Genomic DNA, 55988 nt, shown 5'->3' with positions numbered 1-55988 from the left:
CGGATCGACACCTCGAAGCGGGCGTAGATCTCACCCGAGGCGAAGGTGCGGTGCTCGACGGGAGCCGCCTCCTGGCCGAGGGCCGCGGCGACGGCGGCGGTCAGCTCGGGATGCGAGCGTCCGCCGGCGACGACGAGACGCTTCTTCGTCTTCGAGATCAGACCGGGAGCGACCCCGTTCTCACGATCGAGTGCGACCTTCTTCTTCTTGTTGCCCATGCGACTTATTCCGCCGATCGTTCGCGGGCCGCCGCATCTGCTGCGCCCGTGCCTGCTCTGTTCTTCTCGACCCACCCGTCGATGTTGCGCTGGGGGGCCACGCTCATGGCCAGGGCACCGGCGGGCACATCCTTGCGGACGACAGCGCCGGCACCGGTCTTCGCACCTGCTCCCAGCCTAACGGGCGCGACGAGTACGGTGTGCGAGCCGGTGTGCACCTCGTCGCCGACCACCGTGCGGTGCTTGTTGACATCGTCGTAGTTCGCGGTGATCGTGCTGGCGCCGAGGTTCACGCCGCGGCCGATGGTGGCATCGCCGACGTACGACAGGTGCGGCACCTTGCTGTTCTCGCCGATCTCGGCGTTCTTCGTCTCGACGTACGCGCCGATCTTGCCGCCCGCGCCGAGCACGGTGCCGGCACGGAGGAACGAGAACGGGCCGACGGTGGCGTTCGCACCGATCACCGAGAGGTTCGCGTCAGTGCGCTTGACCACCGCATCCTCCCCGACCTCGCAGTCCACCAGCGTGGTGTCGGGCCCGACGGTGGCGCCTTCCGCGATGACCGTGGCGCCCAGGATCTGGGTGTTCGGCAGGATCGTCACATCGGGCGACAGCTTGGCGTCGTCGTCGATCCACGTGGTGTCGGGGTCGACGATGGTGACGCCCTCGCGCTGCCAGCGACGCACGATGCGCTGGTTGAGCAGGCGCCCGACGAGCGCGAGCTGCGCGCGGTCGTTGACGCCGTACGTCACGGTGACATCCGAGACGACCGATGCCGCCACGCGGTCGCCGTCGCGGCGCAGCAGCCCGGGCACGTCGGTCAGGTACATCTCGCCCTGCGCGTTGTCGAGCCCGATCTCGGGCAGGTAGCGGCGCAGCGTCTCGGAGCGGAACGCGTACATTCCGGCGTTGATCTCGCGGACGGATGCCTCGTCGTCGCTGGCATCCTTCTGCTCGACGATGCGGTCGACTCCACCGTCGGCATCGCGGATAACCCGTCCGTAGCCGGTCGGATCGTCGACAACAGCGGTCATCAGCGTCGCCGGAGCGCCCGACGTGCGGTGCTCGTCGAGGAAGGACGCGAGGGTGTCGACGTCGGCGAGCGGGCAGTCGCCGGAGAGCACGAGCACGTCGCCGTCGAAATCGGCGGGCAGGGCGTCGACCGCGACCTGCACGGCACGGCCGGTGCCCGGTACGTCGTCCTGGTCGACGAACACGGCATCGGGGTAGTCCCCGGCAAGAGCGGTGACCACCTGCTCGCGCTCGTGCCGCACCACGACCTCGATGTGCGACGCGCCCAGCGAACGAGCAGTCGTCAGCACGTGACCGACCAGCGGTCGCCCGGCGATCTCGTGCAGCACCTTGGGTCGGCGGGACTTCATGCGGGTGCCCTGGCCCGCGGCGAGCACGATGATGGCGAGATTGTTCTGCGTCATGCTCCGCCGCCAGGATTCGAACCTGAACCTCACAGCTCCAAAGGCTGTCGTGCTGCCGTTACACCACGGCGGACCGCGGCCCTCCGCCTCGCGAGCGGCGACCGCGGGTCAATTCTGCCACGCCCGACCCGGCCCTCCCGTCCGGAGGGTGGCCGCAGGCAGGCGATAATGAGCTCATGCACGAGGCGGATGAGGTCGACAGGATCGTCGGCGCCTGGCACACCCAGCGCCCCGACCTGGACTTCTCGCCTCTCGAGGTGCTCTCGCGCATGGACCGCCTTTCGCGTCATCTCGACCGGGCACGGCGCGAGGTGTTCCGCCGCAGCGACATCGAACCGTGGGAGTGGGATGTGCTCTCGGCGCTGCGCCGCGCCGGCGCGCCGTTCCAGCTCTCGCCCAAGCAGCTGCTGCAGCAGACCCTGGTCTCGAGCGGCACGATGACCAACCGCATCGACCGTCTGGTGGGACGTCGATTCGTGCGTCGCGAGTCGGACCCGCAGGACGGACGCAGCGTGCTGGTCACCCTGACCGACGAGGGACGGGTGCGGGTCGATGCCGCGATCACCCGCCTCGTCGACGCCGAGGCCGTGCTGCTGCGCGCGCTGCCCCGCACCGACCGAGAGCGGCTCGCGGGGCTGCTGCGCAAGCTCAGCCTGAGTTTCGACTCGTGAGCATCCCGGTTCCGGGGCGAGGCCGCTGATGGCCATGCTCTCTCCCCTTCCCGTGCGCGACGGCGTCGGCGCCACGCGGCTGCATCTGCCGCTGACCGGGCCGTGGCCGACGATCGGCGCGTACATGGCCGAGCGCTTCTTCCACCTCGAGCCCGAGCGACTGCTGTCGCGCTTCGATCGCGGTGAGATCGTCGCCCGCGACGGCTCGTCGCTCACCCGCCAGACCCCGCTGGGCGCGCACGAGTTCGTCTGGTACTACCGCGAGCCGCCGGTCGAGCGCGAGATCCCGTTCGAGATCGACGTGCTGCATCAGGACCGCGATCTGGTCGTGGCCGACAAGCCGCACTTCCTGCCGACGACCCCGGGCGGCAAGTATCTGCAGAACTCCGCCCTGGTGCGGCTGCGCAACCTGCTCGGCATCCCGCAGCTCACCCCGATCCACCGCCTCGATCGGGCGACCGCCGGTCTGCTGATGTTCTCCGTCCGCCCCGAGACCCGCGGCGCCTACCAGCTGCTGTTCGAGCGGCGGCAGGTCGAGAAGGTGTACGAGGCGGTGTCCGCACGCCCGGCGGGATGGGATGCGGCATCCCCCGCTCTGGCCGGACGGCCCTTCCCGATCGTGTACCGCAACCACATCGAGAAGCTGCGTGCGAACGTGTGCGTGCGGGTCGACGACGCGCGCGAGCCGAACTCCGAGACGCTCGTCGAACTGCTCGGCTTCGACGAGCGGGTCGTGCACACCCTGCTGCGCCCGCACTCCGGACGCATGCACCAGCTGCGCGTGCATCTGGCGTCGCTCGGCGCGGGCATCCTGAACGACGGCTTCTACCCGGTGCTGCTGCCCGAGGCGCCCGACGACTTCACCCGGCCGCTGCAGCTGCTCGCCCGCGAGCTGCGCTTCGACGATCCGCTCAGCGGGGCGCCCCGCGAGTTCGTCACCCGGCGAACCCTTCAGGATGCTCCGGCCGGCGTCAGGCCGGAGCCGCGCCCCTCGCCGCCCACGCGACCGCAGTGAGGGTGAACGGACGATCCGGGTCGTCCAGGTCCTCACGGACGGCCGCACGCACGGCATCCAGCTGGTCGGGGGTCAGCGCCTGCACGTACTGTCCGATCGGCCCGATCTTCGCGGTGTACCCGGCCCACAGATCGTCGGCGTCGGCGTAGCGGGCTGTCGCGACGATCTCGGTCGCGCGGATGTCGACGAGTCGTGCGCCGTCGAGCAGCGCCGCCAGCTCGCCTTCCCGCCGTCCGACCAGCCGTTCGTCCACCGGAGCCACCCCGAGCACCCGGTGCGCCGCCTTCCAGAACTGTGCGATGCCCTGCATGCGGAGGTGATCCCAGAAGCACAGCGCCACCACGCCGTCGGCGCGGGTGACCCGGGCCATCTCACGCACCCCCTGCTGCGGGTCGGACATGAATCCGACCGCGAGCGACGACAGTGCGGCATCGAAGCCGCTGTCGGGGTAGGGCAGCTCCTCCGCCACCCCCTCGACGACCTCGGCTCCCGCCACCCGCCCGCGGCAGGCCGCGACGAACGGAGGCGAAGGATCGATCGCGGACACGTTCGCGGCTCCGACCCGGCGAGCCAGCTCGATCGTCAGCCCGCCCGGTCCGCATCCGACGTCGAGCACGCTGCCCGCTCTCACTCCGGCGAATTCCGCGAAAGCCGGCGCGAGCGAGGGCAGGTAGCGACCGATGAGAAGGTCGTAGCCGTCTGCAGCGTGGAACATCTCGGTACCCATGACATGCCTTTCCACCTGCTGCGAGGATGGCACGCGCTTCGTCGTCGCGAAAGGGCTATCGGCGCATGATCCGGCGCGCGAGCCAGGTGCCCAGCGTCTGCGCGAAGTGCACGAACACGACGATCAGCAGCACGGCGGCCCACATCACGACCGGCTCGAACTGGCGACGCCCGTAGGTGAGGGCGAAGTTGCCGAGACCGCCGGCGCCGATGTACCCGGCCATCGCCGTCATGTCGATGAGCGCCACGATGACGAAGGTGTAGCCCAGCACGAGCGGGCCCAGCGCCTCCGGGATGACCACGGTGAACAGGGTGCGCCAGGGCCCGGCTCCCATCGCGCGCGCCGCCTCGATGACACCGGGTGAGACGCCGACCAGGTGCTGCTCGACGATGCGCCCGATGGCGAACATCGACGCGACCACGAGAGCGACGATCGCCGCGTTGGTGCCGATGCCGCTGCCCACGACGAAGCGGGAGAACGGGATCAGCACCGTGATGAGGATCACGAACGGGATCGGCCGGAAGAAGTTGATGAACAGATTCAGCACGAACGACGCCGCGCGGTTCTGCAGCATGCCGCCCGGCCTGGTGAGGTACAGGCCCATGCCGATCAGGCCACCGAGGATGCCGCCGAAGAGCAGGGTCAGCGACACCATGTACAGAGTCTCGACAGCTGCCTGCCAGAACTCCGGGGCGAGTTCGACGAGACGATCCATCAGAGCTCCTCCTCCCGCTCGATGTCGGTCACCTCGACCTGGCGGCCGATGCGGGCGAGTGCCTCGTCGATGCGCGTCTCATCGCCGCGGATGGCGAGGGTCAGGTGGCCGAACGCCCGACCGCGGATGTCGTTGATGCCGCCGAACACGAGTTCGAACTCCAGCCCCGCCTCTGCCAGGTCGACGAAGAGCTGCGCCTGGGACGGCCCGCCGTCGCGGAACGAGAAAGTCACGAGACGCCCGCCGTGCCGCTCGCGCAGCACGGCCCGCTCGGCCGGAGAGGGGACGCCCTTGACCACCGTCCCCACGAAGCGCTGCGAGGCCGGATGCCGGGGAGCCGAGAAGACCTCGAACACGTCGCCCTGCTCGATCACGCGACCGCGATCCATCACGGCGACCTTCGTCGCGATCGTCTGGATCACGTCCATCTCGTGCGTGATCACCACGATGGTCACCCCCTGCTCCTCGTTGACCCGCTTGAGCAGGGCGAGCACCTCGTGCGTGGTCTCGGGGTCGAGCGCACTGGTGGCCTCGTCGGCGAGCAGGATCGCGGGGCGGGTCGCGAGCGCACGCGCGATCCCGACGCGCTGCTTCTGACCGCCGGAGAGCTGCTCGGGGTACGAGCGTGCCTTGTCGCTGAGGCCGACGAACGACAGCAGCTCGGTGACGCGCGCGTCGATGTCGGGCTTCGCCCAGCCGGCGAGCTTCAGCGGGTACGCGATGTTGGCCCGCACGGTCTTCGCCGAGAACAGGTTGAACTGCTGGAAGATCATGCCGATGCCGGTGCGCACCGCTCGCAGCTCGCGCTCCGAGAGCGCGGTGACCTCGATGTCGTCGACGGTGATCCGCCCCTCGGTGGCGGGCTCCAGCGCGTTGATGAGACGAACGAGGGTGGACTTGCCGGCTCCCGAATAGCCGATGATGCCGTAGACGTCCCCCTTCTCGATGTGCAGGGTGACGTCGTCGACCGCGGTGACCTGCTCCCCTGCGCGCTGCGGGGACGGGTATCGCTTCGACACGTTCTCGAGCGAGACGATGGGCATGGGTTCACTCCGGTTTCGGGTGGGTGGGGGGTGTCGGGTCGGCCACCCGAACACGGAGAATCGGGCGACGCACATCGCGCCGCCCGATTCTCTCAGATCCGCGCGGATCAGCTGTTGCCGGCGACGTCCTTCTGCACGGTCTTCAGCGTCTTCGCCAGGTCCTCCTGGGAGAGCTGCACCGTCACGCCGGTTCCGCCGGACGACTCGGCGAGGCCCTTCTGCACAGCCTCGTCGGTCTGGAAGATCTCGATGAGCTTCAGGTAGGTCTCGTTGTCGGCGTCGTCTGCGCGCGAGGCGAAGATGTTCACGTAGGGGGCGGCGGCCGGGTCGGACGCGTCGTCCGTGAACAGCGCGTCGTCGAACTTCAGGCCCGCCTGTTCGACGAAGTCGTTGTTGATGATGGCGGCTGCGACGTCGGGCAGCGCCTCGGGGGTCAGCGCAGCCTCGAGAGCGGTCACCTTGACCTTGGACTTCGCCTCGTCGATGTCCGACAGGTCGGAGAACGGCGAGCCGCCGTCCTTGAGCTCGATGAGGCCGGCCGACTGCAGCACGAGCAGTCCACGCGCCTGGTTCGATGCGTCGTCGGGGACGGCGACCGTCTCGCCCTCGGCGATGTCCTCCACGTCGTCGTACTTCGACGAGTACAGCCCGAGCGGGTAGGTCTGCGTCGAGCCGATGGCGACCAGATCCTCGCCGGCCGCCTCGTTGTACTGGGCGAGGTAGATCACGTGCTGGAACTGATTGAGGTCGATCTCGCCCTCGGTCAGTGCCGGGTTGGGAAGCTCGTACGACCCGAAGTCGACCAGGTCGATTTCGATGCCCGCGGCTTTCGCCGCCTTCTCGAAGGCGGCCCACTGCGGGTCGCTCTTGCCGACCACGCCGATCGTGATGACGTCGGCGGCGGCGCCGTCGGATCCGGCGTCGGCGGATGCGCAGCCGGTGAGACCGGTGACGAGGGCGACTGCTGCGGCTGCAGCGCTGAGGGTGGTGAAACGGCGGGACATTCTCGGGTTCTTCCTCTCGTGGGGGACTCCGAAAACGTATGCGGGATCGTGCGCCACCTCAGAATCGGCTCGTCACACAGCGTCACGCTGGGCGGTGGCCGCCATCGCGTCGAAGAAGTCGGCGACGGTGCGGCGCTGCTCGCGGCTGAGCTCGGCGATGACGTCGAAGCGGCGGGCGTGCTCGCGACCGACCGTCGCGCGGGCGGAATGGCGAGTCTCCTCGGTCACCTCGATGACGAGGCTGCGGCGATCGTCCGGGTGGGCGCGGCGCACGACGTGACCGCCGCGCTCGAGGCGGTCGAGCAGCTTGGTCGTGGAAGCGGTGGAGATCCCGAGCTGGCCGGCCATGGCGCTGGGGGTCATCGGGAGCCTCTGGTTTCCCGCGGCGATGAGCATGCGCAGCGCCCTCATGTCGCTCTCACTCAGGCGCATGTACCGCTGCGACGCCTCGCTGTGCTCACGCTCGGCCTCACGCCAGCGACGCATGGCCTCGAGCACCTCGAGCACGCTCTCCAACTCGCCCGGTGCGAGGTCGCCGGTGCGCACGATCTCCTGTTCCGGGTCGTTCAGGCGCGGGTCGTGCATGACCGGGCCCGGCGCACCGGACGGGGTGACCTTGGGCATGCGGTCGATTCTACGCCAGATGTGGATATATCCCGAGTTGAAAGCTAGCCTGTCTAGCGAATACACAGGAGGCCGAAGTGACCTACTCCCCCGAGCGCGTGATCCTTCTCGACGACGACGGAAACCCGAGCGGTGCCGCCCCGAAGGACGAGGTGCACCACCACGCGACCCCCCTGCACCTCGCCTTCTCGTGCCACGTGCGCGACGACGAGGGCCGGCTGCTGCTGACCCGGCGGGCGCTGACGAAGCGCGCCTGGCCCGGCACCTGGACGAATGCGTTCTGCGGTCACCCCGCGCCGTTCGAGGCCATTCCGGACGCCGTGCATCGCCGCGCGCAGGATGAGCTCGGGCTCGAGATAGCGGATCTGCAGCTCGAGCTGCCGGACTTCCGATACCGGGCCGTGGATGCCTCGGGTGTGGTCGAGAACGAGATCTGCCCTGTCTACACCGCCCGCGCGGTCGGAGAGCCTACGCTCAACCCGGACGAGGCGATGGATGCCCGCTGGGTCAGCCCGGAGGATCTCGCCGCCGCGCTCACCGCGGCACCGTGGGCGTTCAGCCCCTGGCTCGTGCTGCAGGCGCAACAGCTCTCGGCGACCGCCGGATCCATACACGCCACCGCGTGGCGGAGGGTCGCATGAGGCTGGAGACAGCGGTCGACCCACACCTGGACGAGATCATCGAGCGGTTCTTCGCGGACCGGATCGAACGAGCGGATGCGATGGGCGGCCGCTACGGCGATCTGTGGCGCAGGGCGGCGGACGCCACCCAGGGCGGGAAGCGTCTGCGACCCCGGCTGCTGCTGCTCGCGCACGAGAGCCTGGGCGGTGTCGAGGAGCACTCGGCGCTGTGCGCGGCGGCGGCCTTCGAGGTGCTGCACACCGCCCTGCTCATGCACGACGACGTGCTCGACCGCGATCTGGTGCGCCGCGGCAAGCCGAACCTCGCCGGCCGATTCGCCGCCGCGGCGCTCGACGACGGGCACGCGCCGCACACCGCCACGGCGTGGGGTGAGGCGTCGGCTCTGCTCGCCGGCGACCTGCTGATCAGCGGCACGCACGTGCTCGTCGCAGAGGTCGGGCATCCGGTCGCTGCAACCCTGCACCGCGTGATCGATGACGCGCTGATCCTCACCGCCGCGGGAGAGCACGCCGACGTCGGCTACGCGAAGGGTGTCATGCACGCCGAGCAGGAGGACATCCTGCGGATGATCGAGCAGAAGACCGCCGCGTACTCGTTCGCCGCACCGCTGCGGGTGGGGGCGCTGCTCGCCGGCGCCACCGACCAGGTCGTCGAGGCGCTGGAGTGGATCGGATCGCGGCTGGGGCTGCTGTATCAGCTGCGCGACGACGCCCTGGGGGTGTTCGGTGCCGAGAGCAGCACCGGGAAGAGCGTCATCGGCGACCTGCGTGAGGGCAAGCGCACCCTGCTTGTCGCCTTCGCCGAGGGCACCCCGGAGTGGGAGGCCGTGCGCCCCCTGTTCGGGCGCGCCCCGCTCGAGACGTCCGACGCCGACCGGCTGCGCGCCGCGCTGGTGGCCTGCGGCGCGGTCGAGCGCATGCAGCGGGTCATCGACGGTGTGCTGCACGACGTGCTGCACGCGATCGCCATCGCTCCTCTGCCCACCGGGCTGCGCACCGAACTCGCGCAGATCGCCGAACGCTGCGCGGAGCGGCAGTCGTGAGGGCCGAACGGGCGATCGACCTGTACACCCGCACGGCGCATGCGGCTTCGGCGCACGTGATCAGCGGATACTCGACGTCGTTCGGATATGCGAGCCGGCTGCTGCCACGCGACGTGCGCGGGGGGATCGCCGATGTCTACGCCCTCGTGCGCGTCGCCGACGAGATCGTGGACGGCCCGGCGTCGGAGGCGGGTCTGGAGCAGACCGAGGTGCTGGCCATCCTCGACGCGCTCGAGCAGGACACCCTGCACGCGATCGCCCGCGGGTTCAGCGCGAACCTCGTGGTGCACGCGTTCGCCGCCACGGCGCGGCGCACCGGCATCGGCGCCGAGCTCGTGCAGCCCTTCTTCGAATCGATGCGGATGGATGTCACCGCGCACCCGCGCTTCGATCTCGAGCAGTACCGCCGCTACATCCACGGCTCCGCCGAGGTGGTGGGCTCGATGTGCCTGCGGGTGTTCGCGCTCGAGCATCCGGGATTCACGCTCGACGACCAGCTCGAAGAGGGGGCGCGTCGCCTGGGCGCGGCGTTCCAGAAGGTGAACTTCCTGCGTGACCTGGCGGATGACGCCGGGCGGCTGGGCCGCTCGTACATCCCTGGCCTCGACCCGCAGACCTTCACCGACCGCGAGAAGGAAGCCGTCGTCGACGAGATCGCTGAGGACCTCGCCGTCGCACGCGAGGCGATCGCCCGGCTGCCGCGGGGCTCCCGGCGGGCGACGACGGCGGCCGCGGCGCTCTTCGGCCGGCTCAACGAGCAGCTGCGCGCGACCCCGGCCGTCGCGCTGCGCTCCACCCGCGTCTCGGTTCCGCTCGGACGCAAGCTGCGCATCCTGGCGAACGCCGCAGCAGGAAGGAAGACCGCATGAGGCGCGTCGTCGTCATCGGCGGAGGCATCTCGGGCCTCGCCACCGCCGCTCTGCTCGCCCGGGACGGCGCGTCCGTCACCCTCGTCGAAGCGCGAGACGAGCTGGGCGGCCGGGCCGGCAGCTGGGAGTCGGGCGGCTTCCGCTTCGACACCGGCCCGTCGTGGTACCTGATGCCCGAGGTGTTCGATCACTTCTTCCGCCTGCTCGGCACCTCATCGGCGGAGCAGCTCGACCTCGTGCGACTCGACCCGGCCTACCGGGTGTACTTCGAAGACGACGCGGAGCCGTTCGATCTGCCCGCCGACGGCGCCAGGGACGCCCTCGTCGCCCTCGATCCGGATGCCGAGCAGCAGCTCGACCGCTACCTCGCCTCCGCCGCGGACACCTACGATCTGGCCACATCGACGTTCCTGTACAGCACCTACGAGTCGCTGCGCCCGCTGCTCACGCCGCGCACCCTGCGCGGGCTGCCGACGCTCACGCGCCTGCTCGCAGAGCCGCTCGACCGGCGCATCGGCCGTCACAGCCGCGAGCCGCGCGTGCAGCAGATCCTCGGGTACCCGGCGGTGTTCCTCGGCACCTCGCCCGCGAAGGCCCCGGGCATGTACCACCTGATGAGTCATCTCGACATCGGGCAGGGCGTGCTGTACCCGCGCGGCGGGTTCACCGCCGTGATCGCGGCCATCGCCCGCGTGGCGAGGGCGGAGGGGGTCGACATCCGCACCGGATGCCGTGCCACGCGCATCACGGTCGACGGCGGCGCCGCGACGGGTGTCGAGGTCGCACTCGCGGACGGCACGGGCGAGCAGCTGCCCGCGGATGTGGTGGTGTCGACCGCTGACCTGCACGTCACCGAGCAGCAGCTGCTGGATCCTGAGCACCGTACGAGGTCGGATGCCTGGTGGGACGGACGCGACCCGGGCCCTGGCGCTGTGCTCGCCCTGCTCGGCGTGCGCGGCGAGCTGCCGCAGCTCGCGCACCACACGCTGCTGTTCACGAAGCAGTGGGAGGAAGGGTTCGACGCGATCTACGGCAGGGGGCGTCGCGGCGAAGGCAGGCGGATCCCCGATCCGGCATCGCTGTACGTCTGCCGCCCCAGTGCGACCGATGACGTCGCCCCCGAGGGGCACGAGAATCTGTTCGTGCTCATCCCGGTGCCCGCCGATACGTCGATCGGCGCCGGAGGCGTCGACGGCGCCGGAGATGAGCGGGTCGAGCGCGCGGCTGACGCCGCGATCGACCAGATCGCGGCCTGGTGCGGTGTGCCCGACCTGCGAGAGCGCATCGTCGTGCGACGCACGATCGGCCCCGCCGACTTCGAACGCGACTTCGGCGCCTGGCGCGGGGGTGCCCTCGGCCCCGCGCACACCCTGCGGCAGAGCGCGTTCCTGCGCGGGGCGAACACGTCGTCGAAGGTCGACGGGCTGCTGTACGCGGGCGCCACGACCATCCCGGGCATCGGCCTGCCGATGTGTCTGATCAGCGCCGAGCTGGTCGTGAAGAGTCTGCGCGGCGACGTCTCGGCAGGGCCCCTGGCCGAGCCGCTGGCGGCGACGCTGTGAGCGCCGCCTACCTGATCGCCCTGCTCGTGTCGCTCGCGGGCATGGTGCTGCTCGATGTGCGCCACCGGCTGTTCCTCGGCCGAGACCCGGCACGAGCGGGGATCGTGCTGCTGCTGGGCACGGCGTTCTTCCTGCTCTGGGATCTCGCGGGGATCGGCCTCGGCATCTTCTTCCGCGATGACGGCGCGTTCGCCACCGGCATCCTGCTCGCCCCCGAGCTGCCGATCGAGGAGCCGATCTTCCTGCTGTTCCTGTGCGAGCTGACCATGGTGCTCGTCTGCGGCGCCGAGAAGGTGCTCGCTGCCCGACGGAAGGCGAGGGCATGAGCTACGTGCTGCTGTGCGCGGGATTCCTCGTCGCGGCCGTCGTGGTCGCGCTCGTCGTGCGACGCCGCGATCGGATGCCGTCCGCGGCGTCGCTGCTGGTGGTCGCGGCGACGCTCGTGCTGCTCACCGCCGTGTTCGACAACGTGATGATCGTCGTGGGTCTCTTCGACTATTCGAGTGCGCACATCTCGGGCATCCGGATCGGCGAAGCCCCGCTCGAGGACTTCGCCTATCCGCTCGCGGCGGTCATCCTGCTGCCGGCGCTGTGGTCGCGGCTGCGGAGGGAGCGGGCCGATGATCGGTGATCTGCTGGCCGCATCGCGGCCGCTCAGCTGGATCAACACCGCGTACCCGTTCGCGGCCGCGTATCTGCTCGTCGCGGGCGGCGTCGACGCCCGCTGGGTGGTGGGCACCCTGTTCTTCCTCGTGCCGTACAACCTGGCGATGTACGGCATCAACGACGTGTTCGACTACGCCTCCGACCTCGCGAACCCGCGCAAGGGCGGAGTCGAGGGGGCGCTGCTGTCGCCGCAGCGGCACCGCACCGTGCTCGTGACGTCGATCGCGCTGAGTGCGCCGTTCGTCGTCGCGCTGATCGTGCTCGGCTCGCCCCTGTCGTGGCTGATCCTGGCGATCAGCCTGTTCGCGGTCGTCGCGTACTCGGCGCCGCCGTTCCGCTTCAAAGAGGTGCCGGTGCTCGACTCGGTCACCTCGAGCATCCACTTCGTGAGTCCCGCGGTGTACGGCTTCGCCCTCGCCGGCGGCACGGTGACCCCCGGACTCGTCGCGTTGCTGAGCGCGTTCTTCCTGTGGGGGGTCGCAAGCCACGCGTTCGGCGCGGTGCAGGATGTGGTGCCCGACCGCGAGGGTGGCATCTCGTCGATCGCCACCGCGCTGGGCGCCGCGCGCACCGTGCGCCTCGCGCTCGCCTGCTGGGCCGCTGCTGGAGTGCTCATGCTCGTCACCGGGTTCCCCGGCGCGCTGGCCGCGGTGCTCGCCCTGCCGTATCTGTGGGCGGCGGCGCCCTACCGCTCGGTGTCGGATGCCGAGTCGGGTGCGGCGAACCGCGGCTGGCGGCACTTCCTGTGGATCAACTACGCGTGCGGCTTCGTCGTCACGATGCTGCTCATCGTGTACGCGCTCGGTCGGTGACCCGAGGCGAGGTGCCGCTCAGCCGAGCTCTTCGGTGAGCTCGAACCAGCGCAGCTCGAGCTCGTCGACCTCGTCCTGCTGCGCCTGGATCTGCTGCATCCGCTCGCCGAGGCCGGTGTAGTCCGACTGATCGTGATCGGCCAGCGCGTGCTTGGCCCGTTCGATCTGATCGTTCAGCTTCTGCATGCGCCGCTCGAGCGCCGCGAGCTCCTTCTCGGCCGTGCGCCGCGCGGCCCCCTCCAGACCGGATGCCCTCCCAGACAGCGCATGGGCGGCGGCTCCACCCGAGGACGACGCCGTCTGCTCGCGCTTCTCGAGGTCGCGCAGCCGCAGGTACTCGTCGATGCCGCCGGGAAGATGCCGCAGCCGTCCACGCAGCACGGCGTACTGCTGGTCGGTGACCCGCTCGAGGAAGTATCGGTCGTGGCTGACCACCAGCAGCGTGCCGGGCCACGAGTCGAGGAGGTCCTCGATGGCGGCGAGCATGTCGGTGTCCATGTCGTTGGTCGGCTCATCGAGGATGAGCACGTTCGGCTGATCGAGCAGCACGAGAAGCAGCTGCAGCCGGCGCTGCTGACCGCCCGAGAGGTCCTTCACCGGGGTCGACAGCTGCGCTGAGGTGAAGCCGAGCCGTTCCAGCAGCTGCCCTGGGGTGAGCTCTGCAGCCTTGGAACCCGTGCCGAACGTGTACGAGGTGCGCAGGCCGTCGATGACGGTGCGCACCGGGGTGTTCCAGTGCTGCTCGAGCTCATCGACCTGCTGGGTGAGCGTGCGCACCTGCACGGTCTTGCCGCGCTTCACCCGCCCGCTGGTGGGGTCGACGGTGCCCGAGACCAGACCGAGCAGGGTGGACTTGCCCGCACCGTTGACGCCGAGGATGCCGGTGCGCTCCCCCGGAGCGACGCGCCACTCGACGTCCTGCAGCACGGTCCTGTCGCCGTAGGTCACCCCGGCGTCCAGCAGGTCGACCACGTCCTTGCCCAGACGCGACACGGCCAGCGACTGCAGCGAGATGGAGTCGCGGATCGGCGGCACATCGGCGATGAGGGCGTTCGCCGCGTCGATGCGGAACTTCGGCTTGCTGGTGCGCGCGGGCGCTCCGCGGCGCAGCCAGGCCAGCTCCTTGCGGGCGAGGTTCTGCCGCTTCGCCTCGGACGCGGCAGCCATCCGGTCGCGCTCGACGCGCTGCAGGATGTAGGCGGCGTACCCGCCCTCGAACGGCTCGACGATGCGGTCGTGCACCTCCCACGTCGCCGTGCAGATCTCATCCAGGAACCAGCGATCGTGGGTGACGACCAGCAGCGCCCCGGCGTTCTTCGGCCAGCGGCCCTTCAGATGTGCGGCGAGCCAGGTGATCGCCTCGACGTCGAGGTGGTTGGTGGGCTCATCGAGCGCGATGATGTCCCAGTCGCCGACGAGCAGCCGGGCCAGCGACACCCGGCGGCGCTGCCCGCCGCTGAGCGAGGTGACCGGTGCGTCCCAACCGAGATCGGCGACGAGACCGGCGATGACGTCGCGCACCTTCGCATCCCCCGCCCACTCGTGCTCGGGCGTGTCCCCCACCACGGCACGGCCGACGGTGAGGTCGTCATCGAGGGTGTCGGCCTGGTCGAGCACGCCGATGCTCGTGCCGCCTCGCACGGTCACGCGCCCGGCATCCGGCTCTCGCCGCCCCGCGAGCATCGCGAGCAGACTCGACTTGCCGTCGCCGTTGCGGCCGACGATGCCGATGCGGTCGCCCTCGTCGACGCCGATCGTGACGGAGTCGAAGACGACCTTGGTCGGATACTCCAGGTGCAGGGCCTCAGCCCCCAGTAGATGTGCCATCACCTCAAGGCTAGGCGGTGCCTGCTCCGCGTTCGCCCATCGTCGGCGCGAGACGGCGGCCTGGGCGCCACACGCGCCCGGGGAGTCTGGTCGGTGGTGCGCCGCAGCCGTCGGGGACGCTCCACCCATCGCTGCGCCTCGTCCTCCCGCGCGCCCAGGGCGGTGACGATGTCGTGCAGCAGCACGGGATCCATGCGGGTTCGACCGGCGCGGAATGCGTCGTAGACAGTGCTGCGCGGCGGGAAGGCGGCTGCGTCGGCGACCCCGCGGTCCATCCGCTGCTCGCCGATCCGCCGTCCGATCTCGGCGTATGAGATCGTTGTGGCCTCCTTGAGCGCGACGAGGTCGGCGGCGATGCGGTCGAAGGAGTCAGGGGCGTCGCCGGACGCGGTCACCTCGCTCACTGATCCCTCCTCGGTGCCGCAGAGTCTGCGGCACTCAGCATATCCGCGACGCGACGGCGACCGCGGCTCAGCGGATGCGGCCGCGACGACGCACGACGCTCTGCAGCGTGTCACGCACCGGTGCGCCGAGAACGAGGCCGAGGGATGCGCCGGATGCCAGTGCCAGGCCGACCGCTCCTGCCTGCAGCAGATCGGCGAATCCGACGATGAGCGCGATCGGGTCGTCCTCCGCCTCCACGATCCCCAGCAGGCCGCGGTACACGACTGACCCCGGCACCATCGGGACGATGGCGGCGGTCGTGACGGCGATCGAGGGCACGTGCAGCCGGTGCGCGATGAGCGTGCCGACGAAGCTCGCGACGAGCGCGCCCGCCGCGCTGGCGATGGGCACGCCGAATCCGCCGACCGTACCGGCGCTGAACCCGCCCCATGCGATCGCACCGAGCAGCGCGGAGACGAGGATGGTGCGCGAGGTCGCGCCGTTCCACACGGCGACGGTGACGGCGATCAGCACGACGCCGGCCACCTGCATCGAACCGGGACCGAGGGCCGGCGGTTCGGTCGAGAGCGTGAAGCCGATCCCCAGCCGCTGCGCGAGAGCGACGCCGCCCACGATCCCGACGACGACGCCGAGCGTCAGCAGCGCCAGATCCAGGATGCGTCCGCCCGCCGTGAGCGCAAAGCCGTCGATCGCGTCCTGCGCGGCTCCCACCACCGACATTCCGGCGAGCATGAGCACGATCCCGGCCGCGACGATCACGGCGATGCCGGCCCGGTCGAAAGGCGCGATGCCCTGACTGCGCAGGACGTTCGCGGCGGCGGCGAACGCCGTGACCACGAGCGCGCCTGCGGCCTGCGAGAAGAAGAAGGGCACGTGCATGCGCGCCATCCATCGCTGGGTCAGCGCGGCACCGCACGCGGCGAGGAAGGCGATGAGCGTGGTGATCGCCGAGGCGCCGTAGAGCAGGCAGACGCCGACGGCCAGCAGTGCCTGTGCGAGCACGATCACCGTCGGGCGGTACCGGAAGGGCATGCGTCGGATGGCATGGAAGCGCACCCGCGCCTCCGGCAGCGCGAGCCCTGCCTCGATCGCCACCACGAGAGCCTGCAGCTGCTGCAGCTTGGCGTGGTCCGGCACAGGCGCTCGCACCACGCGGATCGCCGTGAACGGCGGGTCGGACTCGCCGCCCTGGTACGACACGGCGATGGAGTTGAAGGTGATGTCGACGTGCACAGGACGGATGCCGAACGCGGCGGCCACCCGCGTCGCGGAGAGCACCACCTCGTTGGCCGCTGCGCCGACCGCGATGAGCGCTTCCGCGATGCGCATCGCGAGTTCGATGACTCGCCGCGCATACATCTCATCGACCGAGAGGATCGCCTGGGTCTCGGGTCGCGATGCGGCGTCGACGCGGATCGCATCGGCCAGACGCACACGCCAGTTCTTCGGTGCAGCCATCACCCCATCCTCACACGCGGCGAAGCCGACGGAGCTCGAGCATCACAGCTGCGATGCAGCGACGGACGGATCGTTCAGCACCGCCTCGAAGGCCAGCTCAGCGGGCGCGATCTGCATGAGGTGCGATCGCATGCGGGCGCGCTCGAGCCGCACGGTGCGGCCCTCCGACCCCACGGGATGCAGGCGCACCGCTTCGGAGAGCCGCTCGCGGCTGGTGGACAGCAGCACGCCCAAGTAGCCCGAGAGCACGACCATCTCGGGCGCGAACGCGTTGACGAAGTTCGTCAACGCCATCGAGAGCACGTCGACCTGCCTGGCCACCTCGGCGAGCACGACCGGGTCGCGGACGACGCTCAACTCGATGTCGAGCTCGTCTTCGTCCAAGCCCCGGCGACCGAGAAGCGCGAGGACGGTCGCGGGGTTCACCTCCACCTGCAGGCATCCGCGTCGTCCGCAGCTGCACAAGGCGCTGGAGGGGTTGACCACGGTGTGGCCGAACTCGCCCGCGAAGCCCGAGGTGCCCCGCAGCAGCGATCCGTCGATGACGAGACCACCGCCGATGCCGGTCATCGAGCCGCTCAGGTAGAGCACGTTCCGCACACCGCGGGCCACACCGAAGCGCGTTTCGGCCATCGCCCCGACGCTGGCTTCGTTGCCCACTGCAACGGGCATCCGCAGGACGTCACTCAGGCGATGCGCGAGCTGCTCGCGCCGCCAGCTCAGAGACGGCGACAGGAGCACCGTGCCCCGCGAGTCGACCAGCCCGGGCACCGCGATCCCCGCGCCGACGAGTCGGTAGTGGCGATCGATGTCGGCTCGCATCCCGTCGACCAGGGAGGAGACCACGTGCGCGAACCGTCGCGGGCTCGGCGGGGACGCCAGGTCGTGCCGCACCCGTGAGTGCACGGCCGACCCGAGGCCGACCAGCGCCACCGAGACCGCGCGTGGATCGGCGACGATGCTCAGCGCCACGACGTCGTCGTCGGCTGCCACGCCGAGGGAGGGGCGCCCCACGCGTCCGGTGGGCTTGACCGACTGCTCCCGCACCAGGCGGAGGTCCAGCAGCTCCTGCACGAGAGCGGTGACCGTCGAGCGGTTCAGCCCGGTGACGGCGCCGATCTCCGACCGCGACTGAGCACCGGCCGCATGCACGAGCTGCAGGACCGCCGAGAGATTCTGCGCCCGCACGTCCTCGTTCGTCGTGCGGGTGACCGCAACGGGCGGAGGCGATGCTCCGCGGCCGGCCGTGAAAGGATCGGCGTTCATGCGCGCTCGACCGTCATGTGCGACATGAGCAGCTCCTGAGTGGCATCCGGCCGCGCGATCTCAGCGGTGATCCGCCCGTGCGCGAGGGTGTAGATGCGGTCGGACAGTCCGATCACCTCGGGGAGCTCGGACGAGATGACGATGATCGCCTTGCCCTGTGCCGCCAGCTCGTTGATGAACCCGTAGATCTCGTACTTCGCCCCCACGTCGATCCCGCGGGTCGGCTCGTCGAGGATGAGGACGTCCGGATTGGTGAAGATCCACTTCGACAGGACGATCTTCTGCTGGTTCCCGCCTGACAGCAGCCCCGTCCGGGATGCGACGCTCGGTGTCTTGATGTTGAGCTTGTACCGGTACGCCTCGGCGATCTTGTGTTCGCGCACCTCGTCGACGAGCCCGTGGTCGGAGAGGCGCCCCAGCGCTGCCGCTGACACGTTCGACTGCACGCTGGCGAGCAGATTGAGCCCGTCGCGCCGACGGTCTTCGGGCGCGTAGACGATGCCGTTCCGGATCGCCTCGCGCACCGAGCGCAGCTCGATGCGCTCCCCGCGTTTGTATGCCGCGCCGGTTATGACCGAGCCGTACGACCCGCCGAACACGCTCATCGCCAGCTCCGTGCGCCCAGCGCCCATGAGCCCCGCGATGCCGATGATCTCGCCCGAACGCACGGACAGCGTCACGTCGTCGATGACCACACGGGTCGGGTCGGCCGGATGATGAACGGTCCAGTTCTCGAGACGGAAGAGCTCTTCGCCGATGTCGGGCTCGCGCGGAGGGAACAGATCGTCCAGCGGCCGACCCACCATCGCACGGATGACCCGCCGCTCGTCTGTCTCGGGATCGTCCGTGCGCATGGTCTCGATCGTCGCCCCGTCGCGGATCACGGTGATGCGATCGGCGACGCTCAGCACCTCGCGCAGCCGGTGCGAGATGAGCACGCAGGTGATGCCCTGGGTTCGCAGCTGCTTCACGAGCGCCAGCAGCCGGTCGGAATCGTCACGTCCGAGCGCCGCGGTTGGCTCGTCGAGGATGAGCAGGCGCACGTTCTTGGCGAGCGCCTTCGCGATCTCCACGAGCTGCTGCTTGCCGATGCCGAGGTCACCGGTGCGCGCGGTCGGGCTCTCGTCCAGGCCGACGCGTGCCATCACCGCGGCGGCGCGCCGGTTCGCTGTCTCCCGATCGAGCAGCCCGTGGCGGGTGATCTCATTGCCGAGGAAGATGTTCTCGGCGACCGTCAGCTGCGGCACGACAGCCAGCTCCTGGTGCACGATGACGATCCCCTCGGCTTCGCTGTCGGAGAGGGAACGGAAGGCGACCTGGCGGCCGTCGAGCGCGATCGTCCCCTCGAAGCTGCCCTGCGGGTGGACACCGCTGAGGATCTCCATCAGCGTGGACTTGCCGGCGCCGTTCTCGCCGCAGATCGCGTGCACCTCCCCGCCGTGGACGTCGATGGAGACACCGGAGAGCGCGACGACTCCCCGGAACCGCTTCGTCACGTCCGTCATCCGCAGAAGCGGTTCAGCCATCGAGATCACCTCTGCGTTGCTCGGCTTCCGGAATGATATCGAATCGGTTAATTTGTTCGCAGGTACAGCAGATTTATTTGTCCGCAGGCTCGTCAATATGCAATGCTCCCAGAGCGGACGCGCGAAAGCGCCTCCTTGAGTCGACAGTGCAGTCCGCCGCATCAAGCCACCTTTCGAGGAAGAGAGATCGCAATGAGAAACACCGTCCTGCGCACATTCGCGGCCACCGGCGCCTTCGCCCTGGCTCTGGGCCTCGCCGCGTGCTCCAGCAGCAACGAGTCGGGCTCGGGTTCCGGCGGTGATGCCGCCGCAGAGGACATCCTCGTCGGCGTCGCCATGCCGACTGAGACCTCCGAGCGCTGGATCGCTGACGGCGACGCCGTCAAGTCCCAGCTCGAGGAGCTCGGCTACGAGGTCGACCTGCAGTTCGCCAACGACGACATTCCTCGTCAGCAGCAGCAGCTCGACCAGATGATCACCAACGGCGCCGACATCCTCATCGTCGCGTCGATCGACGGCACCGCGCTGGCCACCCAGCTCGACAACGCCGCGAGCAAGGGCATCCCGGTCATCGCCTACGACCGGCTGATCAACGGCACCAAGAACGTCGACTTCTACGTCACGTTCGACAACTACAACGTCGGCGTGCAGCAGGCGCAGAGCCTTCTGCAGGGACTCGGCTACCTCGACGCGGACGGCAAGGAGACCGACCTCGCCGACAAGAAGATCATCGAGGTGTTCGCCGGTTCGCCCGACGACAACAACGCGGGATTCTTCTTCGACGGGGCGATGGACACCCTGAAGCCCTACCTCGAGGACGGTCGCCTGACCATCGGCTCGGGCCAGAAGGACTTCGACACCGTGTCGACGCTGCGCTGGGACCCGGCCGTGGCGCAGAAGCGCATGGAGGACCTGCTGACCAGCACGTATGACGGCGGCTCGAAGCAGCTCGACGGTGTGCTCTCCCCGTACGACGGACTGTCGCGCGGCATCATCACCGCCCTCGAGAACGCGGGCTACGGCTCGACCATCGAGGAAGGCCTGCCGGTCGTCTCCGGTCAGGACGCCGAGATCGCCTCGGTGAAGATGATCGCCGACGGCGTGCAGTACGCCACGATCTTCAAGGACACCCGCAAGCTGGCCTCCCAGGCCGTGACCGCGGCGGAGTCCTTCGCCGATGGCGACAAGCCCGAGGCGAACGACACCGAGACCTACGACAACGGCGAGAAGGTCGTCCCGTCGTTCCTGCTCGAGTCGGACATCGTCGTCACCGACAACATCAAGCCCCTGCTGATCGACTCGGGGTACTGGACCGAGGCCGAGGTCGCAGCCGGCGTCGCCGAGTAACCACTCGCACGAACACCGCGGGATTCGCCGCGCCGCGACAGGCGGCTCGGCGAATCCCGCGGGTCCGCGGTCCCAGAGACAGGAGCATCGATGTCCGACGTCATCCTCCAGATGCGCAACATCACCAAGAACTTCCCCGGCGTCAAGGTTCTCAAGAAGGTGAACCTGAGCGTCGAGCGCGGCCGGATCCACGCCATCTGCGGCGAGAACGGCGCCGGCAAGTCCACCCTCATGAAGGTGCTGTCCGGTGTGTACCCGCACGGCACGTACGAGGGCGACATCATCTTCGACGGCACCACGCAGGAATTCGGAGCCATCAAGGACTCCGAGCGCGCCGGCATCGTCATCATCCACCAGGAGCTGGCCCTCGTGCCCTACCTCTCGGTGGCGGAGAACATCTTCCTCGGCAATGAGATCCTCGGTCGCGGCGGCCTCATCGACTGGCACGAGGTCAATGCCCGAGCCGCTGAGCTGCTGGCCCGAGTAGGGCTGCACGAGAACCCGACGACGATCGTCGGTCAGCTCGGGGTCGGCAAGCAGCAGCTCATCGAGATCGCCAAAGCGCTCACGAAGGACGTCGGCCTGCTCATCCTCGACGAGCCGACCGCCGCGCTGAACGACACCGACTCCGAGCACCTGCTGGGCCTGCTGCGCGACCTGCGCGACCAGGGCATCACCAGCATCATCATCAGCCACAAGCTGGGCGAGATCGTCGACATCGCCGACTCGACGACCATCATCCGCGACGGCGAGACGATCGAGACGATCGACATGCACGGACCGGACGCCACCCAGGACCGCATCATCCGCGGCATGGTCGGGCGGTCGCTCGACAGCCGCTTCCCGGAGCGCACCCCCGACATCCACGAGGAGATCTTCCGCGTCGAGAACTGGTCTGTCATGCATCCGACGCAGGCCGGTCGCGTCATCGTCGACCGTGCATCGCTCTCGGTGCGCGCCGGCGAGATCGTCGGCATAGCCGGGCTGATGGGCGCCGGCCGCACCGAGTTCATGATGAGCGTCTTCGGCCGCAGCTACGGCCGGGACGCCTCGGGCAAGGTGTTCCTCCGCGGCAAGCAGATCTCCACCCGGACCGTGCGGGAGGCGATCGACAACGGACTCGCCTACGTGTCGGAGGACCGCAAGCAGTACGGCCTCAATCTGATCACGGACATCAAGACGAACATCTCATCCTCGGCTCTGGGCAAGCTCGTCACCGGCGGCGTCTTCGTCGACGGCAACGAGGAGATCAAGGTCGCGGAGCAGTACCGTCGCGACCTGAACATCAAGTCGCCGACGGTCGCGCAGATCGTCGGCAATCTGTCCGGCGGGAACCAGCAGAAGGTCGTGCTCGCCAAGTGGCTGTACACCGACCCGGACGTCCTGATCCTCGACGAGCCCACCCGCGGCATCGACGTGGGCGCGAAGTACGAGATCTACGAGATCATCAACGCGCTCGCCGCCGCGGGCAAGGCCGTGATCGTGGTCTCGAGCGAGCTCCCCGAACTGCTCGGGCTCTCAGACCGCGTCTACACCCTCGCCTACGGGCGCATCACCGGTGAGCTCCCCGTCGCCGAGGCGACCCAGGAGAAGCTCATGTCGCTCATGACCATCGAACCGAACTCCACGAAGGAGGCAGCAGCGTGAACAACGTCTTCACCGAGGTGAAGGATCTGCTGACGCAGAATCTGCGCACGTCAGGCATCTACATCGCGTTCATCGCGATCGTCGCGATCTTCACGATCACCACCGGCGGCAAGCTGCTCTCGCCCGAGAACGTGACGAACATCGTCCTGCAGAACGCCCACATCCTGATCATGGCGCTCGGCATGATCCTCGTCATCGTCGGCGGGCACATCGATCTGTCGGTGGGCTCGGTGCTCGCCTTCGCATCAGCGGTCTCGGCCGTGCTCGTGATCAAGAACGGCATGCCCTGGTGGGTCGGCATCATCGCCGCCATCGTCGTCGGCATCCTGGTCGGTGTCTGGCAGGGCTTCTGGGTGGCGTTCGTCGGCATCCCGGCGTTCATCGTCACCCTGGCCGGCATGCTGCTGTTCCGCGGTCTCACCTGGCTGGTGCTGAACAACGTGTCGCTGTCGCCGTTCCCGCAGGACTACCGCAACGTCGCCAGCGGATTCCTCGACAGCCTCTTCGGCTCGATCACCATCGGACAGGGCCAGGGGCTCAAGGCCCTGCCGCAGACCGTCGACATCTTCACGCTGGTCATCGGCCTCATCGCCGTGGTCGGGCTCATCGTCAGCTCCCTGCGCACCCGCCGTGCACGCCAGGGGTACAACCAGCGGGTCGAGTCCGCGTTCCTGTTCATCCTCAAGCTCGTCGTCGTCTCGGCGGTACTGCTCGCCTTCGCGTGGGCACTCGCCTACAACCGCGGATTCCCGATCGTGCTCATCATCGTGGCCGTGCTGATCCTGGTGTATCAGGTCGTCACCAACCGCACGGTGTTCGGTCGTCACGTCTACGCGGTCGGCGGCAACCTCTCGGCCGCTCGCCTGTCGGGTGTGAACGTCAAGAGCGTGAACTTCTGGATCTTCGTGAACATGGGCTTCCTCACCGGCATCGCCGCGGCGGTGTTCTCGTCGCGCTCCAACGGCGCGCAGCCCGGCATGGGGAACATGTTCGAGCTCGACGTGATCGCGGCCTGCTTCATCGGCGGCGCGTCGACCATGGGCGGTGTGGGCCGGGTGGGCGGCGCGCTCGTCGGGGGTCTGGTGATGGCCGTGATGTCCAACGGCATGCAGCTGATGGGTGTGCCGCAGGCGGCTCAGCAGATCGTCAAGGGTCTCGTGCTGCTGCTCGCGGTCGCGTTCGACATCTACAACAAGCGCCGCGCCGGCACGGTCCGCTGACCTGCCGCCGCGCTGGTGGTCGATGACAGCCGTCGCGCATGAGAGAGGGATCCGCCCGACCGGGCGGATCCCTCTCTGCGTTCATCCCACCAGTCGGGCGCCGGGCACCGGCCCGTGCACGTGCAGCGCCCGACGGCCGGAGCTGCGCAGCTGATCCTGCACCGAGCGGGCGTGCTCGGGACTCTCGCACAGCAGCGCGATCGTCGGCCCGGAGCCGGAGACGAGGCCGCCGAGGGCGCCGAAGCGGATGCCGTCGATGAGCGTCGCGCCGAGATCGGGACGGTCGATGACCGCGGCCGCCTCGAGTTCGTTCATCATCGCCGCGGCCAGGTCGTGAGCATCCCCTGCGCGCAGTGCGTGCAACACGGGAAACGGCACGTCGAGCGACATCGGCGGCTCATCGGCCACGGCCCCCTCCTGGGCGCGCAGCAGGTCGAGCCGACCGTACACCTCCGGGGTCGACAGGCCCTGCGCGCTCAGCACGAGCACCCAGTCGAAGCGTCCGCGGGCGAGCGCGGGGGTCAGCTCATCGCCACGCCCCGCGCCGACGGCCGTGCCCCCGTGCAGCGCGAACGGCACGTCGGCGCCGAGACGCGCCGCCAGGTCGTGCAGCCGGTGCGCGCCCAGCTCGGTGCCCCACAGCACGTCGCACGCGACGAGCGCGGCGGCCGCGTCCGCAGAGCCGCCACCCATCCCGCCGGCCACGGGAACGCCCTTGCGGATGCGCAGGTGCACCCCGGCATCCACTCCGGCCGTCTGCGCGAGAAGCTTGGCGGCCCGCATCGCCAGATTGCGGTCGTCGAGGGGCACGCCTGAGACGTCGACCTCCCCCTCCACCTCCAGGCTGAACCCGTCGGAGAAGGACGCGTAGACGTCCTCGTACAGTGACACTGCCTGGAAGACGGTGGCCAGGGAGTGGTAGCCGTCGTCGTGGCGCGGACCGACACCCAGATAGACGTTGATCTTGCCGGGAGCCCTGACGTGCACGGCATCCGGTCTGGGCGCCATCACAGCTCCGACGACGCGGACCACGGCCGGTGGATCTCGGGGGTGAAGCGCTTCTCGGTCACGGTGTCAGGCTATCGGCACCGGTGTCGCTTCGGGCTGCACCAGCGCGATGCGGTGGTAGTCGTCGACGGTGAGGTCTTCGCCGCGTGCGGTGGGCGCGACCCCGGCCGCTTCCAGGACGGCGGATGCCGCGGCCGAGCCGCCATAGAGCCCCGACAGGGCCTGACGCAGCATCTTCCGGCGCTGGTTGAAGGCGGCGTCGACGATCTGGAAGGTGCGCCGACGCTCGTCGTCCGCACCGCGCGGGGTCTCGTCCCGCTCGAAGCCGACGAGCAGGCTGTCGACGTTCGGCACCGGCCAGAACACCTGCCGCGACACGGTGCCGCACAGCCGCCACGGGCCGTACCAGGCGGCCTTCACGCTCGGCGCGCCGTAGATCTTCGACCCCGGCTTCGCGGCCAGACGCTCGGCGACCTCCGCCTGCACCATCACGACACCGCGCTCGAGGTACGCGAACGTCTCGAGGAAGTGCAGCAGCACCGGCACCGAGACGTTGTACGGCAGGTTGGCGACGAGCACGGTGGGCTCGCCGGGCAGCTCGGTGACGCGCATGGCATCGGCATCCAGCACCGTCAGCGCGCCGTCGGCCACGCCGCGCTCGCGCGCGGTCTGCGGCAGCCGCTCGGCGAGGCGGTGGTCGATCTCGACCGCGGTGACCGCGGCGCCCGCCTCGAGGATCGCGAGGGTCAGCGATCCCAGCCCCGGCCCGATCTCGACGACCCGCTCCCCCGGCTGCACGCCCGCCGCGTGCACGATCTTGCGGACGGTGTTGGCGTCGACGACGAAGTTCTGCCCGAGCCTCTTCGTGGGGGTGACGTCGAGCTCGGCGGCAAGGCGGCGGATCTCGGTGGCGCCGAGCAGGGAGACGGTCATGGATCCATTCTCGCGCATCCGGCCCGACGTCTAAGATCAAGCGGGTGACCGCACTCGGAGAGCTGATCGCCCCGCGCAGGCTCGGCCGCGACTTCCGGTGGCTTATGTCGGCGGCGTGGACGAGCAACATCGGCGACGGCATCGCCCTCGCCGCCTCTCCGCTGCTGATCGCCTCGATGACCTCATCACCCCTGCTCGTCGCCTCGGGTGCCATGCTGCAGTTCCTGCCGTGGCTGCTGTTCGGGTTGCACGCGGGAGCGATCGCGGACCGCGTCGAGCGGCGGATGCTCGTGATGCTCGCGCACGGCATCCGGGCGGTCATCGTCGCCGCTCTTGTGGTGCTGCTCGTGACCGGCACCGCGAACATCGCGATCGTGCTGGTCGTGTCGTTCCTGTACGGCACCGCCGAGGTGTTCGCCGACACGAGCACGAGCACCCTGCTGCCGATGATGGTCGAGCCCGCCGACCTCGGCGTCGGCAACGCGCGACTGCAGGCCGGCTTCCTCGTCGCGAACCAGCTCGCCGGCCCGCCGCTGGGCGCGTTCCTGTTCGCTGTCGGGTCGTTCTGGCCGTTCCTCGCCCAGGTGCTCGCCGTCACTCTCGGGCTGATCCTCGTGTCGCGGATCGCCCGCCAGCCCGTGCCGTCGCGTGCGGAACCCACGAGGGTGCGCCACGACATCGGTCAGGGGCTGCGCTGGGCGTGGCGCAACAAGCCGGTGCGCACGCTGATCGTGATCATCCTCGCGTTCAACGTCACCTGGGCTGCACCCTGGGGCATCCTCGTGCTGTACGCGACCGAGCACCTCGGGATGGGCCCGGTCGGCTTCGGCGCGCTGACCACGGCGTCGGCCGTCGGCGGCCTGCTGGGCACGCTGAGCTTCGGATGGCTCGAGCGGCATGTGTCGTTCGCCACGATCATGAAGGTGTGCCTGACGCTCGAGGTGGTCATGCACCTCTGCTTCGCACTCACGACGAACGGCGTCGTCGCGCTGGTGATCATGTTCGGCTTCGGCGCCTACGCGTTCGTGTGGGGCACGATCTCGACCACCGTGCGCCAGCGTCTCGTGCCGCACGAGCTGCAGGGCAGGGTCGCGTCGGTCAACATGGTGGGCGTCTTCGGCGGCATGGTTCTCGGTCAGGCGCTCGGTGGGCTCATCGCGCAGGCGTGGGGACTGACCGCGCCATGGTGGTTCGCGTTCGCCGGATCCGCGCTGACGCTCGCGCTGATGTGGCGGCAGATCTCGGACATCGCCGCCGCGAAGCCCGCGCTCGATGAGGTGGAGTCGGCGTAGGCCGAAGGGGTCAGGCGAACTCGCCGTACACCGCGAGCGTGTTCGCCGCGATCTGCGCGCACAGCTCGTCGATGTCGACGTCGAGCTCCGCGGCCATGAACCGCACGGTGAGCGGCACGAGATACGGCGCATTGGGCCGTCCGCGCAGCGGCACCGGCGTGAGGAACGGCGCGTCCGTCTCGACGAGGATGCGATCCAACGGCGTGACCGCGAGGGCATCCCTCAGGTTCTGCGCGTTCTTGAACGTGATGTTGCCGGCGAACGAGAGCCAGTACCCGGCATCCGCCGCGATCCGCGCCATCGCGTCGTCACCCGAGAAGCAGTGGAAGACGGTCTTCTCGGGGGCACCGACGCGCGTCAGCGTCTCGAGCACATCGTCGTGCGCATCGCGATCGTGGATCTGCATGGCGATGCCGTGCTTCTTGGCCAGCGCGATGTGCGCCTCGAACGACTCGTGCTGCGCGGGCCGGCCCGCCTCGTCGGTGCGGAAGTAGTCCAAACCGGTCTCGCCGATCGCACGCGTGCGCGGGTGCGCCGCGAGCTCGTCGATCACCGCGATCGCCTCGTCGAGGCGCCCCTCGGCAGCGTAACTCGGCGCGTCGTTCGGGTGGATGGCGACGGCGGCGAGCACGCGATGGTCGGATGCCGCGGCTTCCACCGCCCAGCGCGACGACTCGATGTCACCGGAGGCCTGGACGACACCGGCGATGCCGACCTCGGCGGCCCGGTCGAGCTGCTCCTCCAGGCTCAGCGGCTCGACGCCGTCGGTGATCTCGAGATGCGCATGGTTGTCGTACACCGGCACCGACAGCGGCTCGGGAGCCGCCGGGTACCGGAGGTCTCCGCGCCCCTCGGCGTCGCGCGCCCGGACGTAGGTGTTCGCCATGCGTTTCGCCTCGCTTCGCTCGATCGACGACCGGAGGGCCTCAGGCGGTCTGCTCCACGCGCGGGAACAGCGGCGCGAGCGGCGACACGGTGGTACCGGGCTGCAACGCGCCCCACGCGCCGGTCTCGCGGATCGGCTGTGCGGTGAGCGCGCCGAGCGAGCCCTCGACGCCAAGCGAGTCCCACAGCTTGGCGGTCGACTGCGGCATCACCGGCGACAGCAGCACGGCGAGCGCGCGCAGGCCCTCCGCGCAGGTGTACAGCACGGCGGCGAGGCGTTCGCGCTGTGCGTCGTCGCCGGCGTCGGCCTGCTTGGCCAGAGCCCACGGCTCGTTCTCGGTGATGTAGAGGTTCAGGTCGTCGACGATCGTCCAGATCGCGTCGATCGCCTCGTCGATGCGGAAGTGCTCGATGGCCGCGTCGGCGGCGGCCGCGGCATCCGCCACCTTCTTCTGCACCACCCGGTCGCGCTCGGTGTACTCGGCGGGCGCCGGCACGACGCCGTCGAAGTACTTCTGGATCATCGCGACCGTGCGCGACGCCAGGTTGCCGAAGCCGTTGGCGAGCTCGGCCTGGTAGCGGGCCGACAGGTCCTCCCACGAGAAGGAGCCGTCCTGGCCGAACGCGATCGCCGAGAGGAAGTAGTACCGGTACGCGTCCGAGCCGAACACGTCAGTGATCTCGGTCGGCGCGATGCCGGTGAGCTTCGACTTCGACATCTTCTCGCCGCCGACCAGCAGCCAGCCGTGCGCGAAGACGCCCTTGGGCACGTCGAGGCCGGCCGCCATCAGCAGCGCCGGCCAGATCACGGCGTGGAAGCGCAGGATGTCCTTGCCGACCACGTGGTACCCCGGCCAGCGGCGGTCGAAGGTCGCGTCGTCCTCACCGTAGCCGACCGCGGTGACATAGTTCAGCAGCGCGTCGACCCACACGTAGATGACGTGCGACTCGTCCCACGGCAGCGGGATGCCCCAGTCGAACGTCGAACGCGAGATCGACAGGTCCTTCAGGCCCTGGCTGACGAACGATATGACCTCGTTGCGTGCCGAGTCGGGGCGCACGAAGTCGGGCTCGGTCTTGTACAGCTCGAGCAGGCGGTCCTGGAACTCGCTGAGCTTGAAGAAGTAGTTCTTCTCCTGCAGCAGCTCGAGCGGCTTCGAGTGGATCGCACACACCTTCAGCCCCTCGAAGGGGCCGGCGCCGTCGACGATCTCGGACTCGGGTTTGAACTCCTCACAGCCCACGCAGTACAGCGCCTCGTACTCGCCGGCGTAGATGTAGCCCGCGTCGTACAGTTTCTGGAAGAACACCTGCACGTTCTTCTCGTGCCGCTGCTGCGTGGTGCGGATGAAGTCGTCGTTCGCGACGTCGAGGGTCTCCAGCAGCGGGAACCAGCTCTCGCCGACCAGCTTGTCGACCCACTCCTGCGGAGTGACGTTGTTCGCCGCCGCTGCGCGCAGCATCTTCTGACCGTGCTCGTCGGTGCCCGTCAGCATCCAGGTGTCGTCACCCGCCTGGCGGTGCCAGCGCGACAGCGTGTCGACGGCCACCGTCGTGTACCCGTGACCGATGTGCGGCACATCGGAAGGGTAGTAGATGGGCGTGGTGATGTAGAAGGACTCGCCTGCGGGCATGGGATCGATTCTAGGCGGGAACTGTGCAGCGTTCTGATTCGTGACCTGGTTCTCGTTCTTGTGCTGGGCGGCGGGCGGGAGGACGTTCCCTTCGCTCGCAGAACGGGTGCCCCTCCCGCTTCGCGGGTCCCTCCCCGATGCTCACTCCGGGAACGTCCTCCCGCCCACTCAGGTGAAACGCGATGTCAGCGGTGATGTCCTCGGCGGTGGGGTCGTGTACGGGACCTGCGGGCTGGTCTCAGACGCGGACGGCGGTGAGCGAGGCGTGTGGACGCGAGCTGACCTCGCCGGGGGTGCGCTGGATGCCGCCGAGCGAGGCGTCCGGCAGCGGAAGTGCAGCGAACGAGCCCTGCCTGAACTCGAGGCGCGGATGCGCGCGGCAGGCGTGCGCGATGAATTGCTCGGAGCGGTCGATGCCGAGCACGTCGCGATCGCCATCATGCAGAAAGCGCGTCCACGGGCCCGGCCCGCATCCGGCATCCAGCAGCAGCCCCGGCGTCTCGTCGCGCCACGTGGCGATGTGCGCCCGGTCTCGGGCATCCGTCTGCGCGATGTCGCCGATCAGCGCGACGTATTCCGCCGCCCGCGCGTCATATGCCGCACCGATCGCCTCGGTCATGCGACCGCCCTCCGTCGAGAGCACGGGACGTCGGGGGACGGACGGGTCGTTCGCGTGAACGAGCCGTTCACTCGCCGAGATGCCGTGCTCTCGACGAGGGGCAGCACCGAGAGGGCGGCGGGCATCAGGCCCGCTTCGCGGCGAGCGCGGCCTGGTACAGGTCGCGGGAGGTGAGACCGGTCGCCGCGGCGACCTCGGCGCAGGCGTCTTTCAGGCGAGTGCCGGATGCCACGAGCGCCTGCACCTGTGCGAGCGCGTCGTCAGCGGAGACGGAGACCGCGGCTGCTCCTTCGACGACCACGACGATCTCGCCCTTCACACCCTGCTCGGCCCATGCAGTGAGGTCTGCGGCGGTGCCGCGGCGCACCTCCTCGTAGAGCTTGGTGAGCTCGCGGCACACCGCGATCCGCCGCTCGGCGCCGAAGGCCGCACCCATGTCGGCGAGCGACGACGCGAGCCGGGACGGCGACTCGAAGAACACCATCGTCCGCGGCTCAGCGGCAAGCCCCGTCAGCGCCGAACGCCGCTCCCCCGGCTTGCGCGGCAGGAAGCCCTCGAAGGTGAACCGGTCGGTGGGCAGGCCCGAGATCGCGAGAGCCATGAGCACGGCGCTCGGACCGGGGATGGCCGTGACGGTCACGCCGCGGTCGACGGCGGCGGCGACCAGACCGTAGCCGGGGTCGCTCACGGCGGGCATGCCGGCGTCGCTGACGACCACGATGTCGTGCTGTTCGGCCAGCTCGGCGAGCTCGGCCGCCTTGTGCTTCTCGTTGTGGTCGTGCAGAGCGATCAGACGCGGACGGTTCTCGATCTTCAGCGCCTGCAGCAGCCGCTGGGTGGTGCGGGTGTCTTCGGCGGCGACGATCTCGGCGTTCTCGAGCACCTCGATCAGGCGGCGCGATGCGTCACCGAGATTGCCGATCGGAGTCGCGGCGAGGATGATCACCCGTCCAGCTTAGGCGGGCGGCGTCAGCCGTTCCGATGCCGATTGCCTAGGCTGAGCAGGTGACCCTGCCCGCGCCCCCGACGCCGCGTTCCGCGACGCGATGGGAGCGATTCGCTGCGTGGGCACTCGCAGATCCCACGCGCGCGCGAGCGCTGGGCTGGCTCGCTCCGCTCGTCGTCATGCTGCTCGCCGCTGCGCTCAGGCTGATCAACCTCGGGCATCCCCACGAGATCATGTTCGACGAGACGTACTACGTCAAGGACGCCTGGTCGCTGTGGAACCTCGGCTACGAGGCCACGTGGGGCGACGGCGCGGATGAGCAGCTGGCGCGCGGCGATGACTCGGCGATGCAGACGACGGGGTCGTACGTCGTGCATCCGCCGCTCGGGAAGTGGATCATCGCGCTCGGCATGGCGCTGATGGGGCCGGGCTCCAGCGCGGGCTGGCGGCTGACGACCGCGATCCTCGGGTCTCTGACGGTGCTCGTGCTCTATCTCATCGCGCTGCACCTGACCCGCTCGCGGGTGTTCGCGACGATCGCCGGCGGCCTGCTCGCGGTCGACGGCCTGGGCATCGTGATGAGCCGGATCGCCCTGCTCGACGGCGCCCTCACCTTCTTCATCCTGCTCGGATTCCTGTTCGTGCTGCTCGACCGGGATCGCTCGCTGCCGCTGCTCGACGCCCGGATCGTCGCGGCGCGCCGATCCGCCGGCGACGACGCTCCGGTGCGGCTGGTCGGGCCCGTCCTGTGGTCACGGCCCTGGCTGATCGCCGCCGGGGCGACGCTCGGTGCGGCGTCGGCGGTGAAGTGGTCGGGACTGTACGCCCTGGCCGTCTTCGGCCTGTACACGGTGGTCACCGACGCGCTCGCACGCCGCCGCGCGGGGATCCCGCTGTGGCCGAGCGATGCCGCGCTGCGGCAGGGGCCGGTCTCGTTCGTGCTGATGGTGGGCCCGGCGATGATCGCGTATCTCGTGTCGTGGACGGGCTGGCTGGTCACGTCCGGCGGCTACGACCGCGGGGCGGATGCCAATCCCCTGGTCGCGCTGTGGAAGTACCACGAATCGATGTACGGGTTCCACATCGGGCTGTCCAGCCCGCACGCCTACGCGAGTCCCGCGTGGCAGTGGCCGCTGCTGCTGCGGCCCACCGCGATCTGGGTGGGCTCGGATCCCACCGACTGCGGCACGGATCACTGCATCGCCGTGATCTCGTCGGTGCCGAATCCGCTGATCTGGTACGGCGGCGTGGCGGCCGCACTGTACCTCCTGTATCGCTTCGTGCGAGGGCTCATCGAGCGCCGGCCGGTCGGCCCGATGCATACGATCGCGCTGGTCGGGCTCCTGGCGACCTACGTGCCGTGGCTTCTCGTGCCGAGCCGCACGATCTTCCAGTTCTACACGATCGTCATGATGCCGGTCCTGGTCCTCGCGCTCACGGTCGCGCTGCGTGAGCTCGCCGGCCGCCGCTCCGCTCCCCTGCACCGGCGGAAGGCCGGTCAGCGCACCGTCGCCGTGTACCTCGTCGCGGTGGTTCTCGTCTCGGCGTTCTTCTACCCGGTATGGACCGGCATGAGCGTGCCCTACCCGTTCTGGCTCAGCCACAACTGGCTCCCGGGCTGGATCTGACCCGAACGCGCCGTCGCCCGGCCGGTGTTCTTCACCGCGCAGGCGACGAAGAACACCGGCGAGGCCGGTGCCCTACTCGTTACAGTTCCGGCGCTCGCCGATGCTGCGACGCGCGCTCGTATCCCGCGGCCCAGCGGAACAGATCCGCCTCACAATGGGGACGACCGACCAGTTCGATGCCGACGGGGACCTCATCCGCAGTGAAGCCCGCAGGAACGGTGACCGAGGGCAGCAGAGCCTGTGAGGCGATGAGGGTGTTGGTGGGGAAGGTCAGCACAGTCCACTCCTGACGCTCATCATTCGACGGAGCGGGGACGCGAGTGGTCGGGTAGGTCAGCGCGTCGAGATCGTGGCGATCCATGACGTTCAGGATGGTGCGGGTGAACTTGTCGCGTGCGACGTACCTTCCCGTGTAGTCGGGGTCGGATTCGGGGTCTTCCGGACCTGCGCTCACGGCCTCCAGCAAATCGAGTTCGGGGTGATACCTGCCGCTCTCCACGATGTCGGCGACACGGAGGTGGCTCAGCGTCGGCCGCTGGGTGAGGTAGAGGTCGATGTCGTGTCGTGAGCACGCGACGTACTGGCTGGTGTCCGCCAGATGCGTGTCGAGGTCGGGGATCTCGACCTCGACGACTTCGGCACCTGCCGCGCGCATGTCCGCTGCGGACTGTCGGCCCAGCGCGTTGACCTCTCGGCATCGTGCGTCGCTGTCGTCGCCGAGCGCGTTGATCACCAGCCCGATTCGCGTGCCGACGATGCTGCGGTCACCGAGCGAGTTCTGGTAGCCGTGAGCAGGTCGAGCCATCGTGGCCGACACCGAGAAGGCATCGCCTTCGTCGTAACCGGCGATGACGTCGAAGACCGCCACGGCGTCTTCCACAGTGCGCGCCAGCGGGCCGACGGTGTCCTGGAACTCGACGAGGAAGCCCGTGCCGGTACGGGGCACCACACCGGGGGTCGAACGAACCCCGACGAGATTGCAGAACGAAGCGGGAAGGCGAACCGATCCGCCGCAGTCCGTGCCCAACGCGACGGTGGCGAGGTTCGCCGCGACGGCCGCGGCAGAGCCCGAGCTCGAGCCACCCGGGTCATGGCTGAGCCGGTGCGGGTTGAGCGTCTCTCCGCTGACCGAGGAGTAGGAGAACCACGAGGACGCGAAATCCGGCAACGTCGTCTTCGCGATGATGACGGCGCCTGCGTCCCTGAGCCGGGTGACGGCGACCGCGTCCTTCTCGGGACGGTGGCCCTCGAGCGCCTCGCTGCCGCAGGTGGTGTCCATGTCGACGGTGTCGATGTTGTCCTTCACCGCGACGACCACGCCGTGCAGGGGCCCGGCCAGGGAGCCCGATTCCGCCAGCTGGCGGTCGAGCTCGTCAGCGCGCGCCAGCGCGCTATCACTGACAGCCACGATCGAGTTGAGTCTCGGACCGGAGCGGTCCACCATCTCGATACGCCGCAGGTACTCCTCCACGACCGCCCGGACGGTGGTTGCTCGCGTCTGGTAGGCGTCGAGAAGCTCTCGGATCGTGATCTCTTCAAGGGATGGGGATTCGGACATCATCGGCCCTTTCATGTTCTCTCGTGTTCGATTAAGCGAAGGTGCGCACATCGACGCCGGCGCGGTCGAGTGCGGCGCGCACGGCAGTGGTCAGCGCGACGGCGCCGGGGGTGTCGCTGTGTATGCAGATCGAGTCGAAGACGATCGGCACGCTGGCGCCGGAAGTGGTCTGTACCGTAGCCTCCGCGCACGCCTGCTCGATCTTTGCGACGACGGCTTCGGGCCGCAGCGATCCGACATCTCTTGTGAAGACGATCTGTCCGTCATCGCCGTAGAGGCGGTCTGCGTACAGCTCGCGGATCACCGGATGCTCATGATCAGACGCGACCCGGTCGAGCACGCTGCCTGCCATGGTCAAGATGGGCAGGTCGGCGTCTGCCTCGTCGAGCCCTTCGACGAGCGCGCGCGCGAACGCCTCGTCGCGAGCCGCGTGCATGTAGAGAGCTCCGTGCAGCTTGATGTGCTGCAGGCGTGCGCCTCGTCGCTCGACCAGAGCGCGAACGGCGCCCAGCTGATAGAGCACGTCGCACACCAGCTCGTCAGCTGAAGCGTCGATGTGGCGACGGCCGAAGCCGACGAGATCTCGAAAACCCGGGTGCACCCCGATTCCCACGTCGTGCTCTTGCGCGAGCAGGGTCACCCGGTCGATCGTGCTCGGGTCACCCGCGTGGAAGCCGGCGGCGAGATTGATCGAGGACACCAGCGGCATGAGACGGGCATCCACGTCGCCCTCGAACGCCCACGCCCCGAACCCCTCACCCATGTCGCTGTTGACATCGACAGTCCGCTTCATGCGCCGCCTCACTCCAGCTGTCCGCGCCACCGGTCGGTGGCGCCTCTCCTGACTCTAAGGAGCGGACGTCTACACGAAAAGAATCGGTATCGAATGCCTCTCCATCGAGATAACCGATACTCTCTCCGCAAGAGGAGAGGACGGCGATGGGTTTCACACTGCGTCAACTTCGGTACTTCGTCGCGGTCGCGGAGGCGGGAGCGGTCAGCGCGGCAGCGCGTGAGCTGTATGTGGCGCAGAGCACGATCACCACTGCTGTGCAGGAGATCGAAAGCCGTCTGGGGCACGCGGTGTTCGCGCGGAGCGTGCGTGGCGTCGAATTGACCGACGCCGGACGCTCTCTGCTTCCCCGCGCACGCCAGATCCTCGAGCTCGTCAGCGAGGCCGAGACCTACATCGAGGGCGATGCCGAGCTGAGCGGCACCGTACGCATCGGTGCCAGCTACACCGTGATGGGCTACTTCCTGCCTCAGCACATCCAGAAGATCACGGCTCGCTTCCCTCGCGTCAACTTCGAGTGGTACGAGCGGGACCGCGCGGCGATCGAAGCGGGGCTGCTCGAGGGCCGTCTGGAACTCGGCCTGATGCTCACGTCCAACCTCCGCAGCGACGACCTCGACGCTGAACCCCTCGCCCGATCGGCGCGGCGCCTCTGGGTCGCTCCGACGCACCCGCTCGCCGACCGCAGTGATCTTCGCCTGTCCGATCTGCGCTCCTACCCGTATGCCCTGCTCACGGTCGACGAAGCCGACCTGACCACCCGGTCGTACTGGCCGGAGCTGGGCCGCGAGGTCTTTCTCGCGACCTCGTCTCTCGAAGCCATCCGCAGCCTGGTGGGCAGCGGGTCCGCGGTCACCATCCTGTCGGACATGGTCTACCGTCCGTGGTCGCTCGAGGGCCATCGGATCAGATCGGTCACGCTGGCCGATCCGCTACCCGACATGCAGGTCGGGATCGCGTGGGCGCGAGCAGAGCCCATGACGGCGCCGATGGCGGCCGTGCGTCAGTACTTCGCAACGGCTGGATGACAGGTCTAGACCGCACGTCACAAGTCGTCTGGCTTCGGGTCGCCAACCCGAGGGCGAGCCCACTTTCCGGCAGACTGATCGGCATGCCTGCACCGCACGGATTCGAGCACGTCGTCCGAGGTGACGAGGTCGTGATCCTGCATCACGGCATCCGGGCGGCGACCCTGCGCGGTGCGAAGGCGCACGACTTCCTCGGCCGGATCGGCACCGAGGATCCGCAGCTGCTGATGGCCCGCCTCACGGGAGACTATCGCCGCGGTAACGAGCGGGCCGCTCGGCGGCATCCTCGCAACGCGGGCTGAGCGCCCGGCGGTCCCGAACGATCAGTCGACGAGCTGCCGTGTCGCGTGCGCGTCAGGGTGACCGCGCCGCGCTTCGTCGAAGGTCGGGCGCGTGCCCAGCATCCGCCCGACGAGCAGAACGACCCCCACGACGACCAGACCGATCAGCATGCCCGCGACGGCCGACATGGCCGTGTTGCCCAGCCAGACGACGAAACCGCCGAACGAGGCGAGCAGCTCGTCGACCCCGTGCAGCAGGTCGGCCGGCGCGTGCAGGCCCACCTCGCCCAGGTTGACGACGACGAGGTGACCGCCCACCCACAGCATCGCCACGGTGCCGACCACGCTGATCGCCCGGAACACGTGCGGCATCGACCGCACGATGCGGGCGCCCGTGTGGCGCACCCTGCGCACCGGGTTCTTCGCCATCTTCAGGCCGACGTCGTCGAGCTTGACCAGCAGCCCCACCGCGCCGTACACCAGAGCGGTCATGGCGAGCGCGATGACCGCGAGCACGCCCAGCGTCTGCCAGGTGCCGAGGTTCGGGTCCAGACTCGCCAGCGAGATGAGCATGATCTCGGTCGACAGGATCAGGTCGGTGCGGATCGCGCCCCACACCAGCCGCTTCTCGTCGCGTGTGCCCTCATCGTCGTGGCCGTGGCCGAAGCCGAACCACTCGAGCACCTTCTCGGCACCCTCGAAGCACAGATAGGTGCCGCCGATCACCAGCAGGTACGGCAGCACCCAGGGGGCGAACGCGGTCAGCACCATCGCGATGGGGATGATGATGAGGAACTTGTTGGCGATCGAGCCGAGCGCGATCTTGCCGACCACCGGAAGCTCGCGCGCGGGCGTGAGTCCCTGCACGTACTGCGGGGTGACCGCGGCGTCGTCGATCACGACTCCCGCCGCCTTCGCGGATGCCTTCATCGCGGCACTCAGGATGTCGTCGACGACCGCCAGCAGACCAACCGACATGGGCGTCCTCCCTCGCGCGCGGGGTGCGCGCTCCGGCCTGCAAGACTACTGTGCTCGCCTACCGCGTGTCAGGCGGGCGAGGCCGAGCAATGCCGCCGTGAGCGCCAGCGTCAGCAGCAGCTGGGTGCGCGCCGTCGGATCGATCATCGCCAGGGCGATGATCACCGCGAGCAGCGCGAGGGCCACCCACGACAGCCAGGGGAATCCCCACATGCGCATCGGCAGCTCTTCGCCGTCGCGGTCGGCGCGTCTGCGCAGGATGATCTGCGAGATCACCGTCGCCGTCCAGATCACGAGCACGGTCGAGCCCACGATGTTCAGCAGCAGGCCGAGCACCGTCTCGGGGAACGCCCAATTGAGCACGACCGTCACGAATCCGAACGCGACCGACGCGAGCACCGCGGCGTAGGGCACCCCCCGGTCGCTGGTTCGGGTGACCGCGAGGGGGGCGAGCCCGCGCTCGCCGAGCGAGTACGCCATGCGGGATGCGCCGTAGATGTTGGCGTTCATCGCCGACAGCAGCGCCATCACGACGATGAGCGACATGACCAGATCGAGACCGGGCACGCGCAGCGTCGCGAGCACGGCCGAGAACGGGCCGTCGAGCACCTCCGGCGAGTTCCACGGCAGCACGGCGACGATCACGAAGATCGAGCCGAGGTAGAACACGAGGATGCGCACCATGACCTCGCGCACGATGCGCGCGATGTTGCGGGCCGGGTCGTCCGACTCGGCGGCGGCGATCGCGACGACCTCGGTGCCTCCGAACGCGAACACGACGATCAGCAGGGCGGCGGCGATGCCGGAGATGCCGTACGGCGCGAACCCGTCGTGCGCGACGAGGTTGCCGATGCCGCTCGCCGGCACCCCGGGGATGAATCCGAGGATCGCGCAGGTGCCGACCACGAGGAACGCGATGATGGCGAACACCTTGATCGCGGCGAACCAGAACTCGAAGCGTCCGTAGTTGCGCACGCCGAAGAGGTTCACGGCGGTCAGCGCGGCCACGAAGATCAGCACCCACAGCCAGGCCGGGATGCCGGGCACCCACCCCTCGATGATCCCGGCGGCGCCGGTGGCCTCGGCGGCGATCACCACGACGAGCTGGATCCAGTAGAGCCAGCCGACGGCGCTTCCCGCGCTGCGGCCCATCGCACGCTGCGCGAACGAGCTGAACGCGCCGGAGCTGGGGCGAGCGGCGACCATCTCGGCGAGCATCGCCATGACGAGGATGACGACCGTGCCGGCGATGAGGTACGACACCAGCACAGCGGGGCCGGCGATGCCGATCGCCTGCCCCGATCCGACGAACAGACCCGCCCCGATCGCGCCGCCGAGTCCCATCATCGAGATCTGCCGACGGGTCAGCCCGTGATGCAGACCCTTCGTGGTCGTCGTCGTCAGCGGCACCTCGGTCATCGTGAGACCTCCTCGTCCGGGCCAGGTCGAGCCCGTGCCATCATACGGACAGCGCGGACGGGTCCGTCGTCGGCAGCCGGCACACGAATTCGCGGCAGTCGTAGGCGACGCCCTCGGCTGCGTCCTTGCCCTCGAACAGCGAGAAGCCGGCATCCGCGAACGCGCGGGCCTGCGCCGGTGTCACCACGGCGATCACGTCGGCGGCGGCCGCGCGGGCGGCATCCGCGAGAGCCCCGTCACGGGCCGAGACCGCGACGACCTGTCGCGGTGGCCCGGCGAGCACGGCGGCGAGGCGCAGCACGGCGCCGTACGCGAGCGGATGCTGCAGCGCGCGCTCGACGAGCGGGGCGCACAGCGCCACCGCCTGCTCGCGGTGCTCCTCCCCCGCGCCCAGCAGCCAGGCGCCGAGATGGGCGGATGCCCGCGCAGCCGGCCCCGAGGGAAGATCGCCGTCGCTGTCGTCGCCGACCGCGGTGAGACCGCGCGCCGCCATCACCGGATCCTCGGTCAGCGGCTGTGCGAGCACGGCGAGCGCCCGCACCGCCCACTCCGCGTCACCGGTGGCGAGCGCCAGAGCCAGCAGTCCGTCGGCGAGCAGCCCGAGGTCGGCGGCGGTGGCGACGGCGGTCGCGGGGGCGCCGTCGAGAGACGACCGCACCAGCTCACCCGCATCACCGCGGTTGACGCGCAGCACGTGTTCGGCCGCGGCGGCCGCCGCATCCACCCACTCCTGCTCTGCCAGGCGTGCACCGGCCCGTGCGAGTGCGCCGATCGCGAGGCCGTTCCAGCCGGTGAGCACTTTGCCGTCGACCGCGGGAGGCTCGAGGGATGCCCGCGCCGCGGCGTCGGCGCGGTAGTAGCCACCCTCGCTGCGCCGACCGTCGATCCACGACTCGGAGTCCTGCGCCGCGCCGAACGCACCGCCCTCGCGGCGCAGCACGCCAAGCAGGAACCCCGCGATGCCACGCACGACGTCGTGCCGCCCTGCGGTGAGCGCGACATCCATCAGCTGCGCGTTGTCGATCAGCATCCGCTCGTAGTGCGGCACCGTCCAGTCGCCCTGGGTCGCATAGCGGAAGAAGCCGCCGTCGACGTGGTCGCGCAGCTGAGACGCCGCCATCGCGTCGAGTGCGCGACGTGCGGCATCCGCCCCGCCTGAGAGCGGATGCTGCAGGAACCTCAGCGTCGTCGCCATCGGGAACTTCGGCGCTCCGCCGAAGCCGCCGTGCCGGTGATCCTCGCGCTGCAGGATCACGGCCGACGCCGCGGCGATCGCGTCGGCAGCGGGCATCCCACCGGCTCCCGCCGTCGCCGCCTCACGCAGCGCGTCGGCGACGGCGTCCGCCGACTGGATGACCTCAGTTCTGCGGTCGGTCCACGCCTCGCGCACCGCGGTGAGCACGTCGCGGAACGACGGCATGCCCCCGCGTGCCTCGGGCGGAAAGTACGTGCCCGCGTAGAAGGTGCGCCCCGTGGGCGTGGCGAACACGGTCAGCGGCCAGCCCAGGCTGCGGGTGAACGCCGAGGCTGCGGCCATGAAGGCGGCGTCGACCTCAGGATGCTCTTCGCGGTCGATCTTGACCGGCACGAAGTGCGCGTTGATCTGCGCCGCGGTCGCCTCGTCGGCGAATGACTCCCGCGCCATGACGTGGCACCAGTGGCAGGTCGAGTAGCCGATCGAGATCAGCAGCGGCACGTCGCGGCGCTGCGCCTCGGCGAACGCCTCTTCGCCCCACGGGTGCCAGTCGACGGGGTTGTCGGCGTGGGCCCGCAGGTAGGGGCTGAGTGTGTCGGCGAGCCGGTTGGTCATGCCCCCACGGTACGCCGAGACCCCCTGCCGCGGGCCGGTGCGCGGGGCGGCAGAGGGTCTCGACGGTGCGTCAGTTCAGGTCGTTCGGGTGGGTGCCGACGCGGCCCGAGCCGTCGAGCGGGTCGAGCCCGTCGACTGCGGCCATCTGCGCGTCGTCGAGCTCGAAGCCGAACACGTCGAGGTTCTCGCGCATGCGCTCGGGACGCACCGACTTCGGGAACACGATGAAGCCCTTCTGCAGGTGCCAGCGCAGCACGACCTGAGCAGGGGTGCGGCCGGTCGCCGACGCGGCGTCGGCGATGGCGGGTGTGCCGAACAGGTCGTACTTGCCCTGGCCCAGCGGTCCCCACGACTCGATGCGCACGCCGTGCGCGGCGGCCCAGTCGGTGATCTCGCGCTGCTGGTAGGCCGGGTGCAGCTCGATCTGGTTGACCGCAGGCGTCACGCCCGTCTCGGCGACGAGGCGCTCGAGGTGCGGCACGAGGTGGTTCGAGACGCCGATCGAGCGGGCGAGGCCGCGCTCGCGGATGCCGATCATCTTCTCCCACGCGTGCACGTAGTTGTCGTTCGCGGGCGTGGGCCAGTGCACCAGGTACAGGTCGACGGCGTCGAGGCCGAGCTTCTCGAGGCTCTCGTCGATGGCCCGGTCGGGCTCGTCGCCGTCGTGCCGGTCGTTCCACAGCTTCGTCGTGATGAAGAGCTCGTCACGCGGTACGCCGCTTTTGGCGATGGCCGCGCCGACCCCCTCTTCGTTCTTGTAGATCGCCGCCGTGTCGATGTGCCGGTATCCGGCCTCGAGTGCCTCGGTGACCGCGCGCTCCGCGTCGTCCGCGGGCACGAGGAAGACGCCGTAGCCGAGCTGGGGAATCGTGTTTCCGTCGTTCAGTTCGAGAGTGGGGATCGTCATCCCTCCAGCGTAGGGGCGCTCAGCGCGACGAGGGCGGGACCGATGTGCCCGAGGCGGCCGCCGAGAGCCGCGACAGCAGCGCTTCCAGGGGTCCGCGCCCGCGCAGGATCGACCAGAGGGTCGACGCGACGAGCAGCACCACCGCCGACCACAGCCACACGTCGAACGAGTCGAGGAAGACGCCGGGTCCGGCGATCAGCGCGTACGAGAGCACGTGCGCGCTGTACGCCGAGAGCGGCATCGATCCGAGTGCGGCGACCGGCAGCAGCACCCATCGCAGCGGCGTGCTGGCCAGAAGGCACAGCGCGATCACCGCGACGGCGAACCCTCCGGATCCGACGATCTCGGCGGTGCCTCCGGAGTGCGGTTCGACGGCGATCAGCGCGAACAGTGCACTGCCCAGCGGATCCTGACCCGCGAGCTCGGTGAAGAACGATTCCCACCCGGAGGCGTCGGCTCCGGCGTCGGGCCTCGCGCTCTGCACATCGGCATCGATCGGATAGCAGCTGATGTAGGCGTCACCGTAGTCGTCGCACACGGTGCCCGAGAAGTCGATCTCGTCGGGGTCGGCGCCCAGGAGCTGCTCGGAGCCGGTGGCGCTCGTGTCGACCGACAGCGAATCGTCGCTCAACGACGACGCCGAATCCTGGTATCGCGATTCGCCGAGCGTGCCGGCGGCCAGAACCCCGACGCCGTAGCCCACGGCCGCGAGCACCACCCCGATCCCGAGCAGCCGCACGCGAACACGGGTGCGGTCTAGTCGCATCCGGCCGATCGCCATCCCGCCGAGCAGCAGAGCGAGCCACACCGTCAGCGGGTAGGTGCCGAACAGCACGAGCGTCGCGCCGGGCCCGTTGGAGTGGAAGGTCAGGGCCTTCAGCAGGGCGAGAAGGGGGGGACCTGCGACCGAAAGCACGACCGCCGCGGCGAGCAGGTGCGACACGCGCCACCGCACGAACGCCGCCGCGATGACGTAGAGCGCCCCGTAGAACGTGAGGATGACGGCGATCGGCGTGCCGAGCAGCTCGAGCACGAGCCCGATGACGAAGATGACCGCGCCGCGGACGACGAGGCCGAGCCTGATCGCGGGCAGCTCGGAGACGTCGGGCAGGCGGGTGCGCCCGGTCATCAGCGCGACCGAGATGCCCGCCAGCACGGCGAAGAGGATCGCCGGCCGTCCGTGCACGAGGGCGCCCCACGTCGACGGGTCCAGCAGCGACAGCTCGGGGGTGGTGAGCAGATGAGCCGCCATCATGCCCAGCACGGCGAGCGCACGGGCGACGTCGAGCCCCATCAGACGCGGCGGCCGCCCGAAGCCGGTGAGCCAGGCTCGCAGCGTTGAGACCGGTCGCGGCGGGGCGATGTCGCCCTGGATCGTCGTCACCCGCTGAGTCTATGCACGCACGCGCGACGAGCGTGTGCAGGCGCAATACGATGAGGGGCTATGTCTTCGCCCGTCATCACCTACCCGCCGGAGCTGCCGGTCAGCGCCGCGCGCGACGAGATCGCCGCGGCGATCCGCGACAACCAGGTCGTCATCGTCGCCGGCGCCACCGGGTCGGGCAAGACCACGCAGCTGCCCAAGATCTGCCTCGAGCTCGGACGCGAGCGCATCGCGCACACGCAGCCGCGCCGGCTCGCGGCACGCACCATCGCCGAGCGCGTCGCCGAAGAGCTGCACGTCGAGCTCGGCGACCTGGTGGGCTACAAGGTGCGCTTCACCGATCAGGTGTCGGATGCCACGCGCATCGCGCTGATGACCGACGGCATCCTGCTGAACGAGATCCACCGTGATCGATTGCTGCGCCGCTACGACACGATCATCATCGACGAGGCGCACGAGCGCTCGCTCAACGTCGACTTCCTGCTCGGCTACCTGCGGCGGATCCTTCCCGAGCGCCCCGACCTGAAGGTCATCATCACGTCGGCGACCATCGACCCCGAGAGCTTCGCCGCGCACTTCGCGTCTCCCGCTGATGATCCGGATGCCGAGGGCGACCCGGCACCCATCGTCGAGGTCTCCGGACGCACCTATCCCGTCGAGATCCGCTACCGGCCGCTCGTCGACGAGAGCACGACTCCGGAGGAATCGAGCGCCGAACGGCCCGAGCGCGGCGGTTCGCCGAAGAACGCCCGCCGATCCGACCGCGCAGGCACGGAGCCCGACGACGAGGTGACCGCGATCGTCGCCGCCCTGCGCGAGCTCGAACGCGAGGCGCCGGGAGATGTGCTCGTGTTCCTTCCCGGCGAAGCCGAGATCCGCGACGCGGCGGATGCCGTGCGGGGCGCGTACCGCTCGACGACGGCTCCGGTCGAGGTGCTGCCGCTGTACGGCCGACTGTCGGCCGCCGAGCAGCACCGTGTCTTCGAACCGTCGAAGGTCGCCGGCGTGCGCCGACGGGTGGTGCTCGCCACGAACGTCGCCGAGACGAGCCTCACCGTCCCGGGCATCAAGTACGTCATCGACACCGGCACCGCACGCATCTCGCGCTACAGCGCCCGCTCGAAGGTGCAGCGCCTGCCCATCGAGGCCGTGTCGCAGGCATCCGCCAACCAGCGCTCCGGACGCGCCGGCCGCACCAGCGACGGCATCGCGATCCGCCTCTACAGCGAGGAAGACTTCGACCGGCGCCCCGAGTTCACCGAACCCGAGATCCTGCGCACCTCGCTCGCGTCGGTGGTGCTGCAGATGCTGTCGCTGGGCTTCGGCGACATCACCGAGTTCCCGTTCCTGACTCCGCCGGATTCCCGCGGAGTGAAGGCCGCCCTCGACCTGCTCGCCGAGATCGGTGCTGTGGACGTCGTCCGGGGCGAGCAGCCGCGTCTGACGAGGATCGGACGGGAGATCTCGCGGATGCCGATGGATCCGCGGTTCGCGCGGATGCTGGTCGCGACGGCGTCCGGCACAGCGGGCGTGCTGGCGGATGTCATGGCGATCGTCGCCGGCCTGTCGATCCAGGATGTGCGCGAGCGGCCCAGCGCCGACGCGCCGCAGTCGGTGCGCGACGAGGCCGACCGGATGCATGCGCGCTTCGTCGACCCGACCAGCGACTTCCTCACCCTGCTGAACCTGTGGAACCACCTGCGCGAGCAGCAGAAGGAGCTCGGCTCCAGCGCCTTCCGGCGGATGTGCCGCAGCGAGCACCTCAACTATGTGCGCGTGCGGGAGTGGTTCGACGTGCACCGGCAGCTGCGCACCCTCGTGAAGACGGCGAAGGGCGCGGGCGGTGGCGCCTCGGACCCGGATGCCGTGCACCAGGCGATCCTGTCCGGCCTGCTCTCGCAGATCGGGATTCTCGACGAGCGCACCACCGGCGGCAGCGCGAACAAGGCCAAGGGCGAGAAGGGCCGCCGCATCGCGGAGTATCGCGGCGCCCGCGGCATCCGGTTCTCGATCTTCCCGGGATCGGGTCTGCGCAAGAAGTCGCCGCAGGCGGTGATGGCCGCCGAGATCGTCGAGACCTCGCGCACCTTCGCCCGCACGGTCGCCGCGATCGACCCGGCGTGGGCCGAGGCGCTCGCCGGCGACCTCGCCAAGCGACAGGTCACCGAGCCGCACTGGTCGAAGGATGCCGGCGCGGCCGTCGCCTACGAGAAGGTGACCCTGTTCGGCGTCGAGATCATCCCGAAACGACGCGTGCAGTTCGCGCGCATCGACCGCGCCGGCGCACGCGAGCTCTTCCTGCGGCACGCGCTGGTCGAGGGCGAGTGGGACCCGTCCCGCATCGACAAGCGGGTCAGCGCGTTCTGGCGCGCCAACGCCGAGATGCGCCGCCGGATCGAGAAGCTCGAAGAGCGCGAGCGCCGCCGCGACATCCTCGCCGGCGACGAGTCCGTGTTCGCGTTCTACGACGAGCGCGTTCCGCGCGAGGTGTTCGACGTGCGCTCGTTCGAGAAGTGGTGGCGCGACGCGCTGCAGACCACGCCCAAGCTGCTCGTGATGCGCGAGAGCGACCTGATCGACGACGACGATGGGTCCCTGAGCCTGTCGAAGGGCGGGCAGAGCGAGTTCCCGACCCGCTGGCATCAGGACGATCAGGTGCTCGAACTCGCGTACCGCTTCGAACCCGGCGCCGACGACGACGGCGTGAGCGTCGTCGTGCCTCTCGCGCTGCTGCAGCAGATCCGTGACACGGGTTTCGACTGGCAGGTGCCGGGGCTGCGTGCCGAGCTGATCACCGCGCTGCTGCGCGCCCTGCCGAAGGCGATCCGGCGGCACGTCGTGCCCGCAGCCGACTGGGCGGAGAAGTTCGGCGAGCAGCTGACCGCAGACGGCCCCGAGCACCACGCGGGCGTGCCGGCCCGCTCACTCAAGGGGACACTGGCGACGCTCATCCAGCCGCTCGCCAATCAGCCGGTCTCCGCCGCCGACTTCGACGATGCCCGCGTGCCCGGGCATCTGCTGATGAACTTCAGGGCCGTCGATGAGAGAGGGCGCGTCGTCGGATCCGACCGCGACCTCACCATGCTGCAGCAGCGGCTGTCCGACCGGTCGCGGCAGAGCGTGACCCGCTCGCTCAACCGGCCCGAGCAGCCCCGCCCGACCCGCCGGAGCACGGAGCGCGTGGCCGAGGCATCCGCTCGCGGCCCGATCGAACGCGACGACCTCGTCGACTGGACTTTCGGCGACCTGCCCGTCCTGCTCGACACGAAGGTCGCGGGCGGCACGGTGCGCGGCTACCCGGCCATCCTCGACCGCGGCAAGTCGGTCTCGGTGCGGGTCGAGGCGACGGCGGATGCCGCGGCTGCGGCCACCCGCGACGGCGTGCTGCGTCTCGTGCTGCTGAACGTCCCCTCCCCCGCGTCGTACGTGCAGAATCACCTGACCGCGCCCGAGAAGCTCGCGCTTGCGGCGTCGCCGTACCCGAACGTCGCGAACCTCATCGAAGACGCCCGCACGGCGGTCGTGCGCGCCCTCATCGACGAGCGCATCCCGGACGGGGTGATCCGCAGCGAGGCGGACTTCCGGCGCGTGCGCGACGAGGTCAACGCAGAACTGGTCGACCGCCTCTTCGCGTGCATATCACTCGTCGCGAAGATCCTCGCCAGGAGCCGCGATGTCGAGCGCGGCATCAAGTCGCAGAACTCGCTCGCCCTGCTCGGGCCGCTGAACGACATCCGCTCGCAGCTGAGCGGTCTGATCCGCCCCGGGTTCATCTCGGCGACCGGCATCGCGCGGCTCGCGCATCTGCCGCGGTACCTCGACGGGATGCTCGAGCGGCTGAAGACCCTCGCGAACGAGCCCGGCAGGGACCGCGCGCGGATGACCGAGTACGAGCGGGTCGCGCAGGCGTTCGATGACGCCGGCGGCAGCATCCCGCTCCCCCTGGATGCGCCGGCACACCTCGTCGAAGTGCGCTGGCTGCTCGAGGAGTACCGGATCAGCGTGTTCGCCCAGCGCCTCGGCACCGCGCAGCCGGTCTCTCCGCAGCGCATCCTGAAGGCGCTGAGCAGGGCATCCGTAGAGCGCTGAGCAAGGCATCGGAAGGCGCCGAGCGGCTCGCGCGTTCCCCGGTCCGATCCGGGTACGGTGGGGCGCATGGCTCACGCAATCGTGTACACCGAGATCGGCACCCCTGACGTCCTGCGGCTGACCGAGATCCCGGATCCGGTCGCCGGGCCCGGCGAGGTCGTGGTGCGCATCGAGGCGGTCGGGGTGAACCCGCTGGATGCCAAGCTGCGCCGCGGCGCGCGCCCCTCTGCGCCGATCACCGAGCCGCGCCGCCTGGGCTTCGACGGCGCGGGCGTCGTGGCGAGCCTCGGTGAGGGCGTCACCGGTTTCGAGACCGGCGACCGCGTCGTCATCGTCAACGTGCTCGGCACTTATGCGAGCGCTCTCGCCGTGCCCGTGTCGAAGCTGTTCCGCCTCTCCGACGGCGTGACGACGGCCGAGGGCGCGAGCCTCGGGATCCCGGTCGGCACCGCGTACCAGTGCCTGCGCTCGCTCGGGGTCGAGAAGGGCGACACGCTGCTCGTGCACGCGGGATCGGGCGCGGTCGGCCAGGCCGCCGTGCAGTTCGGCGTGCTCTGGGGTGCGCGGGTCATCGCGACGGGCAGCCCCGAGCGCTTCGAGCAGCTGCGCTCGCTCGGCGCCGAGCCGGTCGCGTACGGCGACGGGCTGACCGAGCGCGTGCGCGCACTCGCCCCGGAAGGGGTGACGGTCGCGCTCGACTGTGCGGGCACCGACGAGGCGATCCGCACCTCGCTCGCACTGGTCGACGACCGCGAGCGCATCGCGACGATCGTCCGCGGTCCCGACGCCGCCGATTTCGGCATCCGTGCGTTCTCCGGCGGCAGTCCCGTCCCGCTCACCGACGAGGAGCAGGCGTGGCGGCGGGAGGCCATCCCGCTGACCATCAACCTCATCGAGGCGGGCGATTTCCAGATCGAGCTGGGCCCCGAGCTTCCCCTCGCCGACGCGGCGAGCGCGCACGAGCTGATCGAGCGGCACGCCGCGAACGGCAAGATCATCCTCGTTCCCTGACCGGATTCACCGCCGCGAGACGCGTGCGGACGCGTGCCGCAACAGTTCGACACACGAGGGGCGTCGGCGCCGTGCATCAGAGCATCATGAGCACATGACTTCCCCGTGTAGCGCGACGCCCCCGGGTTTCGCGACCGCCCAGGTGCAGGCCGGCTACCGGCCCACCGGTGTGATCAGCGCCGTGCCGCCGATCCACCAGACCGCGGCGTACGAGTTCGCGTCGCTCGCCGAGGCGGCCGACCTGTTCGCGCTGCGGCGCCCCGGCATCATCTACGGGCGCAACGCCAACCCCACCCAGCAGATCCTCGAAGAGCGCGTCGCGCTGCTCGAGGGCGGGGTGAGCGCGGTGGCCGTCGCCTCGGGGCAGGCCGCCGTCGCGGTCACGATCCTCGCGCTCGTGCATCGGGACGGTCACGTCGTCGCCGCCGACCAGCTCTACGGCGGCACCATCGATCTGCTGCAGGAGACGCTCGACGACTTCGGCATCTCGGTCACCTTCGTCGATCAGGACGACCTCGATGCCTGGCGGGATGCCGTCACCCCGCGCACGCGGCTGCTGTTCGCCGAGTCGGTGGCGAACCCGATCGCGCAGGTGCTCGACATCCGCGCGGTCGCCGACGTCGCCCACGCCGCAGGCGTGCCGCTCGTCATCGACAACACCGTCGGCACCCCGCGCCTCGTGCGCCCGGGCGAGCACGGCGCGGACTTCGTCGTGCACTCGGCCACGAAGTTCCTCTCCGGTCACGGCAGCTCGCTGGGCGGTGTGGTCGTCGATCAGGGCAGCTTCGATTTCGGTGCCGAGCCCGCACGGTGGCCGCAGTTCACCGCGCCGTACACGCGCTTCGGCGATCTCGTGCTGTGGGAGCGGTTCGACGCGGGCCATGCCTTCGCCGCGCTCGTCAAGTCCAAGTACGTGCACGACCTCGGCCCATCCCTGTCGCCGTTCAACGCGTGGCAGATCCTGCAGGGCATCGAGACGCTCGACCTGCGGGTCTCGCGCCAGTCGGCGACGGCACGTCTGATCGCCGAGCATCTCGCCGGGCATCCGGCCGTCGCCCGCGTGCACCACCCGTCGCTCGACGACAACCCGTGGCGCGGCGCCGCAGCACGCTACCTGCCGAACGGCGCCCCCTCGGTGTTCTCGTTCGACATCGTCGGAGCAGAGGACGACGGGGCGTTCGACCGGGTCGCCTCCGTCATCGACGAGCTGCGGGTGCTCCGCCTCGTCGCCAACATCGGTGACGCCCGCAGCATGGTCGCGCATCCGGCGTCGATGACGCACTCGCACCTGACCGCCGAGCAGCGCGCCGCAGCCGGGATCTCGCTGAACACCGTGCGGGTCTCCGCGGGGCTCGAAGACCCGGCCGATCTCATCGCCGACCTCGACCGAGCGCTCGCGCCGCTGCTCGAGGATGCCCTGGTCGGCACTCGCTGAGCTGAGAGTCCCCGGGTGGTCGATGTCGGTCGCCCCGATACGCTGATGCCATGACCGGACTTCGATGGGGCATCCTCGCCACCGGTGGCATCGCGACCGCCTTCGCATCCGACCTGCGCACCGCAGGGCTCGACCTCGCCGCGGTGGGTTCGCGCTCGCAGGAGTCCGCCGACGAGTTCGCTGCGCGCTTCGACATCCCGCGCGCGCACGGGTCGTACATCGACCTCGCCGAAGATCCCGAGGTCGACATCATCTACGTCGCGACCCCGCATCCGATGCACCACGAAGACGCGCGCCTCGCGCTGCAGAACGGCAAGCACGTGCTCGTCGAGAAGGCGTTCACGGTCAACCGCGCCGAGGCGGACGACCTGCGATCGCTCGCCGCTGAGAAGGGCCTGCTCGCCATGGAGGCGATGTGGACCAGGTATCTGCCGCACATGGTCCGGCTGCGCGAGATCATCGCCGAGGGCACCCTCGGCGAGATCCGCTCGGTGTCGGCCGATCACACCCAGAGCCTGTCGACCGACGCCGAGCATCGCATCAACGCCCTCTCGCTCGGCGGCGGTGCGCTGCTCGATCTCGGGATCTACCCGATCTCGTTCATCTGGGACGTGCTGGGCGCTCCCGACAAGATCTCGGCGACCGCCCGTCTGATCGACACGGGCGCGGATGCCGAGGTCGCCACCATCATGACTCACGCGGGCGGTGCGATCTCGACCGCGTTCTCCTCCTCGCGCACGGTGGGGCCGAACACAGCCGTCGTGCTCGGCACCGACGCGCGGATCGAGATCGACCGCGTCTGGTACACCCCGACGTCCTTCCGCGTGATCGCCGCCGACGGAACCGTGCTCGAGGAGTACGATTCGCAGGTCGAGGGCCGTGGCATGCAGTACCAGGCGTTCGCCGCGGAAGGAGCGGTCGCCGCAGGTGACATCTCCGGCGCGCTGCTTCCCCTGCCGATCGCCCAGTCGGTCGAGATCATGGGCACCCTGGATGAGATCCGACGCCAGATCGGCGTCGTCTACCCGAGCGAGAGCTGACATGGCAGAGACAACGGGCCGCGTGGCCGTCTACCTCGACTTCGACAACATCGTCATCTCCTGGTACGACCGGGTGCATGGCCGCAACGCGTACGGCAAGGATCGCCAGCGGATCACCGACGACCCGAACGACGCCGAGGTCGCCGAGCGGCTCAAGCAGGCGACGATCGAGGTGGGTGCGATCATCGACTACGCCTCGTCGTTCGGCACGCTCGTGCTCACCCGCGCGTACGCCGACTGGTCGTCTCCGGTGAACGCGGAGTACCGCTCGCAGCTCGTCGCCAGGGCGGTCGACCTCGTGCAGCTGTTCCCCGCGGCGGCGTACGCGAAGAACGGTGCCGACATCCGTCTCGCCGTCGATGCCGTCGAAGACATGTTCCGGCTGCCCGACCTCACTCACGTCGTCATCGTGGCGGGCGACAGCGACTATGTGCCTCTCGCGCAGCGCTGCAAGCGGCTGGGCCGGTACGTGATCGGGGTGGGAGTCGCCGGGTCCACGGCGAAGTCGCTCGCCGCGGCGTGCGACGAGTTCGAGTCGTACGATTCGCTGCCCGGTGTGGTCCGCCCCACGGTGGACACCCCGGCCGTCTCGTCCGCGAAGGACAAACCCGAGCCGAAGAGCACCACGAGAAGCCGCCGCGCGCGGACCTCCGCCCCCAAGCAGGACGACCAGTCCGAGGCGACCGCCCTGCTCGTCCGCGCCCTGCGGCTCGGGCACGACAAGGCCGACGCCGACGAGTGGCTGCACGCGTCTGCGGTGAAGACGCAGATGCGCAGAATGGATCCCTCGTTCAGCGAGAAGGCGCTCGGATACCGGTCGTTCAACGACTTCCTGCGCTCGCGAGACGACGTCGCCGCGCTCGAGGAGAGCGGCCATGAGCGTCTGGTGCGCCTGCAGGAGGGCTGACCGGCGCGGGATGCGCATGCGCCCACCGGCTACGCTCGAAGCATGGATCACGTCCCCCAGTCGCCCTATCTCCGGGCCCTGGGCGAGCAGCGACCGGGACTCCACCCGGCACTGAAGGCGTACTTCTCTGCAGTGCCGCGCGGCAGCGTCGGCATCGGAGAGGGCGTGTTCGAGCGTGTCGGCACTCCCCGGCGCTGGCTGTGGCCGATTCTGCGGAGGTTCCAGGCCAGCGGCGCGGTGCTGCCGGGGTGGCACGAAGACGTTCCGTTCACCATCCGCAACCGCACGATCGCCTCTCGCGCGGTCAGTGTGCGCACCCTGCACCTTCGCGACGGCGACTGGGTCATGAAGGACGCCGTGTCCGCGCGCTCCGGGGGCCGGGTGGTCGACCAGATCGGCGAGCCGACGGCCCTCGCCGTGGCCTTCGACGTCGGAGTCGACGACCACGCCCTCACGCTGCGCAGCACGGCGATCGGCGTGCGTCTCGCGGGATTCCGGGTGCGCATCCCACGGATCATCGCGCCGGTGGTGCGTCTGCGCGAGAGCGCCGAGAAGCACGCGGGCGTGCAGCGCATCGAGCTCACCGTCGACGCGCCCCTGATCGGGCGGCTCTACGAATACGCCGGCACGTTCACCTTCCGCGTGGAAGAGGAGCAGGCATGACACGGGTCGTCATCGGCGGCTCGACGGGATTCATCGGGCGACACCTGCAGCGCAGGTACCGGGCCGAGGGCCGTGAGGTCGTCACGATCTCCCGATCGGGCGCGGATCTGAGCTGGGGCGACCAGTCGGGCATCGACACCGCGGTCGACGGTGCCGCGCTCGTCGTGGGGCTGGCCGGCAAGAGTGTGAGCTGCCGGTACACCCCCGCCAACCGAGCCGAGATCGTCCGCTCGCGGCTCGAGACCACGGCGGCGCTGAGCACGGCTATCAACAGAGCGAGCGCACCGCCGGCGCTGTGGGTGAACTCGTCGACCGCGACGATCTACCGGCACGCCGAGGATCGTGCGATGACCGAGTCGACCGGCGAGCTCGGCACCGGCTTCTCGGTCGAGGTCGCAAGGGCGTGGGAGCAAGCGCTGATGGCGGATGCCCTGCCCGCCACGCGCCGCGTGGCGCTGCGCACCGCCATCGTGTTCGGCGACGGCGGGGTGCTCGGCCCGCTGCAGACGCTGGCGCGTATCGGGCTCGGTGGCACGCAGCTCGACGGGTGGTGGCCGGTGAGCGCCTCGCGCCGGGCCGCGGGCACCGCGCACCTGCCGGGAGCACGCGGCGGCAGGCAGCGGTTCAGCTGGATCCACGTCGACGACGTGCTCGGGATCGTCGACTTCCTCGAGGGGCATCCGGAACTCGACGGAGCGGTCAACGCCTGCACTCCGAATCCGGTCGACAACCGCACGTTCATGACCGCGGTGCGTCGGGCCGTCGGTGCGCGCGTCGGTCCGCCGATGCCGCGATGGATGCTCGAGCTGGGCGCCCTGGGCATCCGGACCGAGACCGAGCTGATCCTGAAGAGCCGGTGGGTGCTGCCCGCGAAGCTGGTCGCCGCGGGGTACCGGTTCCGGCATCCCGACCTCGACGAGGCCCTGCGCGCATCGCTCGCCGCCTGACCGCCGCGGGCTCAGCCGGCGGCGCGGCGCTGCTGCCGCAGCGCGGGCAGGTAGCCGAGCGCGCCGAGCATGCTGAACGCGCCCGCGGCGACGACGGCGACGAGCGTGCTCGTCGCCTGGGCGAGCGGCATGAGCACGAGCAGGCCCAGGCTGTACGCTCCTCCGGCGAGCATCGAGTTGATGGAGAGCACCATCGCGCGCGTGTCGGCCCCGCTCTGCCTGTGCAGCAGGGCGTTGTGCAGCGGTCCCGCCGCACCGTGCGTGAGGTAGGCGAACCCGTAGCCGATGAGCAGGCCGACGGGTCCCGCGGCGATGCCCATCAGCACCACGACAGCGCCGTTGAGCATGCGCATCACCATGGCTGCCCCCGCCGGTCCCAGCCGGCGGCGCACGACCACGACCGTTGACGAGCCGATCGCGAACAGGCCCCAGGCGACCGCCGACGCCGGCCCGAAGACCGCAGCGGCCGCGCTCTCGGAGCCCAGCTGCTCGGTCAGCCGCACGGGCGCCAGCGACTCGAACCCGATCATCGCCATGCTCCAGAACACCTCGACGAGCACGAGACCGCGCAGCACACCCGAGCGGCGCAGCAGCCGCAGCCCGCCGCGCATGGCCAGCGGTGTCTCGCGCAGCGCGAACGCGAGCGACGCCCGCTCGCGGTGCGGTTCGCGCACGAGAACCGCGACGAGCACGCCGAAGAGCACGTAGACGACCGTCGAGACGATGTACGGCAGCACGAGCGCCGACTGCCCCGGCACCGGATGCCAGGCGACGAGCGCGCCGCCGAGGGCCGCGCCCACGGCGATGGTCGTACCCAGCGTCGCCGCCGCGCGGCCGAGCGGCGCGTCGAGTTCGGCCTGCGGATCGTCGGCGAGCGCCGCGTCGACGAACCACGCCTCGAGCGGACCGGAGTCCAGCGCGCGGAAGACGCCCTGCAGCACGAGTGCGACGGCGAAGACCGCGAACGACTCGGCCAGCAGGAACACCCACGTCGACGAGACCGCGAGCGTCGCACCGGCGAGCAGCAGCGGGCGCCGCCCGATGGCGTCGGCGAGGCCGCCGGTGGGCAGCTCGAGACCGAGCACGACGAAGCCCTGCAACGACATCAGCACGCCGATCTCGGCGAGGCTGAGCCCTCTCTCGAGTGGCAGCAGCACGGTCATCCCGAAGGTGATGCCCACGGGCAGCCAGCGCAGAGCGGTGAGCAGCACGAATCGCCGCTCGGCCTGCCGGCGCGTCAGGCCGCTCACCCCGGCCTCCGCTGCTCACCCGGGTCTCGGGATGCCGAGAGGGCGAGGGGAGCTGCGTGGATGGTGACGTGCAGGCGGGCGGCGTCGTGATCACCGGCTCCGGCGGCGCGATACCGCTCGAACACCTCGGTCAGTTCGGTGTGCATCGTGCTCGCCTGCTGAGGAGTGACCTCGACGACCGTGTCGCTGAGCCCGAGGCGGTCGCGCCATTGCGGCGACCAGGCCGACGCGGCATCCTCCCACCGCTCGGCGCGCTCGACGAAGTCGCGCAGGTACGCCCGCTGCAGCCAGTCCGCGGCCGTTGCGGCATCCGGTCGGTCATCGAAGTCGGACGGAGCCCACGAGTGGAAGTCGCTCGTCGCGCGCCACTCGCGACGGCGACCGGCTCCCTCCCCCGTGTCGGTCACGAGTCCGACGGCGGCCAGCTGTCGCAGGTGATAACTGGTCGCCCCGGAGTTCGTGTCGAGCAGCCGGGCGAGGTCGGTCGCCGTCGCCGGGCCGTGCATGCGCAGCAGACCCGGGATGCGTGCTCGCAGCGGATGTGCCAGCACGCGGATCTGCCGCTCGTCGAGGCGGACACTGCGCACGTCGTCGTCGCTCATGCGCTCAGACTGGCACCGAACGCGTCCATGCACAAGTTCTTTGCATACTTGCTTTGCATAGTCGCCGAGGTGAAGCGGACGGCATCCGGATCGCAGGAAGCGGCGTGCTCAGTCCTCGCTGACGCTGTCGCCGCGGTCCTTCTTGCGCTTCTCGATCTCCTGCCGCAGCCGCCACTCCTCGATCTCGCGCTCGAGGTCGGCGATCTGCTGCTCGGTGGAGCGCGTGTCGGGCGGCGGCGCGGTCGCGACGCGCAGGCCGATGCCCAGCACGACGGGCGCGACGAGACCGCCGCTGAGCGTGCCGACCGCAACTGGGAGGAACTCATGCAAGAGCTGCGCGTCATGCAGACCGGCACGCAGATCCTCACCGGTTTCCTTCTCGCCGTCGCATTCCAGCCGCTGTTCCGAGAGCTCACCGACCAGCAGCGCATCCTCTACATCGTGCTCGTGCTGCTGGCGGCGACCGCGAGCATTCTCTCGCTCGCGCCCGTCGGGATGCACCGGGTGCTGTTCGCCAAGGGCCGCAAGCCCGAGCTCGTGCGCATGGCGCATCGGCTGGTCAAGGCGAACATCTTCGTCGGCGGCGTGCTGACGGTCGGTGTGACCGTGCTGATCATCGACTTCACCTTCGACCACGTGCTGGCGCTGATCGCCGGCGGAATCGGACTGCTCGCGATCCTGCTGCTGTGGATCGGGCTGCCCCTGGTACTGCATCGCCGACGGTGACAGCGCGTGTGCTGAGCGCGCACAGGCGTCAGGTGTGAAACCCCTCAGAGTCCCGCGCTGAGCTTGAACCGGGCGTGCAGGTGCGGAATCGTGGCACGCACATCGCGCCGTACGGTGCGGTGTCCGCAACCGGAAGGAGAGCCGATGCTCACCCTGACCGAGAACGCAAACACGATCGCGGCGACCATCGTCGCCCAGCAGAGCACGACGCCGGATGCCGGACTCCGCATCCACTCGTCGGGCACTGAGGCCGAACCCCGCTTCGCGGTGACGGTCGCCCCCACGCCCGAGCCGGGCGACTCCATCATCGGCGACGAGGACATCCACGTGTTCCTCGAGAAGGCCGCCGCCGACGCCCTCGACGACAAGGTGCTCGACGCCTCGGTCGACGAGCAGGGCGCTGTGTCGTTCAGCCTGCTGTCGCAGCCGGCCTGAGCGCCGCCCACAGCGAGGGCCGTCACCCGAATCGGGTG

53 protein-coding genes and 1 tRNA gene (1 of these 54 running past the window's edge) are annotated in these 55988 nt (G+C 69.7%); 25 read left to right on the top strand and 29 right to left on the bottom strand.

Translation table 11 applies throughout. The features are described from left to right. The 3 genes from ACWGSM_RS11225 to ACWGSM_RS11215 all read right to left on the bottom strand — a co-directional run. Positions 1 to 218, bottom strand: partial view of a ribose-phosphate diphosphokinase gene (locus tag ACWGSM_RS11225; RefSeq protein ID WP_452323000.1) — the start only. The gene continues 817 nt to the left of window position 1, outside the view; 218 of the gene's 1035 nt are visible here — the first part of the coding sequence; its start codon is at positions 216 to 218; its stop codon lies beyond the left edge, outside the window. A 5-nt stretch (positions 219 to 223) separates the two neighbouring features. After that, on the bottom strand, positions 224 to 1654 hold the full coding sequence (glmU, locus tag ACWGSM_RS11220; RefSeq protein WP_452322999.1) for a bifunctional UDP-N-acetylglucosamine diphosphorylase/glucosamine-1-phosphate N-acetyltransferase GlmU: 1431 nt from the start codon (positions 1652 to 1654) through the stop codon (positions 224 to 226). A 1-nt stretch (position 1655) separates the two neighbouring features. Next, positions 1656 to 1727, bottom strand: a tRNA-Gln gene (locus tag ACWGSM_RS11215). A 103-nt stretch (positions 1728 to 1830) separates the two neighbouring features. Here ACWGSM_RS11215 and ACWGSM_RS11210 point away from each other — a divergent pair. Continuing rightward, positions 1831 to 2325, top strand: coding sequence for a MarR family winged helix-turn-helix transcriptional regulator (locus ACWGSM_RS11210; protein ID WP_452322998.1), 495 nt, complete (start codon positions 1831 to 1833; stop codon positions 2323 to 2325). A gap of 34 nt (positions 2326 to 2359) precedes the next feature. Next, on the top strand, positions 2360 to 3340 hold the full coding sequence (locus ACWGSM_RS11205; protein WP_452323038.1) for a pseudouridine synthase: 981 nt from the start codon (positions 2360 to 2362) through the stop codon (positions 3338 to 3340). Here the strand turns inward: ACWGSM_RS11205 and ACWGSM_RS11200 are convergent. The 5 genes from ACWGSM_RS11200 to ACWGSM_RS11180 form a co-directional block, all read right to left on the bottom strand. Continuing rightward, positions 3297 to 4067: a class I SAM-dependent methyltransferase gene (locus ACWGSM_RS11200; protein ID WP_452322997.1), complete on the bottom strand. Its 771-nt coding sequence runs from the start codon at positions 4065 to 4067 to the stop codon at positions 3297 to 3299. The two genes, ACWGSM_RS11205 and ACWGSM_RS11200, sit on opposite strands and share 44 nt — an antisense overlap. Positions 4068 to 4122: 55 nt before the next feature. Beyond that, on the bottom strand, positions 4123 to 4782 hold the full coding sequence (locus ACWGSM_RS11195) for a methionine ABC transporter permease (protein ID WP_452322996.1): 660 nt from the start codon (positions 4780 to 4782) through the stop codon (positions 4123 to 4125). Continuing rightward, on the bottom strand, positions 4782 to 5825 hold the full coding sequence (locus ACWGSM_RS11190) for a methionine ABC transporter ATP-binding protein (protein WP_452322995.1): 1044 nt from the start codon (positions 5823 to 5825) through the stop codon (positions 4782 to 4784). Before ACWGSM_RS11190 ends, ACWGSM_RS11195 begins: the two co-directional genes overlap by 1 nt. A gap of 107 nt (positions 5826 to 5932) precedes the next feature. Beyond that, positions 5933 to 6829 carry a MetQ/NlpA family ABC transporter substrate-binding protein gene (locus tag ACWGSM_RS11185; RefSeq protein WP_452322994.1) on the bottom strand — a complete coding sequence of 299 codons (897 nt, stop codon included), beginning with the start codon at positions 6827 to 6829 and terminating at the stop codon, positions 5933 to 5935. 72 nt (positions 6830 to 6901) lie between these two features. Further along, positions 6902 to 7453, bottom strand: a complete 552-nt coding sequence (locus tag ACWGSM_RS11180; protein WP_452322993.1) for a MarR family winged helix-turn-helix transcriptional regulator — start codon at positions 7451 to 7453, stop codon at positions 6902 to 6904. A gap of 77 nt (positions 7454 to 7530) precedes the next feature. Here ACWGSM_RS11180 and idi point away from each other — a divergent pair, with 77 nt between their 5' ends. Genes idi through ACWGSM_RS11145 form a run of 7 tightly spaced genes read left to right on the top strand, consistent with a single transcriptional unit; the run spans position 7531 to position 13046 of the window. Next, on the top strand, positions 7531 to 8094 hold the full coding sequence (idi, locus tag ACWGSM_RS11175; protein ID WP_452322992.1) for an isopentenyl-diphosphate Delta-isomerase: 564 nt from the start codon (positions 7531 to 7533) through the stop codon (positions 8092 to 8094). Beyond that, positions 8091 to 9137, top strand: coding sequence for a polyprenyl synthetase family protein (locus ACWGSM_RS11170; protein ID WP_452322991.1), 1047 nt, complete (start codon positions 8091 to 8093; stop codon positions 9135 to 9137). Before idi ends, ACWGSM_RS11170 begins: the two co-directional genes overlap by 4 nt. Continuing rightward, complete coding sequence (locus ACWGSM_RS11165; protein WP_452322990.1) at positions 9134 to 10006, top strand: phytoene/squalene synthase family protein; 873 nt, start codon at positions 9134 to 9136, stop codon at positions 10004 to 10006. Before ACWGSM_RS11170 ends, ACWGSM_RS11165 begins: the two co-directional genes overlap by 4 nt. After that, positions 10003 to 11568 carry a phytoene desaturase family protein gene (gene crtI, locus ACWGSM_RS11160; RefSeq protein WP_452322989.1) on the top strand — a complete coding sequence of 522 codons (1566 nt, stop codon included), beginning with the start codon at positions 10003 to 10005 and terminating at the stop codon, positions 11566 to 11568. The genes ACWGSM_RS11165 and crtI overlap by 4 nt, the downstream gene beginning before the upstream one ends. Continuing rightward, positions 11565 to 11894, top strand: a complete 330-nt coding sequence (locus ACWGSM_RS11155) for a lycopene cyclase domain-containing protein (RefSeq protein ID WP_452322988.1) — start codon at positions 11565 to 11567, stop codon at positions 11892 to 11894. Before crtI ends, ACWGSM_RS11155 begins: the two co-directional genes overlap by 4 nt. Continuing rightward, positions 11891 to 12199, top strand: a complete 309-nt coding sequence (locus tag ACWGSM_RS11150; protein ID WP_452322987.1) for a lycopene cyclase domain-containing protein — start codon at positions 11891 to 11893, stop codon at positions 12197 to 12199. The genes ACWGSM_RS11155 and ACWGSM_RS11150 overlap by 4 nt, the downstream gene beginning before the upstream one ends. Further along, positions 12189 to 13046: a prenyltransferase gene (locus ACWGSM_RS11145; protein ID WP_452322986.1), complete on the top strand. Its 858-nt coding sequence runs from the start codon at positions 12189 to 12191 to the stop codon at positions 13044 to 13046. The genes ACWGSM_RS11150 and ACWGSM_RS11145 overlap by 11 nt, the downstream gene beginning before the upstream one ends. A gap of 18 nt (positions 13047 to 13064) precedes the next feature. On the opposite strand, the gene ACWGSM_RS11140 is transcribed toward ACWGSM_RS11145, so the two are convergent. The 5 genes from ACWGSM_RS11140 to ACWGSM_RS11120 all read right to left on the bottom strand — a co-directional run bounded on the left by ACWGSM_RS11140 (position 13065) and on the right by ACWGSM_RS11120 (position 19528). Further along, a complete protein-coding gene (locus ACWGSM_RS11140; RefSeq protein WP_452322985.1) occupies positions 13065 to 14873 on the bottom strand; it encodes an ABC-F family ATP-binding cassette domain-containing protein in 1809 nt (602 codons plus the stop codon). Further along, on the bottom strand, positions 14873 to 15277 hold the full coding sequence (locus tag ACWGSM_RS11135; RefSeq protein WP_452322984.1) for a hypothetical protein: 405 nt from the start codon (positions 15275 to 15277) through the stop codon (positions 14873 to 14875). Before ACWGSM_RS11135 ends, ACWGSM_RS11140 begins: the two co-directional genes overlap by 1 nt. A 67-nt stretch (positions 15278 to 15344) precedes the next feature. Then, positions 15345 to 16736, bottom strand: a complete 1392-nt coding sequence (locus ACWGSM_RS11130) for a threonine/serine ThrE exporter family protein (protein WP_452322983.1) — start codon at positions 16734 to 16736, stop codon at positions 15345 to 15347. A gap of 42 nt (positions 16737 to 16778) precedes the next feature. Then, entirely contained in the window at positions 16779 to 18002 is a 1224-nt protein-coding gene (locus ACWGSM_RS11125; RefSeq protein WP_452322982.1) for an ROK family protein, read from the bottom strand. After that, positions 17999 to 19528: an ATP-binding cassette domain-containing protein gene (locus ACWGSM_RS11120; RefSeq protein ID WP_452322981.1), complete on the bottom strand. Its 1530-nt coding sequence runs from the start codon at positions 19526 to 19528 to the stop codon at positions 17999 to 18001. Before ACWGSM_RS11120 ends, ACWGSM_RS11125 begins: the two co-directional genes overlap by 4 nt. A 192-nt stretch (positions 19529 to 19720) precedes the next feature. Between ACWGSM_RS11120 and chvE the strand changes: the two genes are divergently transcribed. The 3 genes from chvE to mmsB all read left to right on the top strand — a co-directional run bounded on the left by chvE (position 19721) and on the right by mmsB (position 23742). Further along, complete coding sequence (chvE, locus tag ACWGSM_RS11115; RefSeq protein WP_452322980.1) at positions 19721 to 20875, top strand: multiple monosaccharide ABC transporter substrate-binding protein; 1155 nt, start codon at positions 19721 to 19723, stop codon at positions 20873 to 20875. A 90-nt stretch (positions 20876 to 20965) separates the two neighbouring features. After that, a complete protein-coding gene (mmsA, locus tag ACWGSM_RS11110) occupies positions 20966 to 22522 on the top strand; it encodes a multiple monosaccharide ABC transporter ATP-binding protein (protein ID WP_452322979.1) in 1557 nt (518 codons plus the stop codon). Then, positions 22519 to 23742, top strand: a complete 1224-nt coding sequence (mmsB, locus tag ACWGSM_RS11105; RefSeq protein ID WP_452322978.1) for a multiple monosaccharide ABC transporter permease — start codon at positions 22519 to 22521, stop codon at positions 23740 to 23742. The genes mmsA and mmsB overlap by 4 nt, the downstream gene beginning before the upstream one ends. Positions 23743 to 23823: 81 nt before the next feature. Here mmsB and ACWGSM_RS11100 read toward each other — a convergent pair whose 3' ends face one another. Both ACWGSM_RS11100 and rsmA read right to left on the bottom strand, forming a co-directional pair. Next, the gene (locus ACWGSM_RS11100; protein ID WP_452322977.1) at positions 23824 to 24750 is read right to left on the bottom strand and encodes a 4-(cytidine 5'-diphospho)-2-C-methyl-D-erythritol kinase; all 927 of its coding nucleotides are present in this window, start codon (positions 24748 to 24750) and stop codon (positions 23824 to 23826) included. Positions 24751 to 24816: 66 nt separating this feature from the next. Beyond that, positions 24817 to 25683 carry a 16S rRNA (adenine(1518)-N(6)/adenine(1519)-N(6))-dimethyltransferase RsmA gene (gene rsmA, locus ACWGSM_RS11095; protein ID WP_452322976.1) on the bottom strand — a complete coding sequence of 289 codons (867 nt, stop codon included), beginning with the start codon at positions 25681 to 25683 and terminating at the stop codon, positions 24817 to 24819. A gap of 44 nt (positions 25684 to 25727) precedes the next feature. Here rsmA and ACWGSM_RS11090 point away from each other — a divergent pair, with 44 nt between their 5' ends. Next, the gene (locus ACWGSM_RS11090; RefSeq protein ID WP_452322975.1) at positions 25728 to 26975 is read left to right on the top strand and encodes an MFS transporter; all 1248 of its coding nucleotides are present in this window, start codon (positions 25728 to 25730) and stop codon (positions 26973 to 26975) included. 10 nt (positions 26976 to 26985) lie between these two features. Here ACWGSM_RS11090 and ACWGSM_RS11085 read toward each other — a convergent pair whose 3' ends face one another. The 4 genes from ACWGSM_RS11085 to rsmI form a co-directional block, all read right to left on the bottom strand. Further along, positions 26986 to 27861 (bottom strand): TatD family hydrolase, encoded by an 876-nt coding sequence (locus tag ACWGSM_RS11085; protein ID WP_452322974.1) that lies wholly within the window; start codon positions 27859 to 27861, stop codon positions 26986 to 26988. Between the two features lie 40 nt (positions 27862 to 27901). After that, positions 27902 to 29494 carry a methionine--tRNA ligase gene (metG, locus tag ACWGSM_RS11080; RefSeq protein WP_452322973.1) on the bottom strand — a complete coding sequence of 531 codons (1593 nt, stop codon included), beginning with the start codon at positions 29492 to 29494 and terminating at the stop codon, positions 27902 to 27904. 238 nt (positions 29495 to 29732) lie between these two features. After that, positions 29733 to 30113, bottom strand: a complete 381-nt coding sequence (locus tag ACWGSM_RS11075; RefSeq protein WP_452322972.1) for a class I SAM-dependent methyltransferase — start codon at positions 30111 to 30113, stop codon at positions 29733 to 29735. Between the two features lie 124 nt (positions 30114 to 30237). Next, positions 30238 to 31059 carry a 16S rRNA (cytidine(1402)-2'-O)-methyltransferase gene (gene rsmI, locus ACWGSM_RS11070; RefSeq protein WP_452322971.1) on the bottom strand — a complete coding sequence of 274 codons (822 nt, stop codon included), beginning with the start codon at positions 31057 to 31059 and terminating at the stop codon, positions 30238 to 30240. A 59-nt stretch (positions 31060 to 31118) separates the two neighbouring features. Here rsmI and ACWGSM_RS11065 point away from each other — a divergent pair, with 59 nt between their 5' ends. Next, positions 31119 to 32687 carry a dolichyl-phosphate-mannose--protein mannosyltransferase gene (locus ACWGSM_RS11065; protein ID WP_452322970.1) on the top strand — a complete coding sequence of 523 codons (1569 nt, stop codon included), beginning with the start codon at positions 31119 to 31121 and terminating at the stop codon, positions 32685 to 32687. A 79-nt stretch (positions 32688 to 32766) separates the two neighbouring features. Here the strand turns inward: ACWGSM_RS11065 and ACWGSM_RS11060 are convergent, their stop codons facing one another. Continuing rightward, positions 32767 to 34245, bottom strand: a complete 1479-nt coding sequence (locus ACWGSM_RS11060; protein WP_452322969.1) for an amidase — start codon at positions 34243 to 34245, stop codon at positions 32767 to 32769. A gap of 31 nt (positions 34246 to 34276) precedes the next feature. Next, positions 34277 to 35038 carry a 5-oxoprolinase subunit PxpA gene (locus ACWGSM_RS11055; protein ID WP_452322968.1) on the bottom strand — a complete coding sequence of 254 codons (762 nt, stop codon included), beginning with the start codon at positions 35036 to 35038 and terminating at the stop codon, positions 34277 to 34279. 146 nt (positions 35039 to 35184) lie between these two features. Between ACWGSM_RS11055 and ACWGSM_RS11050 the strand changes: the two genes are divergently transcribed. Beyond that, positions 35185 to 36066 carry a LysR substrate-binding domain-containing protein gene (locus ACWGSM_RS11050; RefSeq protein WP_452322967.1) on the top strand — a complete coding sequence of 294 codons (882 nt, stop codon included), beginning with the start codon at positions 35185 to 35187 and terminating at the stop codon, positions 36064 to 36066. 83 nt (positions 36067 to 36149) lie between these two features. Then, positions 36150 to 36368 (top strand): hypothetical protein, encoded by a 219-nt coding sequence (locus ACWGSM_RS11045; protein ID WP_452322966.1) that lies wholly within the window; start codon positions 36150 to 36152, stop codon positions 36366 to 36368. Positions 36369 to 36389: 21 nt separating this feature from the next. Here ACWGSM_RS11045 and ACWGSM_RS11040 read toward each other — a convergent pair whose 3' ends face one another. From ACWGSM_RS11040 to ACWGSM_RS11020, 5 genes are all read right to left on the bottom strand, one after another. After that, positions 36390 to 37325 (bottom strand): DUF808 domain-containing protein, encoded by a 936-nt coding sequence (locus ACWGSM_RS11040; protein ID WP_452322965.1) that lies wholly within the window; start codon positions 37323 to 37325, stop codon positions 36390 to 36392. Between the two features lie 45 nt (positions 37326 to 37370). Continuing rightward, positions 37371 to 38744, bottom strand: coding sequence for an amino acid permease (locus ACWGSM_RS11035; protein ID WP_452322964.1), 1374 nt, complete (start codon positions 38742 to 38744; stop codon positions 37371 to 37373). Between the two features lie 40 nt (positions 38745 to 38784). After that, on the bottom strand, positions 38785 to 40554 hold the full coding sequence (locus ACWGSM_RS11030) for a thioredoxin domain-containing protein (RefSeq protein WP_452322963.1): 1770 nt from the start codon (positions 40552 to 40554) through the stop codon (positions 38785 to 38787). Between the two features lie 70 nt (positions 40555 to 40624). Continuing rightward, on the bottom strand, positions 40625 to 41461 hold the full coding sequence (locus tag ACWGSM_RS11025) for an aldo/keto reductase (protein ID WP_452322962.1): 837 nt from the start codon (positions 41459 to 41461) through the stop codon (positions 40625 to 40627). A 19-nt stretch (positions 41462 to 41480) separates the two neighbouring features. Beyond that, on the bottom strand, positions 41481 to 42845 hold the full coding sequence (locus ACWGSM_RS11020; RefSeq protein WP_452322961.1) for a heparan-alpha-glucosaminide N-acetyltransferase domain-containing protein: 1365 nt from the start codon (positions 42843 to 42845) through the stop codon (positions 41481 to 41483). A 60-nt stretch (positions 42846 to 42905) separates the two neighbouring features. Here ACWGSM_RS11020 and hrpA point away from each other — a divergent pair, with 60 nt between their 5' ends. From hrpA to ACWGSM_RS10985, 7 genes are all read left to right on the top strand, one after another. Beyond that, positions 42906 to 46934: an ATP-dependent RNA helicase HrpA gene (gene hrpA, locus ACWGSM_RS11015; RefSeq protein WP_452322960.1), complete on the top strand. Its 4029-nt coding sequence runs from the start codon at positions 42906 to 42908 to the stop codon at positions 46932 to 46934. A gap of 66 nt (positions 46935 to 47000) precedes the next feature. Then, positions 47001 to 47945 carry a quinone oxidoreductase family protein gene (locus tag ACWGSM_RS11010; protein WP_452322959.1) on the top strand — a complete coding sequence of 315 codons (945 nt, stop codon included), beginning with the start codon at positions 47001 to 47003 and terminating at the stop codon, positions 47943 to 47945. Positions 47946 to 48039: 94 nt separating this feature from the next. After that, positions 48040 to 49380 carry an O-acetylhomoserine aminocarboxypropyltransferase/cysteine synthase family protein gene (locus ACWGSM_RS11005; RefSeq protein WP_452322958.1) on the top strand — a complete coding sequence of 447 codons (1341 nt, stop codon included), beginning with the start codon at positions 48040 to 48042 and terminating at the stop codon, positions 49378 to 49380. Positions 49381 to 49430: 50 nt separating this feature from the next. Continuing rightward, positions 49431 to 50420, top strand: a complete 990-nt coding sequence (locus tag ACWGSM_RS11000) for a Gfo/Idh/MocA family protein (protein ID WP_452322957.1) — start codon at positions 49431 to 49433, stop codon at positions 50418 to 50420. A 1-nt stretch (position 50421) separates the two neighbouring features. Then, positions 50422 to 51327, top strand: coding sequence for an NYN domain-containing protein (locus ACWGSM_RS10995; protein WP_452322956.1), 906 nt, complete (start codon positions 50422 to 50424; stop codon positions 51325 to 51327). A gap of 42 nt (positions 51328 to 51369) precedes the next feature. Beyond that, entirely contained in the window at positions 51370 to 51990 is a 621-nt protein-coding gene (locus ACWGSM_RS10990; protein ID WP_452322955.1) for a DUF4166 domain-containing protein, read from the top strand. Then, positions 51987 to 52937: an epimerase gene (locus tag ACWGSM_RS10985; protein ID WP_452322954.1), complete on the top strand. Its 951-nt coding sequence runs from the start codon at positions 51987 to 51989 to the stop codon at positions 52935 to 52937. The genes ACWGSM_RS10990 and ACWGSM_RS10985 overlap by 4 nt, the downstream gene beginning before the upstream one ends. An 11-nt stretch (positions 52938 to 52948) precedes the next feature. Here the strand turns inward: ACWGSM_RS10985 and ACWGSM_RS10980 are convergent, their stop codons facing one another. The 3 genes from ACWGSM_RS10980 to ACWGSM_RS10970 all read right to left on the bottom strand — a co-directional run bounded on the left by ACWGSM_RS10980 (position 52949) and on the right by ACWGSM_RS10970 (position 55119). Continuing rightward, positions 52949 to 54187, bottom strand: coding sequence for an MFS transporter (locus ACWGSM_RS10980; protein WP_452322953.1), 1239 nt, complete (start codon positions 54185 to 54187; stop codon positions 52949 to 52951). After that, positions 54184 to 54789: a helix-turn-helix domain-containing protein gene (locus ACWGSM_RS10975; protein ID WP_452322952.1), complete on the bottom strand. Its 606-nt coding sequence runs from the start codon at positions 54787 to 54789 to the stop codon at positions 54184 to 54186. The genes ACWGSM_RS10980 and ACWGSM_RS10975 overlap by 4 nt, the downstream gene beginning before the upstream one ends. Before the next feature lie 108 nt (positions 54790 to 54897). Further along, on the bottom strand, positions 54898 to 55119 hold the full coding sequence (locus tag ACWGSM_RS10970; RefSeq protein ID WP_452322951.1) for a hypothetical protein: 222 nt from the start codon (positions 55117 to 55119) through the stop codon (positions 54898 to 54900). Here ACWGSM_RS10970 and ACWGSM_RS10965 point away from each other — a divergent pair. Both ACWGSM_RS10965 and ACWGSM_RS10960 read left to right on the top strand, forming a co-directional pair. Continuing rightward, positions 55114 to 55515 (top strand): DUF6328 family protein, encoded by a 402-nt coding sequence (locus tag ACWGSM_RS10965; protein ID WP_452322950.1) that lies wholly within the window; start codon positions 55114 to 55116, stop codon positions 55513 to 55515. The genes ACWGSM_RS10970 and ACWGSM_RS10965 overlap by 6 nt on opposite strands. Before the next feature lie 144 nt (positions 55516 to 55659). After that, on the top strand, positions 55660 to 55950 hold the full coding sequence (locus ACWGSM_RS10960) for a Fe-S cluster assembly protein HesB (protein ID WP_452322949.1): 291 nt from the start codon (positions 55660 to 55662) through the stop codon (positions 55948 to 55950). Positions 55951 to 55988: the final 38 nt, after the last annotated feature.

The sequence above is a fragment of the Microbacterium sp. NPDC055521 genome (genome assembly GCF_053619695.1).
The sequence above is the reverse complement of the archived record's forward strand: the minus strand, read 5'-3'. Positions and strand labels throughout refer to the sequence as shown.

Excerpts from the sequence above, each read along its gene's own strand:
- glmU (WP_452322999.1), bottom strand. The coding sequence starts at position 1,654 with ATGACGCAGAACAATCTCGCCATCATCGTGCTCGCCGCGGGCCAGGGC.
- ACWGSM_RS11210 (WP_452322998.1), top strand. The coding sequence starts at position 1,831 with ATGCACGAGGCGGATGAGGTCGACAGGATCGTCGGCGCCTGGCACACC.
- ACWGSM_RS11205 (WP_452323038.1), top strand. The coding sequence starts at position 2,360 with ATGCTCTCTCCCCTTCCCGTGCGCGACGGCGTCGGCGCCACGCGGCTG.
- ACWGSM_RS11200 (WP_452322997.1), bottom strand. The coding sequence starts at position 4,067 with ATGGGTACCGAGATGTTCCACGCTGCAGACGGCTACGACCTTCTCATC.
- ACWGSM_RS11195 (WP_452322996.1), bottom strand. The coding sequence starts at position 4,782 with ATGGATCGTCTCGTCGAACTCGCCCCGGAGTTCTGGCAGGCAGCTGTC.
- ACWGSM_RS11190 (WP_452322995.1), bottom strand. The coding sequence starts at position 5,825 with ATGCCCATCGTCTCGCTCGAGAACGTGTCGAAGCGATACCCGTCCCCG.
- ACWGSM_RS11185 (WP_452322994.1), bottom strand. The coding sequence starts at position 6,829 with ATGTCCCGCCGTTTCACCACCCTCAGCGCTGCAGCCGCAGCAGTCGCC.
- ACWGSM_RS11180 (WP_452322993.1), bottom strand. The coding sequence starts at position 7,453 with ATGCCCAAGGTCACCCCGTCCGGTGCGCCGGGCCCGGTCATGCACGAC.
- ACWGSM_RS11170 (WP_452322991.1), top strand. The coding sequence starts at position 8,091 with ATGAGGCTGGAGACAGCGGTCGACCCACACCTGGACGAGATCATCGAG.
- crtI (WP_452322989.1), top strand. The coding sequence starts at position 10,003 with ATGAGGCGCGTCGTCGTCATCGGCGGAGGCATCTCGGGCCTCGCCACC.
- ACWGSM_RS11150 (WP_452322987.1), top strand. The coding sequence starts at position 11,891 with ATGAGCTACGTGCTGCTGTGCGCGGGATTCCTCGTCGCGGCCGTCGTG.
- ACWGSM_RS11145 (WP_452322986.1), top strand. The coding sequence starts at position 12,189 with ATGATCGGTGATCTGCTGGCCGCATCGCGGCCGCTCAGCTGGATCAAC.
- ACWGSM_RS11140 (WP_452322985.1), bottom strand. The coding sequence starts at position 14,873 with ATGGCACATCTACTGGGGGCTGAGGCCCTGCACCTGGAGTATCCGACC.
- ACWGSM_RS11130 (WP_452322983.1), bottom strand. The coding sequence starts at position 16,736 with ATGGCTGCACCGAAGAACTGGCGTGTGCGTCTGGCCGATGCGATCCGC.
- ACWGSM_RS11125 (WP_452322982.1), bottom strand. The coding sequence starts at position 18,002 with ATGAACGCCGATCCTTTCACGGCCGGCCGCGGAGCATCGCCTCCGCCC.
- ACWGSM_RS11120 (WP_452322981.1), bottom strand. The coding sequence starts at position 19,528 with ATGGCTGAACCGCTTCTGCGGATGACGGACGTGACGAAGCGGTTCCGG.
- chvE (WP_452322980.1), top strand. The coding sequence starts at position 19,721 with ATGAGAAACACCGTCCTGCGCACATTCGCGGCCACCGGCGCCTTCGCC.
- mmsA (WP_452322979.1), top strand. The coding sequence starts at position 20,966 with ATGTCCGACGTCATCCTCCAGATGCGCAACATCACCAAGAACTTCCCC.
- ACWGSM_RS11100 (WP_452322977.1), bottom strand. The coding sequence starts at position 24,750 with ATGGCGCCCAGACCGGATGCCGTGCACGTCAGGGCTCCCGGCAAGATC.
- rsmA (WP_452322976.1), bottom strand. The coding sequence starts at position 25,683 with ATGACCGTCTCCCTGCTCGGCGCCACCGAGATCCGCCGCCTTGCCGCC.
- ACWGSM_RS11085 (WP_452322974.1), bottom strand. The coding sequence starts at position 27,861 with ATGGCGAACACCTACGTCCGGGCGCGCGACGCCGAGGGGCGCGGAGAC.
- metG (WP_452322973.1), bottom strand. The coding sequence starts at position 29,494 with ATGCCCGCAGGCGAGTCCTTCTACATCACCACGCCCATCTACTACCCT.
- ACWGSM_RS11075 (WP_452322972.1), bottom strand. The coding sequence starts at position 30,113 with ATGACCGAGGCGATCGGTGCGGCATATGACGCGCGGGCGGCGGAATAC.
- ACWGSM_RS11060 (WP_452322969.1), bottom strand. The coding sequence starts at position 34,245 with ATGTCCGAATCCCCATCCCTTGAAGAGATCACGATCCGAGAGCTTCTC.
- ACWGSM_RS11055 (WP_452322968.1), bottom strand. The coding sequence starts at position 35,038 with ATGAAGCGGACTGTCGATGTCAACAGCGACATGGGTGAGGGGTTCGGG.
- ACWGSM_RS11050 (WP_452322967.1), top strand. The coding sequence starts at position 35,185 with ATGGGTTTCACACTGCGTCAACTTCGGTACTTCGTCGCGGTCGCGGAG.
- ACWGSM_RS11045 (WP_452322966.1), top strand. The coding sequence starts at position 36,150 with ATGCCTGCACCGCACGGATTCGAGCACGTCGTCCGAGGTGACGAGGTC.
- ACWGSM_RS11040 (WP_452322965.1), bottom strand. The coding sequence starts at position 37,325 with ATGTCGGTTGGTCTGCTGGCGGTCGTCGACGACATCCTGAGTGCCGCG.
- ACWGSM_RS11035 (WP_452322964.1), bottom strand. The coding sequence starts at position 38,744 with ATGACCGAGGTGCCGCTGACGACGACGACCACGAAGGGTCTGCATCAC.
- ACWGSM_RS11030 (WP_452322963.1), bottom strand. The coding sequence starts at position 40,554 with ATGACCAACCGGCTCGCCGACACACTCAGCCCCTACCTGCGGGCCCAC.
- ACWGSM_RS11025 (WP_452322962.1), bottom strand. The coding sequence starts at position 41,461 with ATGACGATCCCCACTCTCGAACTGAACGACGGAAACACGATTCCCCAG.
- hrpA (WP_452322960.1), top strand. The coding sequence starts at position 42,906 with ATGTCTTCGCCCGTCATCACCTACCCGCCGGAGCTGCCGGTCAGCGCC.
- ACWGSM_RS11010 (WP_452322959.1), top strand. The coding sequence starts at position 47,001 with ATGGCTCACGCAATCGTGTACACCGAGATCGGCACCCCTGACGTCCTG.
- ACWGSM_RS11005 (WP_452322958.1), top strand. The coding sequence starts at position 48,040 with ATGACTTCCCCGTGTAGCGCGACGCCCCCGGGTTTCGCGACCGCCCAG.
- ACWGSM_RS11000 (WP_452322957.1), top strand. The coding sequence starts at position 49,431 with ATGACCGGACTTCGATGGGGCATCCTCGCCACCGGTGGCATCGCGACC.
- ACWGSM_RS10995 (WP_452322956.1), top strand. The coding sequence starts at position 50,422 with ATGGCAGAGACAACGGGCCGCGTGGCCGTCTACCTCGACTTCGACAAC.
- ACWGSM_RS10990 (WP_452322955.1), top strand. The coding sequence starts at position 51,370 with ATGGATCACGTCCCCCAGTCGCCCTATCTCCGGGCCCTGGGCGAGCAG.
- ACWGSM_RS10985 (WP_452322954.1), top strand. The coding sequence starts at position 51,987 with ATGACACGGGTCGTCATCGGCGGCTCGACGGGATTCATCGGGCGACAC.
- ACWGSM_RS10975 (WP_452322952.1), bottom strand. The coding sequence starts at position 54,789 with ATGAGCGACGACGACGTGCGCAGTGTCCGCCTCGACGAGCGGCAGATC.
- ACWGSM_RS10965 (WP_452322950.1), top strand. The coding sequence starts at position 55,114 with ATGCAAGAGCTGCGCGTCATGCAGACCGGCACGCAGATCCTCACCGGT.
- ACWGSM_RS10960 (WP_452322949.1), top strand. The coding sequence starts at position 55,660 with ATGCTCACCCTGACCGAGAACGCAAACACGATCGCGGCGACCATCGTC.